Origin of the sequence: Tropicimonas sp. TH_r6, assembly GCF_033101155.1 — a bacterium.
GTDB lineage: Bacteria > Pseudomonadota > Alphaproteobacteria > Rhodobacterales > Rhodobacteraceae > Tropicimonas.
The window spans coordinates 1-41,352 of the sequence record NZ_JAWMPX010000038.1; the positions used below are offsets into that span (position 1 = coordinate 1).

The 41,352-nt window shown below is 63.3% G+C and carries 32 protein-coding genes and 4 pseudogenes; 18 read left to right on the plus strand and 18 right to left on the minus strand.

Features of this window, described 5'->3' with window-relative positions:
* The coding region (locus tag R3X27_RS22985) for a PaaI family thioesterase (RefSeq protein WP_317711250.1) at positions 1 to 408 on the minus strand (408 nt) is incomplete at its 3' end.
* Between the two features lie 152 nt (positions 409 to 560).
* Entirely contained in the window at positions 561 to 1,580 is a 1,020-nt protein-coding gene (locus R3X27_RS22990) for a LacI family DNA-binding transcriptional regulator (protein ID WP_317711251.1), read from the minus strand.
* Positions 1,581 to 2,078: 498 nt separating this feature from the next.
* Here R3X27_RS22990 and R3X27_RS22995 point away from each other — a divergent pair, with 498 nt between their 5' ends.
* Together R3X27_RS22995 and R3X27_RS23000 are read left to right on the plus strand one after the other, a co-directional pair.
* The gene (locus R3X27_RS22995; RefSeq protein ID WP_317711252.1) at positions 2,079 to 3,674 is read left to right on the plus strand and encodes a fucose isomerase; all 1,596 of its coding nucleotides are present in this window, start codon (positions 2,079 to 2,081) and stop codon (positions 3,672 to 3,674) included.
* Positions 3,675 to 3,740: 66 nt separating this feature from the next.
* On the plus strand, positions 3,741 to 5,150 hold the full coding sequence (locus R3X27_RS23000) for an FGGY-family carbohydrate kinase (RefSeq protein WP_317711253.1): 1,410 nt from the start codon (positions 3,741 to 3,743) through the stop codon (positions 5,148 to 5,150).
* A 149-nt stretch (positions 5,151 to 5,299) separates the two neighbouring features.
* Here R3X27_RS23000 and R3X27_RS23005 read toward each other — a convergent pair whose 3' ends face one another.
* The 5 genes from R3X27_RS23005 to R3X27_RS23025 form a co-directional block, all read right to left on the minus strand.
* On the minus strand, positions 5,300 to 5,665 hold the full coding sequence (locus R3X27_RS23005) for a hypothetical protein (RefSeq protein WP_317711254.1): 366 nt from the start codon (positions 5,663 to 5,665) through the stop codon (positions 5,300 to 5,302).
* Positions 5,666 to 5,886: 221 nt separating this feature from the next.
* Positions 5,887 to 6,831 carry an ABC transporter substrate-binding protein gene (locus R3X27_RS23010; RefSeq protein WP_317711255.1) on the minus strand — a complete coding sequence of 315 codons (945 nt, stop codon included), beginning with the start codon at positions 6,829 to 6,831 and terminating at the stop codon, positions 5,887 to 5,889.
* Between the two features lie 75 nt (positions 6,832 to 6,906).
* The gene (locus tag R3X27_RS23015) at positions 6,907 to 7,908 is read right to left on the minus strand and encodes an ABC transporter permease (protein WP_317711256.1); all 1,002 of its coding nucleotides are present in this window, start codon (positions 7,906 to 7,908) and stop codon (positions 6,907 to 6,909) included.
* A complete protein-coding gene (locus R3X27_RS23020; protein ID WP_317711257.1) occupies positions 7,905 to 9,431 on the minus strand; it encodes a sugar ABC transporter ATP-binding protein in 1,527 nt (508 codons plus the stop codon). Before R3X27_RS23020 ends, R3X27_RS23015 begins: the two co-directional genes overlap by 4 nt.
* Before the next feature lie 622 nt (positions 9,432 to 10,053).
* Positions 10,054 to 10,485, minus strand: coding sequence for an RbsD/FucU family protein (locus R3X27_RS23025; protein ID WP_317711258.1), 432 nt, complete (start codon positions 10,483 to 10,485; stop codon positions 10,054 to 10,056).
* A gap of 517 nt (positions 10,486 to 11,002) precedes the next feature.
* On the opposite strand from R3X27_RS23025, the gene aldA reads away from it, so the two are divergent.
* Complete coding sequence (gene aldA, locus R3X27_RS23030) at positions 11,003 to 12,436, plus strand: aldehyde dehydrogenase (protein WP_317711259.1); 1,434 nt, start codon at positions 11,003 to 11,005, stop codon at positions 12,434 to 12,436.
* A gap of 751 nt (positions 12,437 to 13,187) precedes the next feature.
* A complete protein-coding gene (locus tag R3X27_RS23035) occupies positions 13,188 to 14,231 on the plus strand; it encodes an AraC family transcriptional regulator (protein WP_317711260.1) in 1,044 nt (347 codons plus the stop codon).
* A 187-nt stretch (positions 14,232 to 14,418) separates the two neighbouring features.
* Here the strand turns inward: R3X27_RS23035 and R3X27_RS23040 are convergent, their stop codons facing one another.
* The 9 genes from R3X27_RS23040 to R3X27_RS23080 form a co-directional block, all read right to left on the minus strand.
* Entirely contained in the window at positions 14,419 to 15,573 is a 1,155-nt protein-coding gene (locus R3X27_RS23040) for a porin (protein WP_317711261.1), read from the minus strand.
* 697 nt (positions 15,574 to 16,270) lie between these two features.
* Positions 16,271 to 18,352, minus strand: coding sequence for a bifunctional sugar-binding transcriptional regulator/dihydroxyacetone kinase subunit DhaK (locus tag R3X27_RS23045; protein WP_317711262.1), 2,082 nt, complete (start codon positions 18,350 to 18,352; stop codon positions 16,271 to 16,273).
* Positions 18,352 to 19,002: a dihydroxyacetone kinase subunit DhaL gene (gene dhaL / locus R3X27_RS23050; RefSeq protein ID WP_317711263.1), complete on the minus strand. Its 651-nt coding sequence runs from the start codon at positions 19,000 to 19,002 to the stop codon at positions 18,352 to 18,354. The genes R3X27_RS23045 and dhaL (R3X27_RS23050) overlap by 1 nt, the downstream gene beginning before the upstream one ends.
* A gap of 45 nt (positions 19,003 to 19,047) precedes the next feature.
* On the minus strand, positions 19,048 to 19,689 hold the full coding sequence (gene dhaL / locus R3X27_RS23055; protein WP_317711264.1) for a dihydroxyacetone kinase subunit DhaL: 642 nt from the start codon (positions 19,687 to 19,689) through the stop codon (positions 19,048 to 19,050).
* On the minus strand, positions 19,689 to 20,693 hold the full coding sequence (locus tag R3X27_RS23060; RefSeq protein WP_317711265.1) for a dihydroxyacetone kinase subunit DhaK: 1,005 nt from the start codon (positions 20,691 to 20,693) through the stop codon (positions 19,689 to 19,691). The genes dhaL (R3X27_RS23055) and R3X27_RS23060 overlap by 1 nt, the downstream gene beginning before the upstream one ends.
* Before the next feature lie 81 nt (positions 20,694 to 20,774).
* Positions 20,775 to 21,803 carry an ABC transporter permease gene (locus tag R3X27_RS23065; RefSeq protein ID WP_317711266.1) on the minus strand — a complete coding sequence of 343 codons (1,029 nt, stop codon included), beginning with the start codon at positions 21,801 to 21,803 and terminating at the stop codon, positions 20,775 to 20,777.
* Positions 21,800 to 23,413, minus strand: a complete 1,614-nt coding sequence (locus R3X27_RS23070) for a sugar ABC transporter ATP-binding protein (RefSeq protein WP_317711267.1) — start codon at positions 23,411 to 23,413, stop codon at positions 21,800 to 21,802. The genes R3X27_RS23065 and R3X27_RS23070 overlap by 4 nt, the downstream gene beginning before the upstream one ends.
* A 79-nt stretch (positions 23,414 to 23,492) precedes the next feature.
* Positions 23,493 to 24,491: an autoinducer 2 ABC transporter substrate-binding protein gene (locus R3X27_RS23075; RefSeq protein WP_317711268.1), complete on the minus strand. Its 999-nt coding sequence runs from the start codon at positions 24,489 to 24,491 to the stop codon at positions 23,493 to 23,495.
* Between the two features lie 82 nt (positions 24,492 to 24,573).
* The gene (locus R3X27_RS23080) at positions 24,574 to 25,581 is read right to left on the minus strand and encodes an ABC transporter permease (RefSeq protein ID WP_317711269.1); all 1,008 of its coding nucleotides are present in this window, start codon (positions 25,579 to 25,581) and stop codon (positions 24,574 to 24,576) included.
* Between the two features lie 619 nt (positions 25,582 to 26,200).
* Here R3X27_RS23080 and R3X27_RS23085 point away from each other — a divergent pair.
* From R3X27_RS23085 to R3X27_RS23095, 3 genes and pseudogenes are all read left to right on the plus strand, one after another.
* The gene (locus R3X27_RS23085; RefSeq protein WP_317711270.1) at positions 26,201 to 27,133 is read left to right on the plus strand and encodes a sugar phosphate isomerase/epimerase family protein; all 933 of its coding nucleotides are present in this window, start codon (positions 26,201 to 26,203) and stop codon (positions 27,131 to 27,133) included.
* 208 nt (positions 27,134 to 27,341) lie between these two features.
* Positions 27,342 to 27,605, plus strand: a pseudogene (locus tag R3X27_RS23090) (transposase); the annotation flags it as partial.
* 118 nt (positions 27,606 to 27,723) lie between these two features.
* Positions 27,724 to 27,924: pseudogene (locus R3X27_RS23095) on the plus strand (transposase); the annotation flags it as partial.
* Between the two features lie 129 nt (positions 27,925 to 28,053).
* On the opposite strand, the pseudogene R3X27_RS23100 reads toward R3X27_RS23095, so the two are convergent.
* Positions 28,054 to 28,593 (minus strand): annotated as a pseudogene (locus R3X27_RS23100) (transposase); the annotation flags it as partial.
* 136 nt (positions 28,594 to 28,729) lie between these two features.
* Between R3X27_RS23100 and R3X27_RS23105 the strand changes: the two are divergent.
* The 11 genes from R3X27_RS23105 (at position 28,730) to R3X27_RS23155 (ending at position 40,469) form a co-directional block, all read left to right on the plus strand.
* Positions 28,730 to 29,227, plus strand: coding sequence for a helix-turn-helix domain-containing protein (locus tag R3X27_RS23105; RefSeq protein ID WP_317711281.1), 498 nt, complete (start codon positions 28,730 to 28,732; stop codon positions 29,225 to 29,227).
* A 121-nt stretch (positions 29,228 to 29,348) separates the two neighbouring features.
* A complete protein-coding gene (locus R3X27_RS23110; protein ID WP_317711271.1) occupies positions 29,349 to 30,089 on the plus strand; it encodes a hypothetical protein in 741 nt (246 codons plus the stop codon).
* A gap of 88 nt (positions 30,090 to 30,177) precedes the next feature.
* Complete coding sequence (locus R3X27_RS23115; protein ID WP_317711272.1) at positions 30,178 to 31,104, plus strand: hypothetical protein; 927 nt, start codon at positions 30,178 to 30,180, stop codon at positions 31,102 to 31,104.
* Positions 31,105 to 31,116: 12 nt separating this feature from the next.
* On the plus strand, positions 31,117 to 31,536 hold the full coding sequence (locus R3X27_RS23120) for a DUF411 domain-containing protein (protein WP_317711273.1): 420 nt from the start codon (positions 31,117 to 31,119) through the stop codon (positions 31,534 to 31,536).
* A complete protein-coding gene (locus R3X27_RS23125; RefSeq protein WP_317711274.1) occupies positions 31,529 to 32,035 on the plus strand; it encodes a cytochrome c in 507 nt (168 codons plus the stop codon). The genes R3X27_RS23120 and R3X27_RS23125 overlap by 8 nt, the downstream gene beginning before the upstream one ends.
* Positions 32,032 to 32,559, plus strand: coding sequence for a hypothetical protein (locus R3X27_RS23130; RefSeq protein WP_317711275.1), 528 nt, complete (start codon positions 32,032 to 32,034; stop codon positions 32,557 to 32,559). The genes R3X27_RS23125 and R3X27_RS23130 overlap by 4 nt, the downstream gene beginning before the upstream one ends.
* A 42-nt stretch (positions 32,560 to 32,601) precedes the next feature.
* Complete coding sequence (locus tag R3X27_RS23135) at positions 32,602 to 33,165, plus strand: cytochrome c (RefSeq protein ID WP_317711276.1); 564 nt, start codon at positions 32,602 to 32,604, stop codon at positions 33,163 to 33,165.
* A gap of 1 nt (position 33,166) precedes the next feature.
* Positions 33,167 to 34,054, plus strand: coding sequence for a cytochrome c (locus R3X27_RS23140; protein WP_317711277.1), 888 nt, complete (start codon positions 33,167 to 33,169; stop codon positions 34,052 to 34,054).
* 672 nt (positions 34,055 to 34,726) lie between these two features.
* On the plus strand, positions 34,727 to 36,916 hold the full coding sequence (locus tag R3X27_RS23145; protein ID WP_317711278.1) for an efflux RND transporter periplasmic adaptor subunit: 2,190 nt from the start codon (positions 34,727 to 34,729) through the stop codon (positions 36,914 to 36,916).
* Entirely contained in the window at positions 36,913 to 40,101 is a 3,189-nt protein-coding gene (locus tag R3X27_RS23150; RefSeq protein WP_317711279.1) for a CusA/CzcA family heavy metal efflux RND transporter, read from the plus strand. The genes R3X27_RS23145 and R3X27_RS23150 overlap by 4 nt, the downstream gene beginning before the upstream one ends.
* Before the next feature lie 26 nt (positions 40,102 to 40,127).
* Positions 40,128 to 40,469 (plus strand): copper-binding protein, encoded by a 342-nt coding sequence (locus R3X27_RS23155; RefSeq protein WP_317711280.1) that lies wholly within the window; start codon positions 40,128 to 40,130, stop codon positions 40,467 to 40,469.
* A 240-nt stretch (positions 40,470 to 40,709) separates the two neighbouring features.
* Here the strand turns inward: R3X27_RS23155 and R3X27_RS23160 are convergent.
* Positions 40,710 to 41,352 (minus strand): annotated as a pseudogene (locus tag R3X27_RS23160) (IS5 family transposase); the annotation flags it as partial.

Below are 41,352 nucleotides of genomic sequence, written 5' to 3' on the forward strand. Positions count from 1 at the left end.
CTGGAGCATGGCCACCGGTTTGAGCGTTCCGTTCTGATCCACCAGAACCTCCGCGCCGACGACAAAGAGCCGCCGTCCGGGTTTGATCACATAGCCGCGCGCGATGAGCCTGTCGCCTTTGGCCGGGGAAAGAAGGTTGATCTTTATCTCGACCGTAAGCACGTCCGCCTCCGCCGGCATCATCGACAGCGCAGCATAACCGGCGGCAACATCGCCCAGAGAAAAGGTCAGGCCGGCATGAGCGAAGCCATTCTGCTGCTGCGCTCCGGGCAGTATCGGCGCCAGAACCTCAATCTTGCCTGGCGACATCTCGCCCAGTTCGGCACCCAGCGTCTTCATCAGACTCTGTGCGTCGAAACTCTTGCGGATCTTGTCCACGATTTGCGGTTCGAGTGGTGTCTCTGTCATCCGGCACTCCCTGCTCCGCGCCGGAGTGTGCGATGAGTAAATTGGTCTTGTCTATGCCCCCCGTCGCGTGTCGGGTGATCCTGGTGTTCCAGGGGACGGTCGGCGGGGGGGCGACGGTGTCTCTTCCGGTACTGTGAGGGAGAGCGGTTGCCCTATCCTCGCTGTGCCGCCGGTCGACCCGTTGTTTCACCGGGAACGAACGTTGGCGCGAAGGCTTCAGACCGCGGTTCGATTGCGGCATTCGGATCTTCGAGCCGTTCAAGAAGCCACGTCGCAGCGCGAATGGCCATCTCCCGCGCGGGTTGCGCCGCGTGGGTCACCCTCGGACGCAGGACATCGCCCCAGGGCGCTTCGTCGATACAGCAGATCGAGAGATCGTCGGGACAGCGAAAGCCCAACTCCTGAGCCGCCTGAAGTGTTCCGATCATCATCTCGTTATTGGCGGCGATGATCGCCGTGACCGGGCGTGCGTCACACAGGAGTTTCATTGACGCGCGATGGCCGCCGTCGCGGGTATAGTTGCCGGACACCAGAGTGTCCGGGTCGATCGGCAACCCCTGGGAGTCCATCGCCTTGCGAAAGCCCAGCTCGCGCTCATTCGTGGTCCAGAGGCCCGGTTCGCCACCGATATAGGCAATGCGCCGATGCCCGAGGCCGAACAGGTGGCGTGTCAGGATTCCGACCGCGAGGCGATTGTCCAGTCCGACGAAATCATATCCCGCATCCGGGATCTGGTGGTCGTACAGCACCACCGGTACGCCCGCCTGGTCGAGCTGCGGCAGCAATGCGCGGGTCTGCTGGGTCGGGGAGATCATCACGCCGGTCACCCGTTGCGCGATCAGCTGCCGGATCACGGCGGTCTCGTCGCTGGCCAGGCCGGACTTGTCCGACAGGGTCAGCAGGTAGCCCTTCTCAAAGGCGCGATGCTCGAACTCGGCCAGGAACATCTGCGAGAAATAGTTCCGGATGTCGGAGACGATCAGGCTGACAAACGGGCTTCGGCCCTTGCGCAGGCTCTTGGCGATCGGATTTGCGACATAGCCCGTGCTCTCGGCAGCTTCGATGATTTTTCGAAACGTTTTGCTGCTGACCCGTTCCTTCTGGTTCAGCGCCAGGGAGACCGTCGAAACAGAGACGCCTGCGACCTTTGCTACATCCCGGATCGTGGCCATGCCGTTCATTCCCCTTTTATTCTTTCCTTTATGGATGCCTATCGCGAAAATCCCCCGATGGCAATTCTGATCACGGCAAACAGCTCCCCGTCGCGTCACCTGCGTTGAGCATTGACATCAATCTTCCCCTGGGGTTTTCTGTTGATAGAAACGTTTCGATTTTCGTTTCGACATCGATTCGTCGCATGAAAGGCTGGTGCCTGTGGGTTGCTGCCGGACCGGGCATTCGCGCCTGGTTGGCCGGCCTGATCGCGCGGCAGGGATGACATGGCGGAGACCAGGAGGAGGGATGATGCCGTGTTCGCAGGAGGCGGATATCGGGCGCAGGCTGTGCCGAGCACCGGGACGTCCGCCATCTCAGAGTGACCACAGCCGGCCCCGGCCGCGACGCCCGATCTGATCGGGGGCAGCCCCCTGAACCGGGCGGGCAAATGGGATTTGGTGCCGCAGCCATGGACGTTGCGACCCAATTGGAAGAGGAGCCAAGAGGGAATACCGATGAAAGACATCGTTCTTGTAGCCAATGGAGACCTGCGCGAAAGCGCGAATATCGTTTGCTGGCCCGCCCAGAAGGCGATGGAGCAACGCCTGATGGAGGTGGTCGCCGCTAAGGGGCGGACCATCACCCGGGGGCATCCGGAGAAGCCGCAAGGCCACGGGTTTATCGGCAGCCAGCGCGAGGGCATGGACGTCTTCGCCGGGATCGACCCGGACGCGCCGCTGATCGTCGCCGAGGCGGTCTGGCAGTATTCGCACCATATCCTTGCCGGTCTCTATCACCACCGCGGACCGATCCTGACGCTCGCCAACTGGTCCGGGCAATGGCCGGGGCTTGTGGGGATGCTCAACCTCAACGGCTCGCTGACCAAGGCAGGGGTCGCGTATTCCTCCATCTGGAGCGAAAATTTCGACGATCCCTTCTTTGAGGCCGCACTCGATGAATGGCTCGACACCGGCAAGATCACCCATGAAACCGATCACGTTACCCCTTGCCCGGACATCGCGCTTCCGGCAGGCGACGCGGCCATCGTGAAAGGCATCGTGGACTCGCTTCTGCGCGAGAAGACCATCATGGGCGTGTTCGACGAGGGCTGCATGGGCATGCATAACGCCATCATCCCCGACGAACTGCTGCTGCCCATGGGGATCTTCAAGGAACGGCTGTCGCAATCGGCGCTCTACTATGCCGCGACGCAGGTTCCCGACGAGGAGGCTCGCGCGGTCTATGACTGGTACCTGGCCAAGGGGCTGACGTTCCACCTTGGCGACAACCACGAAGAAGACCTGACCGAGGCGCAGGTGCTGGACCAGTGCCGGATGTATATCGCCGCCGTGCGCATTGCCGACGAATACGGCTGCGAGGCCATCGGGATCCAGTATCAGCAGGGCCTGAAGGACCTTCTGCCGGCCTCCGATCTCGTCGAGGGCACGCTCAACAGCTCCGAACGCCCGGATGTGACCGGACCGAATGGCGTGATCCGCAAGGGCGAGCCGATCACGCATTTCAACGAGGTCGATGAATGCGCTGGCCTCGACGGGCTGCTGATCAATCGCCTGCACAAGGCGCTTGGCCAGCCGGTCGAGAATACGTTGCATGACCTGCGTTGGGGCGGTCCGGACGAAAGCGGAAGCACCGATGCGTATGTCTGGGTCTTCCTGATCTCGGGCGCTGTTCCGGCGGAACACAACGAGGGTGGATGGGCCGGCAGCCAGAGCTTCCGCCAGCCGCCGATGTATTTCCCCAATGGCGGCGGCACGCTGCAGGGCGTGGCCAAGCCGGGCGAGATCGTCTGGTCGCGGATCTTCGTGGAAGGTGGCGCGCTGCACATGGATATCGGGCGCGGACAGGCGATCTCCCTGCCCGAGGAAGAAACGCAGCGCCGGCTCGACGCCACGACGCCGCAATGGCCGATCATGCATGCCGTGCTGACCGGGGTCGACCGGGACCAGATGATGGCCCGTCACAAGGCGAACCATATCCAGCTCGCCTATGCGACCTCCGCCGAGGAGGCTGACCGCGCCATGATGACCAAGGCTGCGCTTGCCAAGGAGCTTGGCATGACTGTCAGCTTCTGCGGCGTGACGCCCGCCTGATCCAAAGAAGGAGCGCTGGCCCTCGCTGGCGCTCCCGTCGATATCCTGCGGGAAAGGAGCGGGCCCATGGCCGTTGCCGTCTTCGACGTTGGGAAGACCAATGTAAAACTGCTTGTCGTCGGCCCGGACGGCGAGATCCTCGAGCGCTCCGGCATTGCCAATAGGGTGCTGCAGGACGGCGCCTTCCGTCGTCATGACCTCGGCGGGACTGAAGCCTGGTTGTTCGAGACCTTGGGCACGCTCGCCCAGCGACACAAGCTGGAGGCCTTCGTGACCTCGGCGCATGGGTCCGCAGGGGTGCCGGTGCGGCCGGACGACCTTGATCGGTCAGATCCAATCTGCCCCATGCTCGACTACGAGCAGGACATCCCCGACTGGCTGTGCGAGCAATATGAACAGGAGGGCGGCGGCTTCGAGGATCGCGGCAGCGCCATCCTGCACGGCGCGCTGCATCAGGCGCGGCAGTTGCTCTGGCTGGAGCGCGAGATGCCGGACGCCCTCGCGGCGGCCACGGACTATCTCTGCCTGCCGCAATACTGGGCCTGGCGTCTCTCCGGCGTGGCCGCGGCGGAGATCACCTATATGGCTGCGCAATCGGGGCTCTGGAATCTCACCGCGCAGCGCCCATCCGAGATCGTGACGCGGCGCGCCTGGACCCACTTCCTGCCACCCTTTCGCAAGGCATGGGAGAGCCTTGGCACGATCCGGCCCGAACTGGCGAAACGGTACGGGCTACCGGCGGACATGCGCATCCTGACCGGAATCCACGATTCCAGCGCCAATTTCTATGGCTACCAGGCGATGGGCTTCTCTGGCTTCTCGGTCGTCTCGACCGGCACCTGGATTGTCGGCATGTCTGACAGCACGCCTTTCGAGCGGCTCGACCCGGCGCGCGGCATGACCTGCAATGCCGATCCCGATGGCGGCGTGGTCGGCGGCGTGATGACCATGGGCGGGCGGGAATTCTCCGCCATCACCGGTTCGGAAAGCATGGATGTGCCTGCCTCCCCGGAAGCCGTCGCGCAGATGGTGGCGCGCGGCACCATGGCGCTGCCGACCTTTGGGGCGGATGACGGGCTCTTTCCCGGCACGGCCGGTCGGGGCCGGATCGTGGGCACGGTGCCGAAAGGCGAGGTCGAGGCCAAGTCGCTCGCCATCCTGCAATGCGCGCTGCTCTCCTCGCAATGCCTCGAAGCGCTTGGCAAGAGCGGGACTGTGCTGCTCGACGGCGCCTATATCCGCGACCCGCTCTTTGCCGGTCTCATGGCCGCGCTGAACCCGGATGCGCAGGTCTTCGTCAATGCCCGGGCCGACGGCGTGGCGCTCGGCGCCGCACAGCTTGCGCATCACGGGCGCGGACCGCTCAGCGAGACCCAGCCCGCGCGCGCGGAGGCGCTCGCCATCCCCGAACTCGAATCCTATGCGTCGACATGGAAAGCGCGCGCCACACGCAATCGCAAGGAAACGCAGGCATGAAACATGAAGAGTTGCGTGCCGCCATCGGCCACACAGCGCAAGAGATGACCCGAGTGGGAAGATGAGCTTCGGTCAGGCGCCGAATGACGAGGCCGATTGCGTTTGGTGACATTCAGCCCGGCTGCCATCCGGCGGTCGGGTTTTTTCTGTCAGCATCCGCCAGGCAGCGACTTGACCGTGCAGCCGGACCACTCATCCGCGTGTCCGCAATCAAGCAGGACCGAAACTGCGCCATCTACCGACAGGGTCGTGCGATAGAGCTTCATCTGGGGATGTCGCAGGGACAGCTTCCACGTCCCCGGCGCGAGACTGTCAAAGCGGGCTGCGCCGGCGACCGGTTGCCCCGAGCGCGCCTGCTGGCCGCTGGCCGCCAGCCGGATCCGGGTCTCCGACCCAGCCGGCCGGTCGTTCACCGTGACGCGCAGGCACAGCTCGGCTGCGGCGCCCGGAAGGGATGAAAGGCAAAGAAGCATGCAGGCCGTCGCCATGCTGCGGGTAAGGAGCAATCGGGTCATGGAACCTCCCGTGTCTGGTCGTCTTCCTGCCTAGAGACAACACGGGCAGCCCGATAGCCCTCCCGGCCGTTTGGGGACGGTGCTGGAGAACACCTTCTGCCACAATCGCGTGAGGCGCCGAAGCGCAAAAGAAAGCCCCCGCCGGAGTCCGGCGGGGGCAGGCAAGCTCATGAATGGCCGGCTGGGGAAGAGATATCAAGTCCGGCCGAGCTGCTGTTCGATCAGTCGTAGAGCACCGCGGCGATCTTCGGGTCGTCGATGGTATCGGCATCGTAGTAGTAGAAGCCGGTGTCGATCTCGGACTCGATTTTCTCGCCGCGCGCGGCCATGACAGCCGCCTTGACGGTCTCGTAGCCGATGCCGACCGGGTTCTGGGTGATCGCGCCGGCCATCAACCCGCTGCGGATTGCGTCCTTCTGGGCCTTTCCGGAATCGTAGCCGATGATCACGAGATCTTCCTTGCCCATCTCGCTCACACCGTTGACCACGCCGATGGCGGAGCCTTCATTGGTGCCGAAGATGCCGTTCAGGTCCGGGTTGGCGGTCAGGATGGCCTTGGTCAGCTCGGTGGATTTGAGCTGGTCGCCAGCGCCGTACTGAACGGTGACAACCTCGATATCCGGGTAATCCGCCTTGATCTTGTCAAGGAAACCATCGCGGCGCTCGATGCCTGTGCGGCTGGTCTGGTCATGCGCAACCACGGCGACCTTGCCCTTGCCGCCGATGAACTCGGCCATCTTCTCGGCAGCCAGCGCTGCGGCGGCCACGTTGTTGGTCGCGGCCGTGGCGAGCGGGATATCGCTGTCGACGCCGCTGTCGAAGGCGACGATCGGGATGCCAGCCTCGTCGGCGTCGCGCAGCAGCGGGATCGCGGCCTGGCTGTCCAGGGCGGCAAAGCCGATGGCGGCGGGCTTGTTGGCGAGCGCTGCGGCGAGCATGTCGATCTGCTTGTCGACCATGGTTTCGTTGTCCGGGCCTTCAAAGGTGATCTTCACACCCAGCTCTTCGGCGGCCATTTCGGCGCCGGACTGCACGGCTTGCCAGAACTGGTGCTGGAAGCCCTTGGAGACGAGTGCCACATATTCGCCTTCGGCGATGGCTGCGGTGGTGCCGGAGAGCAGCGTGGCGGCTGCGATGGTGCCAAGGATCGTACGACGTGAGAACATGGTTTCCTCCACTTTTCGATGTTCATCGTTTCGGGTCGTCCCGGCGGCCTCCCACCGCCGGACCGGATCGTTCGCTTATTTCTTGCGGGACATGTCGGCATAGACTGCCAGGATGATGATCGCGCCTGTGGCGACGGTCTGCCATTCTTGGGCGACGGACATGACCCGAAGGCCGTTGGTCAGGACCGACATGATCAGCGCGCCGATCAGGGTCCCGAGGATGGTGCCGCGCCCGCCGGCCAGCGAGGTGCCGCCGATGACGACCGCGGCGATGGCTTCAAGCTCGTAGCCGAGGCCGAGCGCGGGCTGGGCAGAGTTGAGGCGCGAGGCGATGAGAACGCCGGCCACGCCGCAGATCGAGCCCGCAAAGGTGTAGATGGCGATCTTCCAGCGGTCGGCATTGACGCCGGAGAGACGTACGGCCTCCTCGTTGGAGCCGAGCGCGTAGGTGTAGCGGCCCAACACGGTCTTGCTCAGCACATAGGCGGTGCCGATGGCGACCAGGAACAGGATCAGCACGCCATTGGGGATCGGCAGGCCGGGGATGATATTTTCGATGAGTGAGCCGCGCGAGATCTCGCTGAAGCCCGGCGTGTCGTTGAAATAGATCGGGCGGGTGCCGGAGATGACCAGCGACAGCCCCTTGAGGATCAGCATCATGCCCAGCGTGGCGATGAAGGGCGGGATCTTCATCTTGGCGACGAAGGTGCCCGAGCAGAAGCCGCAGAAGGCCCCGGCGCCGATGCCTGCGAGCACGCCGATGGGAAGTGGCAGGCCCCAATAGGTCAGGAACACGCCGCTGATTACCGCGCAGAAGGTCATCATCGTGCCGATCGAGAGGTCGATGCCGCCGGTGATGATGATCAACGTCACGCCGATTGCGAGTACGCCGATGACGCTCGTCGCCTGCAGGATGGCGATCATGTTGGACATCTGCATGAAATTCGGCGAACCCAGCGAGAAGCCGATCAGCAGCATGATGAGGCTGGCGAAGGCCAGCAATTTCTGATGCGCGCCGGACTTGATGAGCCCGGCCAGGAAGCCGCCTTCCTTCTTGACGTCGACTGAGGCTGTCATTGCATATTTCCCGCGTTCTGTTGTGTCGTCTCGCGTTGCGTCGCGAGGGTCATGATGTCTTCCTGGCTGGTCTCTTCACCGCCCGGCAGGATGCCGGTGACGCGGCCCTCGCACATCACCAGGATGCGATGGCTCAGGCGCATGACCTCCGGAAGCTCGGAGGAGATCATGATCACGGCCTTGCCGCGCGCGGTCAGGTCCTCGATCAGCTTGTAGATCTCGGCCTTGGCGCCGACATCGATGCCGCGCGTCGGCTCGTCGAAGATGAAGATGTCGCAATCGCGCAGAAGCCATTTGCCGACGACGATCTTCTGTTGGTTGCCGCCCGAGAGCAGCCGGACTTCCTGATGGATCGAGGGCGTCCGGATCTTGAGCTTGTCGACCATGTCGGATGTGGCCACGTCGATCGCTGGCTCGTTCAGCACGCCGGTCGAGGAGGTGAAGCGTTCTAGGTTCGGCATGACGGTATTCGCGGCCACATCCATCGTGACGGCGAGGCCGTAGCGTTTGCGGTCCTCGGAGAGATAGCCGATCCCGGCCTTCACGGCGTCATAGGGCGAGGTGATCCTGGTCGTTTCGCCCGCCACAAGGATCTCGCCGGCCTCCAGCGGGTCCGCGCCGAAGATCGCCCGCGCCACCTCGGTGCGCCCGGCGCCCATCAGCCCGGCAAAGCCCAGAACCTCGCCCTTGCGCAAATCGAAGCTCACATCGCGGATCTCCTTGCCGCGTGTCAGCCCGCGGACCTCCAGAGCCACCGGGAACTCCGACAGATCCGGCACCACGAGCGGTTCGTGATTCACTTCACGGCCCACCATCATGGCGATGATCTTGGCGACTGGTGTCTCCTTGGCCTCGACCGTGCCGACATATTGACCGTCGCGCATGATCGTCACGCGGTCGGCGATCCGCTTCAACTCGTCCATCTTGTGGCTGATATAGATGATGCCGTGGCCCTTGGCCTTCAGCTCGTTGATGATGACGAAGAGATCCGCAATCTCGGCATCGTTCAAGGCCGCCGTCGGCTCGTCCATGACGAGGATTTCGGAATCGAAGGAAAGCGCCTTGGCGATCTCGATCATCTGCTGCTTGGCGATGGTCAGATCCCCCACCAGCACGGCGGGGTCGAGATCGAGATGCATGGCGGCGAAAAGCTCGGCGGCCTGTCGGTTCATCGCCGCGTCATCGATCCGGCCAAGCGAGCGGCGCGGCTCGCGGCCGATGAAGATGTTCTGAGCGGCCGAGAGGTCGTTCATCAGACTAAGTTCCTGGTGAATGATCCCGATGCCGAGCGCCTGCGCTTCGCGCGGCCCCACCGGCTCCTCGGACTTGCCGCGGATCAGGATCTCGCCGGCATCTTTCTTGTAGATCCCGGACAGGACCTTCATCAGCGTCGACTTGCCCGCGCCATTTTCGCCCATCAGGGCGTGAACCTCGCCTTTGCGGAGTTCGAGTTGCGCATCCTTGAGGGCCTGCACCCCGGGGAAGCCCTTGTCGATGCCGATCATCTCGACAATCTTGTCCATTTATGCGCTCCAACTTTCGCCTCACGGGGCGTCGGGCGGGTGCATCAGAATCGTAACTGGGGGCATCGGGTCATGGACAGAAAGACCCCGGCGACGCTGTCGCCCGGACTGTCGGTGAACCTGTTGTCTCCTCCCAAGGTACGAAACTGGAGCCCTCCTCAAAGCCCCGTCTTCTGCCCCCGCCGCTTCGTTGTCGAAACGACTGGAGCAATTTCGAACCGGTTCGATGCCATGTGAACATTGCTTCTGCCTCATGTCAACACTCGGAGATGATCTGCCGCAGCGTCCGCGGAGTCGGGCTTCTCGGAGGGGGTGGTTCTCCGTCAAGTGGTGTTCAAATATAATACTAAAAATCAAATAGTTAAATCAGTGTTGCGTGAGTCCGGTTGTTTCGTGTTGGTGTCTGCGCGGTTTCGTGGGTCCGAATTCGGGTGGGCATGTCTTCGGAGGGGGTGGGCTGAAGCAAAAAATCGAAACGATGCGATTTATGGCGATTCGACGGAAATGTCCGGCGAGTGTGCCCATGGTCCTCTTGCGTCGGTCGAGGGGCGTGTGGCTGCCGCCGGTGTGCAATGCGTCGATGCATCGGCCGCCAGCGCCTGCTGGCGACCGGACGGCTGTCTCAGGGCTGCACGACGCCCTTGATCAGCATGATGTTGCCGTAGAGTCGGCCTTCGCCAGTTTGCAGGATGGCGAAGGCGTCTCGCGCCTTTTCATAGAAGGCGAACCGCTCGATAGGGCCGATATGGGAGGGTGTGTCCGCCGAGGTGTCAATCACCGACTGGAAGTCCGCCACCGCGTCCGGAATGGCCTCCGGGTCGCCCACGACCTCCATGGAGAAGGCGGCCGGGGCGGACATGTGGTCGAGCGGCATGACGGAGAGCACCGCTTGCAACATGCGGGTGGCCGAGAGGCCGTCGGCACGCACGAGGCGTTGGGCGCAGGCCTCCGCCGGGAAATTTGCATCCACGATGGCAATCACGTCGCCATGTCCCATGGCGCGCAGGACGCGCAACAAGTCGGGGGAGAGGGCGGGGTCGAGTCCGATAAGCATGGGGGCTCCAGTCAAGGGGTTCGAGGGAGGGTGCGGGGCGAGGGCAGGGGCACCGTCCGCGCCGCGGTTGGAAGATGCTGACCCGCGCTCGTGATGTTCATGCCTGGGGCGATGGCCTGCCGCTCATCAGCGCAACCGTCAGAGGTGGCGGCTTGCGGGCGCCGCCCAAGGGGGTGAATCCAGCGCGTTGACGGTAGAGGTGTGCAATCCTGTCGGATCTCAGTCATCGATCCCTCCCAGATCTCTGATGAGCGGTTGTGATCTTCCGTCGTCTCGCGAACGCGATCGTTCGAAACGTTTCGAGAAAAAGGCTATGAACGATCTTGTTTCCTGTCAAGATCGAGCGCGCATATGGAGTAGGTGGAGGAATTCTGGCTTTTATGTAAAGATTACTGTCCAACCTGCCCTTCCGCGACCAATCGACATCCGAAAATCGAAACATTTCGAATCCTTCTTGCATTGCGCCCGTTTTTCAAACCATCTTGTGGCAGGACACACGCCTATTTGGGAGGATGGCATGACCAAACAGCACAAGAACTACATCAATGGTGCTTTCATCGATCCGACGGGAACGATGATTCCGGTGGACAACCCTGCAACCGGCGCGGTGCTTTCGGAGATCCCGGACACGCCGGTCGAACAGGTCGATGCCGCCGTGGAAGCAGCCAAGGGGTCGCAGCGTGCCTGGGAAGCGCTGCCGGCCATCGAACGCGCGGGCTATCTGCGCGCGATCGCGGCGAAGATCCGGGAGAACGTGCCCGAGATCGCCAAGACGATTGTCGAGGAGCAGGGCAAGGTCATGGGGCTGGCCGAGGTCGAGGTCGGCTTCACCGCTGATTACATGGACTACATGGCCGAATGGGCGCGTCGCATCGAGGGCGAGATCATCACCTCTGACCGGCCGGGCGAAAACATCTTCCTGTTCCGGCAGGCGATCGGTGTCATTGGCGGCATTCTGCCGTGGAATTTCCCCTTCTTCCTGATCGCCCGCAAGCTGGCGCCGGCGCTGGTGACCGGCAATACCATCGTCATCAAGCCGTCCAAGGAAACCCCGAACAACGCGGCCGCCTTCATGGACCTCGCCGCGCAGGTCGGCCTGCCCGATGGCGTGGTCAACATGATCTACGGTCATGGTTCGACCACCGGCAACGCGCTCTGCGACAACCCGGATGTCGGGATGCTGAGCTTTACCGGTTCTGTCGATACCGGCGTCCGGATCATGGAGGCCGCAGCCAAGAACATCACCAAGGTGAACCTGGAGCTTGGCGGCAAGGCACCGGCAATTGTCTGCGCGGATGGCGATCTCGAGCTTGCGGCCAAGGCGATCACCGCCAGCCGCGTGATCAATTCCGGACAGGTCTGCAACTGTGCCGAGCGGGTCTATGTCGAGCGCGCCGTGGCCGACGAGTTCATGGCACTGCTGTCCAAGCACATGTCGGCGAGCACCTTCGGGAACCCGCTCGAGGATCAGAGCGTGGATTACGGCCCGATGATCAACAAGGCCGGCCTGGACAACGTGGCCGGGCTGGTCGAGCGCGCCAAGGCCGCTGGGGCCGAGGTCGTGACGGGCGGTGAGATCGCGGATCTGGGCGCCGGGAACTACTACCAACCCACCGTTCTGGCCGGTGTCGCGCAGGACAGCGAGATCATGCAGACCGAAGTCTTCGGTCCGGTCCTGCCGGTCAATGTCGTCGATGATCTGGAGCAGGCGATTGTCCGGTCCAATGACAGCGATTTCGGCCTGACTTCGTCGATCTACACCCGCGATATCGGGGCCGCCATGAAGGCTTGCCGCGAGATCAAGTTCGGCGAGACCTATATCAACCGCGAGAACTTCGAAGCGATGCAGGGCTATCATGCCGGCGTCCGCAAGTCCGGCATCGGCGGCGCGGATGGCAAGCATGGTCTCTACGAGAACACGCAGACCCACGTGGTGTATCTGCAAAGCTGAGCCGGGCTTCGCCCGCAGCCGGTGTGGCCGGACCGGGCCACCCTCCGGAATGAAGACGCGCATCGTCAAGGCCGCCGGGAGGCGGCCTTGTCCATTTGTGCTTCGGGAGGCGGGCTGCGTCATCTGTCGGCCAGTGGGTTGCGCATTCGAGACGCGCCGCTGGCACAATGACCGGGGGGCTGGAGCCGTTGGACGGGATGCCAGGTCCGCCGCCTGCTCTTGCCGCACCTCGCTGCAAGCCCCAGCACGCGCACAGTCATCCCTCATTGCAGACGAGCATCGGAGATTGATCACGGCTCATACCGGGGTCACGCCGACGGACCTTGCGCAGCCGTTGATTGCTGCTATAAAGTTGATAGCAAAATGCAAGCAAGTTGGTGGGAAGCAAAGTGGGGCACCCAAGAATGAGGGTCAGGCAATGCCTTCCAGGTCGCGGCAGAAACGTGCGCAGCCCCGTTGGAATTCGCAAACCTCGATTGCCATGGATCTCCGGGACACCCGCCGTGCGATCGAGATCGGATGCCGGGTCCTGCGATCAGGGACAACGCTGCGCCTTGGGGCCAGGCCACAGCGTAGGATCCCTTGAGCCGGTCGGGCCTTCCCGAACCCTGCAATCGCCAACTGTTTTCATCCGCCGTTCAGGAGAGGTCGCGCGCCGAAACCAGTCAGGTCTGCCCGGTCCCCGGCGCGACTTGCGCTGGTCGAGGGGCCGCTCGTGACGGAGGGTCGCAGCAGTCTGAAGGATCAAACTATGGCCGGACCCTTCCCGCCCCCATCGCGCCAGACCGATCTGCTTCATAACCCGGTACGCGCCAAGCAAATGATCGAACACCTGCGACGACAGGGACACCCGGTGGTGTGGCTGTTGCGCAAGGCGGGCCTTTGTCCGAAGGAGCTTGAGCAGGACACACCCTCGGTTCCTTTTCGAATGGTCGTGACGCTTTGGGAGGAGGCCGCGAGACTCACGGGAGACGACTTTTTCGGGCTGCACTTCGGCACCATGGAAAAGCCAAGCGTCGCCACCCCGCTCTTCTATTTTGTTCGCTCGGCTGAAACCGTTCTGCAATTGTCCGAGATGCTCACCCGCTTTGGCCAGGTCCTGGGGGCAGGTGTCGAATACTATCCCGAACGGCTTGAGACCCATGGTGAGCTCGCCTGGCGGATTCATGTTCCACCCGAAACAACCGGACGACAGACCGTCGAGCACTCCGTGGCTGACATCCTGACCGGCTTGCGGGTCGCCTCCGGTCAGAGAATCCATCCCAGGAAGGTGCTCCTGCAAAGCCCGTCGCCGCGGAAGACTTCGGAACTGCAGCGGGTTCTCGGTTGTCCGATTGAGTTCAACGCGCCCCACAACGCCATTCGTCTGCGGCCGTCAACGCTGGACCTTCCACTCCTGACCGCCGATCCCCACCTGAAGGCGCTTATGGCCGGCCATTGCGAGGCCATTCTGAGCAAGACGCAGGCGATTTCCCTCTCAAGGCAGGTGGAAATCCACGTCCTGAAGCACTCAGGGGTCTGCTGGCCGAGGCAGGTAGACGTTGCCCGCCATTTCGGCATGAGTTGCCGGTCCTTTGTGCGCCGGTTGTCGGACGAGGGCACACGTTTTCGGGAACTCTCCGCAAAGCTTCGCGAGGACCTTGCCTTGTCGCTTGTCCGCGAAACCGATCAGCAAATGGCTCAAATTGCCGGCAGGTTGGGGTATTCCGACTCCAGCGCATTCAGCGCGGCTTTCCGGCGCTGGCACGGGCAGTCGCCACGCCAGATGCGTGCGATTGCGCGCAAGTCCGCCTGATTCCATTTGCTAGGCGGGGCCTTCACGGCCCAAGGGAACGCTCTCGGGCGCCTCTTCGCGCCAAGATGGGATAGTCGGGGGAGGAATCGAGAAACCCTCCGCGACACGGAGGATCTCGGCGGTGACAGTGCTCCACCGCAGATGCTGAGGACGCCCTGGCGGACATCCTCAGCACGCAATCAGGGTCTCAGAACGTCATGCTCAGACCGAGCGAAAATGTCTCGCCGTCGAGGCCGATCTTGTTGTCGGTTCCGTTCCCGTTGAAGTCGCCCCTGGCGGTTGCTTCGCTGTTGCCGTAGCCAGCAAGAACCGACATGCCCCCTCCGAGATCATAACCGGCAGAGAGGCCCCAACCGCTTGTGTCGAGTTTCTCCCCATAGGTATTCTTGAAGGAGTGCTCGCCATAGTTGGCATGGAGCGAAACCTTGTCGAACGTGTAGCCGACGCCCAGGCCCCAGTAGTCGCCACTCTTCAGCTGGTCTCCGTCAAAGACCGTGTAGACCCCGCCGAAGGAGAAGCCGTTATCCATCTCGTAACCGATGCTACCGCCCCAGTTCGTGGTGTTGTCACCGAGATCGACAACCAGTTCGTATCTGTCGTTGCTGTTGTTATAGCGGAAAAGACCAGATTCCAGCGCGTCTCCCGGAGCGACCCCGATGGACGACAGTTTATCCGCGATGCTTTCCGCCTGCAGGTCGGTCAGCCCCAACCCGATCTCGCCGCGTCCTGCTGTCTCATAGCCGAGGCCGACTTTCAGTTGGCCGTCTCCCAGCCGAGGCGCATAGCTCAAACCCAAACCCCAGGACGGGTCGCGGCGGTCGCGCCCTTGTTCGCGCAGGGCGTAGTCGGATGCGTCGTCCATTTCGAGCGAAACTGCGAAGCCGAAGTCGCCCTGGCTGTAGTCGTAACGCAGGACCTGCCCGTCTTCGGACCCCTTGAGCCAGTCGTCCTGGAAGCCCCAATGGGTGGTCTCGTTATCCGCGATGGAGCCGGGACTTCCCCAGGCGTCGGTACCGAGGACCGCAAACTGGAAGGCCGAGTCGGTGTCGCCCATCGTCACGGTGCCGAAACCACCGCTGATGAAGACCTCGTAGCCGATATCGCCGGTCGTGTTTCCGAGGGTGTCCGCGTCGCTCAGGTCGACCGAGGCTCCAAATGAGAGCCCGTTTTCGGTCTGACCGGAGAAGATGAACTCGATATCGAGATCCTGGTAGAATTGTGTTGTTTCACCGGATCCCCCGGAGAATCCCAACTTGGCTTCCCCAAGCAAGGTTATTTCCGCCGCCGCCGCGCTGGCTGCCAGCATTGAACTCGTCGCAAGTGCTATGGTCCTGGCTTTCATCTCAGTCACCGTCCTTCAGTCGCCGTTTGATGATACGCACATAGGAATGACGGCCGTTTCCGACTTGGGAGAACGCGCCAGTGATCGGCGAAGCCGCGCCATTTCAGTGGGGGCACGCCGGTTGATGAACGGCCGCACAGTCCGTCAGATCCGCCTGGCGCTGCTGCCTGCGAGCTCCCGCTTGAGCAGGTCGTCACGGCAGGCGTTAAGGTCAGCTTTGGTTTAGGCCGGGACGTCCTTGTCGCCTCAGACGTCGGTGACACTGCCCCAGGATGCAACCGCGCTTTCTCCAGCAGGCGTTGCTCCAACCGCCAGCCCTTTGCACCGTGTGGTGGCAAGCGACGCGCCAAGTCTGAGCCCGTTTTCCCGCCCCGAGAAAACCATCCGACTGCAGACGGACTCCGTTTTGGGTGAGCCGCCCCATTTGAGTATCCGCGACGGTCAAGGGGCCTCTGGGGTCGATTTTCGCCTCTAATGTGGGTTGTGACAAACCCACCGTGGCACATCAGACGTCGTCGAGGGCGGTTACAGCATCAAAGCTCGACCCGCCCGCGCCGGATCTCAGCCTTGCAGTTTGGATCGAAGGGAAAGCGGGAGCCGTGCGACTATCGCCGCAAAGCGGATGATCCCGGGCGATGTCTTGAAATACCGGGATTGGCTGAGTTTGCGCGTCGCCGATCGCCATCACGCTCTGGCGTCACGCGATACGGAATGCCGGCGTGTCGCTTGGGTGGTCCAGCAGGTCCCTGAGCTGCTCGTCGAGATGCATCATCGTGACCGACATCCCGACCATGTCCAGGGACGTGCAGTAATGTCCCGCCCAACTTCGGGCAACGGATACTCCACGCGCCTTGAGACGTTGCCGTACTCTTCGACCGATAATGTAGAGCTCCATCAACGGCGTCGAACCAAGCGAGTTCAGCAGCAGCGCAACTTCATCTCCACGCGCAGGATCCATCTCCGACAGGATCCTGTCGACCACCAGATCGGCCGTGTCGTCGGCCGTTTCCACGCTCTGGCGCAGAACGCCAGGCTCACCGTGAACGCCGACTCCCACCTCCATCTCGCCATCCCCGAGAGTAAAGAGCGGCCGCCTTGTTTCCGGCAGCGAACAGGATTCCAGCGCCACGCCGACCGTGTAGGTTCGCCTGTTGGCCTTTCGCGCCAGCGACTCGACCTGGGGCAGCGGCAACATCCTGTCGCATGCCGCACCTGCAACCTTGAACACGAAGATATTCCCTGCAACGCCCCGCCGTCCGGAGCGATCTTCCGCCCCCGAGGAGGCAATGTCATCGGTCGTCACGACGGTGCTGACCTCGATCCCTTCCATCTGCGCCATTTCCGCCGCCATCTCGAAATTCATCACATCGCCGGAATAGTTGCCGAACAGGTGCAGCACGCCCGCACCCCGGTTCACCGCACGGGTGCAATCGAATATCGGGCCGGGGGGCGGCGAGGCGAAGACATTGCCGATCGCGACGGCATCCGCCATGCCACGCCCGACATAGCCGAGAAAACAGGGGTCGTGCCCAGAGCCACCGCCGATGACCAGCCCGACTTTGCCCTCCCGCGGGCCATTTCGCGCGATCAGGGCGCGATTCGACTCTCGTACAGGACGCAGAAAAGCGGCGTGCTCGGTGACCGCTCCCTCAAGGGCCTCGTCAACGGCATCGTCCGGTGCGTTGAGGAACTTCTTGACCGAGCTGCGCACGAGAACCGCCGTTCCCGTCCCTGATGCCTGGGGCGCCGCGGCGTGCGCGGTCTGGATGTCCCGTCCATCGGCACTGAGGATGCCAGCGCCAGTCACTGCATCGGTGATCAGGACGTTGACGAAGCCGCCCCGCAATGCAGCCAGAATTGCCGGAACCTTGTCGATCCCGGAAGCGATCGCGATGCGCTGTGGCGTTGACGCGATCTGCTCAAGCGAGATCCCGATGATCCGACCGTCCAGCGGACCGTCGACCTTGCGGCCCATGTCATCAATGTAGTGGCCGGCAATGGCCCCTACGGCACCGGCATAGGCATCGCGGAACTGCGGGTTGTCGTTCAGGAACCCGGAGCTGTAGAGGGTGGAGTTCGGTCTGAGCGAGGCAATCCCGAAGACGATCCGGTTCAGCTCTTCCAGGCTGGCGAGCTGCTCGCGCACCGGGGTTTCCTGCAACAGCATATCCCGCAGCTCTCGGCGCGACACGATGGCCGGCGCGGAGATCGGGATGCATTCCGCCCGGATCGCGGTCGCCATGGCGGTTGCGCAGGCCGCGGGTGTATAGGGCACATGGGCGCTGGTCGATCCGGTGGCCTGCACGACGCGCACATCCTGCAACCCGTCCACCGAGAGCCGCTCGGCCGCTGCCAGCACCGAGCGCCCCCAGCCCACGCCGATCGTGTCGCCAGGTTTGAATATGGAGCGCAGCGCCTGCGCGCCGCCGCTTCCCAGGCTCTCGAACGGGTTTCGCCCCCCGCCTTCGCCGGGAATGACGAGGCAGTCCTTGAGACCGAAATGTTCCTGGAGCGCTTTCGCGATCGAAAGGGAGCGCAGCTTTGCTGTTTCGATGGCGATATTGACGATACCGCGTGTCCTCGCATCCGCGAGATAGGAAATCACGGAGGCGCGCGAGACACCGATGATGCGCGCGATGTCGCTCTGGGTCAGGCCCTCTTCGTAATAGAGCCAGCTGGCCCAAAGCAGCAGGTCATCGCCGAAGCGGAGCGGAATCCCGCTGTCAGAACGCCCCGACACGGCCGCCGGGGCCGTTCCGGTTCCCGCTTTGGCGGCCATCAGCCGAGCCTCTGGGCGAGGATGTCGGAGAAGCTGTCAATTATGATCGCAGCGGAGGCGGCACCGGGATCGACATGGCCGATGCTGCGTTCGCCAAGCCGTGCCGCGCGCCCCTTGGACGCGATCATGCTCCTGGTGGCTTCTGTCGCGTGTCCGGCCACGGTCTTTACCTCGGCCAGGGTGTCACCGAGGGGCGCGCCCTTCGCGCGGGCGGCCTTGACCGCCTGCCCAACTGGCAGCCAGACATCCATCATCGTCTTGTCCCCGGCGACCGCCTTGCCACGGCTTCCGATCCCGTCGCCAAGGGCGACCAGGAGCATCGGCGCCTCCTGCGCGGGAAGCGACTCCCGTCCTTCCGCATAAGAGCCCGCCCGCAGCAGCCCGGAGGCATAGAGCGGGCCGGCTGTGGCGCCGACAGAATCAAGGAAGCTGCCAGCGCAGAGCGCGAAAAGCGTTGTCAGGTCGCTCGAGCCTGGCTCGACCTCGCCGAGAGCTCGGACAATCGCCGAGAAACCACGCACCATCGTGGTGCCGTGATCCCCGTCACCGATCTCGCCGTCAAGCTGTCCCAGATGCTCCGACGCACTCGCCAGGCGGGCCGAAGCCTCGCGCAGCACTGCCATGATGTCGTCAACACCTACTTCCGCCATGCGCCCATGTAGACCCGACAGTATTGGCGAGAGCAAGAGCATTCATCACCCGTCCAGACGGCGTTTCACTCCCTCGGCCAGGGCCGCGAGGATCAGGCTGCAGGAGGTCGCTCCGGCGTCGAGAACGCCTCGGGACCGCTCGCCCAGACGGGACGCCCGCCCCACCTTCGCGACCATGTCGACGGTAGAATCCCGCCCGGCCTCGGCCGCCGCGCGCATCGCGTCCAGCGCCTCGGCCATGGGCTTTCCATCCCCGATGGCGGATTTGTAGGCGTCCACGGCGGGCGAATAGGCGTCCAGCAGCGTCTTGTCGCCAACCTCCGCCGAGCCGATATCCTTCACCTCGTCGAGCCCGTTTTTCAGCATCTCGCCAAACAGGGCCGCGTCGACCTGCTCGGCCTCCTCGATGATCTCGGCCATGCCAAGGAACATCATCCCGTAGAGCGGCCCCATTGAGCCGCCGATCTCGTTCATCAGCACATCCGAGAGGACGGACATCGCCGCGTCGAGGCTTTCGCTGCCGTCAAGCTTCTCGGCCGCACGCCCGAAGCCCTTGGCCATGTTCACGCCGTGATCGCCATCGCCGATCTTGCCGTCGATCTCGGAGAGATAGGCCCTGTTCTCGACGATCACCCGCGCGATCTCGCCGACCAGTACGCCGGCGCCCGCATTCGCAAATTGATCCATCATCCTCTCCACTTGAAGCCGGGGGCCTCGGCTTCGACATCCAGAAGCCCCTTGAGTTCGTCGTCCAGCGCCATCACCGTCAGCGTCGCGCCGACCATTTCCAGCGAGGTGAAGTAATTGCCGACATAGGCACGGTAGACCTTCAGCCCGCGCGCCGCGATCTGGCTCTCTATCCGATCATAAAGGACGTAGAGTTCGTCCACCGGCGTCGCGCCGAGACCGGAGACCAGGACGGCCAGTTCGGTGCCCTCGGGCAGGTCGTGATCGTCGAGCACGATCTGCGTCATGTCGTCGGCGATCTCGTCGGCGGGTTTGAGATCCTCGACGCGTGTCCCCGGTTCGCCATGATGGCCGATGCCAACTTCCATCTTGCCCGGCTCGATCTCGAAATTCGGATGGCCTACGGCGGGCAGCGTGCAAGGTCCAAGACCAACGCCGACCGAGCGGCAGGCGTCGATGGCCTTCTGGGCCGCGCCCTGCACCTCTTCCAGCGAAGCGCCCGTCGAGGCCTTCGCGCCGCCGATCTTCCACATGAAGATCTCGCCCGCCACGCCGCGCCGCTTCGCGCGTTCTTCCGGCGGGGCCGAGCAGACATCGTCGTTGGCCACGACCGTGGCAATGGCGATCTTGTCCTTCTTGGCCAACCTGGAGGCCATCTTCACGTTCATATTGTCGCCGGCATAGTTGCCGTAAAGCACGGCCACGCCCGCGCCGCCATCGGCCGCCTTGATGGCGTCATGGAAGCTCTTTGCTGTCGGCGAGGAGAACAGCTCTCCCACCGCGACCGCATCGACCATGTTGCGCCCGGTATAGCCGATGAAGGCCGGTTCATGGCCCGAGCCTCCCCCGGTAACGATGCCGACGCGCCCCTCGGCGCCGGCGTGTTTGCTGATCAAGACACGTGCGTTGTCCGGGTCGAGACGAACGAGATCGTCATGCGCCTTGACGAAGCCACGGACTGTCTCGTCCACGATATCGTCGGGATTGTTGATGAACCGTTGCATTGGGTTGCGCTCCAATATTTTCGTTGTGGCCGGATTACCGGCCTGTTCAGACTGCCCGCCGGGATGTGCGGGCACGATTATTCACTTCTTCTCCGTCAGGGTGAAGAATAATCCGGCAAAGAGGATGAACCCGCCGAGGATCGCCGTCTGCCATGTCGAGGGAATGCCCACGAGGACGAGCACGTTATTGACCAGCGTGATGAGCAAAACGCCCAGCATTGTCCCGCCGACCGTGCCTGCGCCCCCGGTGATTCGCGCGCCGCCCAGCACGACGGCGGCAATCACCGCAAGCTCGCTGCCGGCGAGGTCGAACGGGTTTGCCAGCCGGTTGGCGGAGACATGCAGGATCCCCGCGATCCCGGCCAGCATCCCGGCGAAGGAAAAGACGAACAGCTGCACCCGCGGCACGCGGAAGCCGAGCCGCTCGGCGATCTCGGGCTTGCCGCCCACCGCATAGATGGCCCGGCCGATCAGGGTACGGTTGAGGATGACCCAGGTGACGCAGGCCGCAACGACAAGGATCAGCACATAGGCGGGCAGCTTCACCTCGAATTCCGAACTGTTGGTGATGGTCATGAGGTTGACCTGGCCGAACGCGTCCATGCTGACGGGAATGTTCATGAAGAGCGACGTGCCGATAAAGGTCAGCACGATGCCCCGGAAGGCATATTGGGTGCCGATGGTGACGATCAGCGCCGGCGCTTTCAGCCAGTTGACCAGCATTCCGTTGATCATGCCGCAAAGCGTTCCGCCGGCAGCGCCCATGACGAGGATCGGCAGGATGCCGAGATCGGGGGCGTAGTTCACCACGAATTTGGTCACCGAATACATCACCAGCGCGGCGATGGAGGCGAAGGAGACCTCCAGCCCGCCCGCGGCCAGCACGGTCAGCACGCCGAGCGCGAAGAGGCCACGCACGACCGAGGCGCGCAGGATGTCGAAGAGGTTCGCCACCTGCCAGAAGGAGGGATTGATTGCGCCGACCACGAGGCAGACGAGGCAGATCAGCAGCACCGGGAAGGCGATGGGGTTGCGCGCCAGCCATTCGATGGCCTGTGCGAAACGGTTTTCGCGGTCACGCGATGCGGTGCCGAAGGTGGTATCCGTCATGCCTGCGCTCCCTCACTTGCGTTGAGTTCATCGCCCTTGAGGCTCGCGCCCATTTCGACATAGAGCCGATCCTGCGTGATCTCGTCGGCCGGCACGACGGCCTTGATCCGTCCCTTCTGCATCACCGCGATCCGGTCGCAATTCTGCAGCAGTTCCGGCAGGTCGTCGCTGATGATCAGCACGCCCATGCCGGCCTCCGCCTGGGCCTGGATGATGCGATAGATCGTGTCCTTGGAGCCGACATCGACGCCCACGGTCGGCCCGTGCAGGATCAGCACCCGTGGCGCCGTGGCCAGCCAGCGGCCGATCAGCACCCGCTGCTGGTTGCCGCCCGAGAGCGACTTGACCGGGGCGCTGACATCCGGCGCGACGATCTGCAACTCGCGGCTCATGCGCTCGGCCTCTTCCACCGCGCGGCGCTTGTCGAGCAGGCCGAAACGGTTGCGAAGCCGGTCGAGAATACCCATCACCGTGTTGTCGAGGATCGGTTTTTCCAGGAACAACCCCTCGGTCAGCCGGTCTTCGGGCACGTAGCCGATCCCGGCCTGCGAGGCGTCATTCGGCACTGCGAGATGCAGCGCCTTGCCGTCCATCGTGATCGCGCCCGTATCGGCGGGCGCCACGCCGGCCAGCGCCTTGGCCAGCTCGTTGCGCCCCGAATCCAGCAGGCCGGTCACGCCGAGGATCTCGCCGCGCGCCAGCGTCAGGTCGACATCGCGGAAGCCGCCCCGCCGCCACAGTCCGCGGACCTCCAGCAGCGGCGTTTGCGCCGCGCGCGCCTCCCGGTAGCGGCCCTCTTCCAGTTCCCGCCCGGTCATGAGGAAACCCAGCCGGGCCTTGGAAATCTCGCCGATATCGCAATCGGCAACCATCTCGCCGTCGCGCATGACCAGCGCGCGGCCGCCGATCGCCTTGCACTCGTCGAGCTTGTGGGTAACGAAAAGCACCGCAACGCCCTCGCGCTGGAGCTTGCGCACCACCGAGATCAGGTTCTCGACCTCGAAGCGGGTCAACGCGGTGGTCGGCTCGTCCATGATCACGAAGCGCGCCTTGCCGGCGATGGCGCGGGCGATGGCGACAAGCTGCCGGGTCGCGATGGGCAGCCGGGAGACCTCGGTCTTGCGGAATTTCGCATCCGTGGGCAGCTCGACCGCTTCCAGCGCCTTGCGCGCTGTCCGCCGCAACTGCCCCGGCTTCAGCCAGCGGAACAGCCGGCCATTCGACTGCACGAGCTGCTGGCTCAGCCCGATATTCTCGGCCACGCTCAGGTTCGGAAGCAGGGAGAGATCCTGGTAGACGGTCTCGATCCCGGCGGCCAGGGCGCGGATCGGATCGAATTCCTGCTGTGCGGTCCCGTCGATCAGCAATTGCCCCTCGCTCTGGGGATGGGCGCCGGAGATCACCTTGATCAGGGTGCTCTTGCCGCAGCCATTTTCGCCGAGCAGGTGATAGATCTGACCGGGCTCGATCTTCATGTCGACTCCGCGCAGCGCATGCACGCCGCCGAACCGCTTGTGCAGGTTGCGCACTTCGAGGAAGGGCGCCTGCGCCTCGGACGCCGGGAACTCCACGACGTTGTCTTGTGCTTCCTGTGTTTCCGAGCCTGCCATTGCGCGTCGAAGCTCCTTCGCGTCCTTGCCTTAGCGATCGGCCCGGCGCCGCGCGGGCGCCGGGCCGGGTTTCGAACCCCTAGAACGGGTATTCCTTGTAATTGGCGGCATCGACATCGACCCAGGCCTGGCCGCGCACGATGATGCCTTCGCCCGGTCCGGCGGAGACCTTGACGTTGTTGTAGCCCTGAACACCGAGATCCATGCCGTCCTTGATCTCTTCGCCCGTCACCGTCATTTTCGTCAGGATATTCATGACATAGCCGGCATCGAGCGGATCCCAGAAGGCGATGGAGTCAACCGCGCCGGTCTCGAGATAGGGGCCGGTATCCTTCGGCAGGCCAAGCCCGATCACGCAGGTCCGATCTTCGAGCCCGGCTTCCTCGACCGCGCGGCCGATGCCGATCACGTCGATCGCGGAGCCGCCCTGGAAGCCCTTGATATCCGGGTAAGTGCGCAGGATCTCCTTGGCGATTTCATAGGCACGGTTGGCGTCGTTGAAGCTCTCGTTCTTCGGCGAGACCAGCTCCATCCCCGGGAACTTGGCGGCATATTCCTCGCCACCATCGGCCCATTGCACATGGGTCAGCGAACCGAGCGAACCGACGAAGGAGGTCCACTGGCCTTCTTCGCCCATGCACTCAACGATCTGCTCGGCGAAGTGGGCCCCGAACTCGTGGTTGTCGAAGGCCTCCATATCGACCTGCGTGTTCTGCAGGTTGTCGGCCTCATGGGTGGTGATGACGATGCCGCGCTTCATGGCGCGGCGCAGGACGCCTTCAAGTGCAGAGGGGTCCATCGGCACGATGGTGATGGCATCGACGTCCTGGGCGATCAGGTCCTGGATGATTGCCGTCTGCTGGGCGGCATCCGCCTTGGCCGGGCCGACCTGCCGGGCGGTGATCCCGTCCGTATCGGCACCATACTTGTCCACGCCCTCTGCCATGCGGGTGAACCAGTTTTCGCCGGTCACCTTGACGACCGTAACAATCTCCTTGTCAGCGGCCGCGGCCGGAAGACCGATGCAGACCATGGCAAGTGCAGAGACCCCCGCCAGCAGCAGCTTCGAATGTCCCATAACGTCTTTCCTCCTCAGAGTTCTGCCCACGAATGAATTCTGGCAGGGGCGCAAGGGGCGCCACCCCGGCCTCGTCTCCCGGTCAGGCCCTCCCTGGTCGGACCGGTGTCCGAAAACGCAGATACATGCTCAGATCGACCTTCGACGCCGCGAGGAACAGGAGCAGCAGCAGCCCCCAGGCGCAGTCGCGGAAGAAGTTCGACAGGTGCATGAAGTTGAACAGGCTCGACATGAGCTGCAGCGCGCAGGCCGAGATCACGACGCAGATGACGCGCCCATAGCCGCCCTCGGGGCGCACCCCCGCCATGACGGCGATCAGGATGGCGACCATCACGTAAGAGGTCCCGTAATCCCATTTCACCGAAGATGTGCGCGCGGCGATGATGATTCCGGCCACCGAGGCCAGCATGCCGGCGATGGTGTAGGTGATGAAATACATCCGCCGCACCGGGATGCCGGCATATCGTGCGGCCACGTCGTTGCTGCCCAGCAGGAACAGCCGCATACCGTATTTCGTGTAGCGCAAGACGATGGCCAGCGCGAAGGCAACGCCGAGGAAGAGCGCAAAGCTGATCGGCACCCCCATGACCGGCAGGTTGGCGAAATCGTCCAGCGGCGGGATGTAGCCCAGCCGCAGCGCCGAGCCGCCCGTCAGCCCCACGGCGATGCCGGTGAACAGCATCTGCGTGCCGAGGGTAGCGATGATCGGCGTCAGGCCGGCATAGCCCACGAGCGTTCCATTGATGGCCCCGCCGAGGATGCCGACGATGATCGAGATTGCGGCAAAAACCCAGCAATAGAGCATCGGGGCATCGGCCGCGGTAGCGAACTGGGGCGCCAGGTTGAAGGCGATGACACCCGACAGGTTTGCCAGTGCGATCCCGGACAGGTCGATCCCGCCGCGCCCCGCTGCCATCGCGAGCATGACGCCAAGCGCCAGGAGTCCCAACTCGGAGACCTGGGTCGCCATGGATTGCATGCTGTACAGGCCGACGAATTTCGGGCCGACAAGGAACAGGGACGCAACGATCACCATCGCGTTCACCAGGGCCAGGAACCCGAGCTGCCCGTCATAGAACTTCGAAGACATGTCTCCTCCTCGGCGCTCCCGGAACTTCACGAGATCGAGCGCGGCGCCATCTCGACATAATGCATACGTTAGAATCGACTTTTACATATGTCAATCGTAAGTAGACAATTGAAGAAAAGGCTCCGCGAGCAGCTCTCAGGCGCATAGGTCGAACACTTCAGGAATGCGGCCGCGCGAAGGTCGCCACAACCGACGCGGAGGTCCGGTTGCGGGCGTGATGAGCCCAATGCGAGGCTTGTTGGGCGGATGGGGTGAAGGGAATGTCAGTCAAATCAACGCTCTGTTTCATTGAGGCGACTTCACATCAAAAGTCATCTCCTGATTGACAAAAGTGCAGTCGACGCCTAAAGTCTGAGCATGTTCCCCGGCGGCCCGATGGGTCGCCATACGGACGCACGATTGGAGTCACGGAACGAATAATGCCAAAGGCTTCGATCGCACATCCGAAGGGCGAAAGACTCAGCAAAGATATACTCGCGCTATTGCTTGAACTGCGGTTGCGCTGGCTCGACGCCCTCACCTGGACGCCGGGCAAATGTCGATCATCGATACACCCCGGCGGCTGAAAGCGCCGGGCCGGTCGATGACGATCTGGACGAAATGACAGGAGGCTTGAGACATGTCGAAATACAGATGGACCCGCGAGAACTGGCCAATCGCCTGCGCGATGATTCCCTTCGCGCCCACGCTGCCCGATGGCACGTTGGTGCAGGACGCGCCGGCGGAGGCTTGGGACGATGCGTTGGCGCAGGTCGCAGAGGAAGGCTTTACCGAACTGGACCCGACGGACAGCTGGATGCGGGTGGCCGATCTGGAGCCCTCGCGGCTCAACGAGTTCAAGGCAGTGGTCAAGCAGAACGGGTTGACCGTTCCGTCCATGTCGACCTCGCGCAAATGCGTGATCGACCCCGAGGTCGGCGACGAGATGCTGGCCTATTGCCACCGTTTCCTCGACACCGCCGCCGAACTCGGCGCTGAGGAAGTGGCGTTCGGTTTCTTTGGCCCATTCACCGAGGCACAGACGAAGGAGCTGTGGTTCTGGCTGGCCGAGGGCTACACCAATCCCGATGATCCAGCGACCTGGAAGCTGGCTGTCGAGCGCATTCAGGAACTGGCAGACCATGCGAAGGAAGTTGGCATCTCCATCGCCATGGAAATGTATGAGGACACCTATATCGGCACGCCCGAGAGCGCAGTACGCTTCGTGACGGACGTCGATCGGGACAATGTCGGCATCTGTGCCGATATAGGCAACCTCGTACGCCTGCACCGGCCGATGCCGAAGTGGAACGAGATGTTGGCCCAGGTCGCGCCCTTCATGAAGTACTGGCACGTCAAAAACTATATCCGCGACGAGGACCCGGCGACCGGCACTTACTCCTCCGCTCCGGTCCCGATCGAGTTCGGTATCATCAACTATCGCGAAGCGATCCGCATGGCGCTGGCCGAAGGCTTTGCCAGCCCGATCCTTCTGGAGAGCTATGGCGGCGACGGCCTGTCTGTTTGCGGCAAGAACCTCCAGACGCTGCGCCGCATTCTGCCGCGCGCCTGATATCGGCTCAGGCCATAAACAATTGCTGTTGCGGCCACCCTATGGGGTGGCCGTATCCACGATGTTCAAAGTATCTGTGGCCCCGATTTTGTCGCAGCAATCCCCGTAGGGGATTCATGTCGTGATTCCTGTGTGGTAGCCGAGCAGCACGAGAGGCTGGGCGACAACGACGTACAAGACCAAGAACTGGTCGGACTATAACCAAGCACTGAAGAATCGCGGTTCTCTGACGATCTGGTTCGATTCCGACATGAGTTGGGGAGCCAAACCGACTGGTAGGCGTGGTCGACAAAAACCTTGCAGCGACGCGGCGGTGCAAGCCTGCCTTGCGATGAAAGTGTAATTCGGGATGGCACTGCGCCAAATCGAGCCGTGGAAACGCCACTGGTCCGAGTGACCATGGCGAGGCGGGTTCGTCGAAAGTCTGTTGGACTTGATCGGGCTCAAGTGGTCGGTACCCGACGTCAGCACCTGTGGGACAGATTTGAGGATTTGAACGACGGAGGATTTCTGGTTCATCGTAACCTTCATGGAGTGAAGATGGACAACGAATTGAGGAATATCGGAAAACAATCCGGGGGATTGTTTTCATGACGAAGGGAATGTCGAAGCCCGCAGCTGACAAGGTGGTCAAGAATATCCGCCGCAAGACCCGTCAGGCCTATTCGGCTGAGGAGAGGATCCGCATTGTTTTGGCGGGCCTTCGTGGCGAGGAGAGCATCTCGGCGCTGTGCCGCCGCGAGGGGATTTCCGAGAGCCTGTGTTGCAATTGGTCGAAGGAGTTCCTGGAGTGAGTCAGTGAGGGCGCCATAGTTTCGTGCCCAATGGCGAGGGGATCGTGCGACATCTCCCGCGATCTGGCCGAATGGCTGGGAGATCAAAAGATGGATCACGTTCGCGGCGCGCCGTTCCATCCGCAACTCTCGCGTCAGCTCGATGATATCCTCGGTCAACCGCTCTTCATCAGGCAAACCACAAGGGACTTTGCGCTGCGTGGAGCGATGCTGCCCGAGGATGCGGCAGGCCCGGCGCTCAGATACGCCAAGGGTCTGCCGCACATGATCGATGCACCGACGGCGCCGGGAAGGGCTCAGGGGCTCCGCCCGTTCAGGCCTGAAACGGTCCACAGGACCGTTCTGAACCGGCCCTCACTCCCCGTGCAGCCTCGGCCAGGACCATCTTGTCCAGCGTCAGATCAGATACCGCACGCCTGAGCCGCTGGTTCTCCGTCTCCAACTGCTTCAGGCGCTTCAGCTGATCCCGGCTCATGCCGCCCTTCGCCATTGCCGCTCGGACCAATGGCGCGACAAGGCTCAGTCCTTGCGCCATCGGTAGTAGGTTTGCTGTGTCACGCCAATCTGACGAACGGCATCGGCAACCGAGCTGCCCTGACCTTGCAGCACCTCAACCTGTCGCAGCTTCAGCACGATCTCTTCGGGTTTGTCTCGCTTTCCAGCCATCGCTTGGTCCTCCTGAAAACGGGATAAATCTATCCCAGTTGGTGGACCACTTCATTGGGGGCACTCCATCGAGATGGAGAATGCCGTCGGCGCAATCCGAATACCCAGGGGCGGTCCGCTCCCATAGGGGCTGTCCCTGTCCCACTGGGACGAGGCATTTACGAGCGCGCTCCTGCGATTGCTGCAGGTGCTCGACAACCCGATGGACAGGGACGTCCTCGGGGAGGGCCGGCTGCGGGAACCGCACTACGCGGTGCTGAAAGGCGATGCAGGTGAGGCCGCACGACGCGCCATTGGCGTCGGCAACGAGATCGCCCGGACAACCGAGTTCCTGTCCACCCGACTGAACGAACCGGTGACCGTCGATGATATGGCAGACCAGGTGGGCATGAGCCGCGCCGTTTTCCACCGCAAATTCAAGCAAGCAACCACGATGTCGCCGATCCAGTTCGTGAAATCCATGCGCCTGAACAATGCCGCCATGCGGATCGCCGGGGACATGACCATGAACGAAGCGGCGATGGATGTGGGCTATGTGAGTTCGTCCCAGTTCAGCCGGAAGTTCAAACGCATGTACGGGCAGTCACCCCGGCACTGGAGCCAATCCCAGCATTTCCCGGCTGGTACGGCGTAAAGGACGGCTCGCTTCGCCGTTGGTTTCGATGACTTTGAGGGAAATGACACAGTGATCCCTATCTGTTCGTCGCGTCGAAAACGGCAACGAACAAGGTCGAACAAAACGCGGGTCGTTCGCATTGCAGCAGTTCAAGCCAATCGCAGCGAATGACGGTTGCCCGCGTTTTTTTGTGGATTTTTGCGTCCGCGAGGAGTGGTATTCCAGCTTCTGGCGAGAACGACGCGACCGGCCCGGAACTGCCATTCGGAGCGCTCCTGCAAATGTCTGCTCAACGCTCGCTGCGATCGAGGGTCGTTTTCAGAATGCCGCCCACGCCTCATATGCAGAAATACCGGTCATGCCGCAGCGATACGTTGATCAGCCTTGCCCTTTCAGGCAGATTCCAGAGGCCATGCCATACGAGCCCGAGAGGATCGGGTGGTCTACTCCTTGGCCGAACAACCTTGCGGATCGCACGTCGTCCCTTGCGACGATCGCTCCGTCGACATCATTCCGTCTTGCAGGCATATTTGGGCCGATGTCACTTATGGTCAGATTCCTCTTTGCCTGCATGTTTGTCGCGTTCTTCTTGGGCACGGTGGTTCAGGGCGCGGCCGGTGGAACGATGCCAATGGACATGCCCGAGGTGATGCACGCACAGATGGGTGCCCTCGACTGTGCCGACTGCGATGAGCACAGTCCGGACGGTTCGTCCGAGTGCGGCGGGCTCTGTTTCGCGGCTCAGTTGGCAGCACTGCCCGTCGAATGGGCAGACCCCGTGACCGGCAACGCCGACGCCTTTGGGTATACCGACGCAGCGTATCGCAACCGGGCAGAACCGCCGGCGCAGACCCCACCGCGAAGCCGTTCCTTGATGTGAACCGCCGCGCCGGACCCCGGCGCTTGTGACGAGATCGATTGCGCATCTGCGCCGACGTCTCGTCATCCCCATCCATGGACAACGGAAAATGACAGATTTCAAAGAACTTCGGCTCGACAGGCGCGCCTTCATGGGGGGTGTCATGGGAGCCTCAATCCTGGGAACGACGCCGGCATTGGGGGCAGCAACGCCGGCCGGGGCTCGCGCAGTCGCGTTCACGGGCAGCGGCGCAGTCGCCATTGGCGATGCCTTTCTGACCAGCGAGGACGGCGGGGTCAGCTGGCGCCAGGGCGCCCGACCGGACCGCAAACTGGTGGCACTCGCGACGCATCCCGAGCGGCCGAACCGCCTGATCGTCGCACTCGAAGACGGCGGCGTGGCGGTTTCGCACAACGAGGGCAAGCGCCTTGTCCCAGCCGGACGGGGGCTGCCCGCGACCGAGATCGGGGCACTTGCCACCGCCGCACGGCTGCCGGACACGCTCTACGCCGCCATCCCCGGTGACGGTCTCTGGCGCAGCGAGGATGCCGGTGAAAGCTGGGACTTCGTGATGGACCGCCCCTTCATCGCCGGAGAAGAGCAAGACGTGCTCAGCCTGGCTTCGGTCGACCTGGCCAGCGGGATGGGCGGCATTTGGCTCTATGGCGGTTCGACGGGCGGGCTGCAACGCGTCCCCGACTGTTTCTGCCGATGGCAGGACGTGCAGCCTGAACACGCGCTGGACGCCCTGGTCGACGGCGCCACAGTGCCCGATACGGTCCCGCTTCCGTCCGGCGAGCCCGTTCGGGCCCTCATATCGTCGCCCGCGGCGCCGAACCGTCTCTGGGCCGCCCTACCTTCTGGTATCTGGGCCAGCGCCGATGCCGGCCTGATCTGGGGCAAGGCAAATTCGCTCGTTGCCACCACCCTTGCCAGCGACCCGACCAATCCCGACACCCTGATCGCGGCCAGCCCCGAGGGGCTTTGGCACAGCCGAGACGCCGGCCTGTCCTGGGCGACCTCCACGATCCTCTGAAGGAAAAATCCGATGAAAAAAAGCACCCTTGCAATCCTTGCCCTGATCGCAACGCCCGCCCTTGCCGCCGATCCCGTCACCGTCTATCGCGACCCGAGCTGTGGCTGTTGCAGTCTCTGGGCGGAATACATGGAAGACCGTGGCTACGACGTGGAGATTGTCGACGACACCAATGTCGCCCGGCGGGCGATGGCGGCTGGCGTTCCCGAGCAGGGGTTGTCCTGCCACCATTCAGAGATCGGCGGCTACGAGGTTCACGGCCATGTGCCCGAGGAAGTCATCGCGCGGTTGCTGGCGGAGCGGCCGGCGATCACCGGGCTGATCCTGCCCGGCATGCCGCAGAATTCTCCCGGAATGGCGCGTGAGAAATACGGGACACTCAAGGTCTATTCCTATGGACCGAGGGGGATAGAGGTCTACTCGAATGAGTGAAGGCCATCCCGCGAAAGGGTCAGAAGGGCGGAGGGCGGCGGGTCTGCTGGCCGCCGCCACCCTGGCCGCAACAAGCGCCTCGGGTGCTGCCACCGGCAGCCCGGTGGAGGTGACCTTTCTCGGCGCTCCTTCCAGCGCCGAGACGATTGCCGCCGGCGAAGTGCTCTATGCAGAGCATTGTGCCGCCTGTCACGGCGAGAACCGGGAGGGCCAGCCGGACTGGCGCAGGCGCCTCGACACGGGGCGCATGCCGGCACCGCCACAGGACGGCTCCGGCCACTCCTTTACCCATTCCGACGCGCATCTCTTCGCGATGACGAAATCGGGGATCGAGGCGGTGGTGCCCGGTTACGAGAGCGACATGCCGGCCTTCGAGGACATTCTCGGAGATGCCGAGATCATCGCCATCCTGTCCTTCGTCAAGGCGAACTGGCCCGAGGCGAAACGCATCTTCCAGGCAGGACTGCCCGGCATGGACACAGGGACGTCCGGGCAATGATGCGCGCGAGCGCCCATCTCCCCGGCATGGCTTTCGATGCCGTTGCCTTGCTCCACCGGAACGCAGGTCGATATCGAACTTGCCCGCTCGTCGCGAATCCGCTGTTGACCTTCCAGCACTGGAGGGACGGCAAATACGGGATGGCTGCGGGAGAACGGAATCCGATGATTGGTCGCGACTGGAACACAACCATCTGGTACCGCGCTCTGATGCTGGTGCTCGTTTGCGTCGTGATCGCGCCACAAGTGTTGCTGCCAGCCCTCTCTCAGGCTGACGATCACCATGTTGCGGCGCCATTCGAAGAGCCGCAAGGCGCAGACCATCACCATTCGAACACGACCGAGGGCGACGTCACTGCAACCTGTCATATCGGGTTCGACTGCCATTTGCAGGCCATCGTCGAAATCCACGGGATGCCGTTTCCGCCTGCCGACCTCGACGGGCAAGAGTTCCTGCCACGCGGGCGTATCGAGCCAGGCATCGAGCACGGCTTTGATCCACCACCACCGCGCGTCATGTCCTGACCCGAGATCGATTTGACAACAGGACAACACAGGACAAGACCTATGAAACTGAAACGAAATCTGAGCGCTGCAACCGGCATCACTCTCATCGCGGCAGCGGCCTTTGCCCACGGCGGGGCGACGGGCATTGTCAAGGAACGCATGGAGGGGATGTCCGCCATCGCAGAGGTCGTGAAAGCGCTTGCGCCGATGATGCAGGGCACCGCGCCCTATGATCGGGATGCCGTGCGTTCTGGCGCGGCAACGATCGCCGCCCATGCCGGCGAGGCCATGACATCCAAATTCCCGGAAGGGACCGGTGGTGCCCCCTCGGAGGCCAGACCCGAGATCTGGCAGGACTGGGAGACCTTCACCGGGCTTGCGCAACAGCTTGAGATCTTTGCCGAGGGCCTGGAACGCGCCGCGGAAAACGGTGTCGGCGGCATGCCGGCGCAAGGCGGCATGATGGGCGGCCAGGGAATGATGGGTGGACAGGGCATGATGGGCGGTGGTGCGCCGATGATGAGTGCCGAACATATCGGCCAGATGCCTGCCGGCATGGCCTTTGCCATGGTCAGCCAGGCTTGCACGGCCTGCCACACAAGGTTCCGCACCGAGGAGAAGTGACATGCTGGCTCTGCTGCGCAGCGCGGCAATCCTCGCGATGGCAGGCGGGGCAATTGTGCTCGGCCTGGTGTTCTGGCCGGTCGGAACGCCCCCCGCCCCGATCGAATTGACCGGAGACGTGAACCGCGGCGCCTATCTCGCACGGGCCGGCGGTTGTATCGCCTGTCATACCGACGTCGCGAGTGGCGCCGCGCCACTGGCGGGAGGGGCTCCGCTGAAGACGCCGTTCGGCGCCTTCTATCCACCCAACCTGACCACAGATCCTGACCTTGGCATTGGCGACTGGACAGCCGAAGACTTCGCAAAGGCGGTGCGGCAGGGGATTTCGCCAAAAGGCGAGCCATACTTCCCGACCTTCCCTTACCCGTTCTACGCGAATTTCTCCGATCAGGAGATCGCCGATCTGTGGGCCGCCTTTCAGACCGTTCCGGCGGTGCCCGAGCCCAGTCCGGAGCATGAGGCACCATTTCCGGTCAACCAGAGATGGACCCTCAAGCTCTGGCGGGCCATGTTCCTGACCCGTCCAGAAACGGATCCCGTCGATGGCAGGAGCACCGCCTGGAATCGGGGACGCGAACTGGTGCGGGGCGCGGCGCATTGCGGGGCCTGTCATACGCCCCGAAACCTTGCGGGCGCGCGTTCGAGAGACGCGGCCTTCTCCGGCAACGAGGATCTCCCCGGGGGAGACACCGCGCCCTCCCTCCGACCAGCCGATCTCCGCGCCAGAAGCTGGACGGTTGAAAACCTTGCCTTCGCGCTCCGTACGGGCCTCATGCCGGACGGAGACTCGTTCGGCGGCAGCATGGGCGAAGTGGTTCAGGGAGGAACAGCCTTTCTGAGCGACGCGGACCTGACCGCGATGGCAACCTATGTGCTTGATTCCGATTGACACCGACCGCGGGCCGAAACCGGCCCGCGGATACCCGACCGGAACGGCCCATTCGCCCGCCTTGTGCCGAATCCGGCCTGCCTTTCCGGGCGCTACCCAACCTTCTGGCAAACGCCTTTTCCACGCGCTGATCGCGAGAATGTTTGTTGTCCGATCAGCCTGCCCGATATAGACGCGTCCCGTGACAAAGATGGCACTCCAGACCGCCACAAGGCGCATCATTACCCTGATCACCTGCTTGACGCTGGTGATCGGGAGCCTGTCCTTTGTCTTCGGCGGAGCGCAGCACACCGCTCACGCGGCCAGCGCGGTCACGCAGCAATCGGCAGCACCGGCAGAAACCCACACCGGGCACGCGGCGCATCATGCGGCGGAAACGCGTGCCGCCTCCGAGCACTGCCCTTCGGACAGGGTGCAAGAATCAGCCTGCCATTTCGCGGGATGTTGCCCTGCGGAGCTGCAACCGGCGTACCTTTTGGCACCCAATTCCGTCGCACGCAGCGCCAGCCTGCGCCCGGTGGCGACAAGTTCCGTAAAGCTGCAGGCAGCCTCTCTGCCAGAACGCCCTCCCCGGTCCCTCTGACATCGCAGCTGCGACCCTGAACACAGGGTTCGTGGCCAAATTGTTGTCTTTGGGCCGATCGAACAGGGATCGGCCGTCTGGAGGTCGTGATGCGCGGACGTTATGCGGCGCTTAGTATTCTTGCCCTCGCCGGGGGCATGGCCGGTGGAATCTATCTCGAGCGGCTCTACCTCAATCCCGTGGCCACAAATGGCTCCGACGGGCCGGAAATCCTCTACTGGGTCGCGCCGATGGATGCGAATTTCCGGCGCGACGCGCCGGGCAAGTCCCCGATGGGAATGGACCTGATCCCAGTCTATGCCGGGCAGGAACCTTCGGGCGACCCCGGGGAGGTCATGTTGAGCGCGGCCGAGATCAATGCGATCGGTGTGCGAACCGCGCTGGCACAGGTGACCGATGTCGCGCAGCGCATCGAGACCGTGGGCTTCGTCGGCTATGACGAGCACCGGACGAGCCACGTCCATACCCGCGTGGAAGGCTGGATCGAACGCCTTGAAGTCCGTGCCGTGGGAGACCGGATCGAAAAGGGCCAGGTATTGTTTGACCTGTTCTCGCCGTTGGTGGCGGCAGCGACAGGAGACCTCGTCCGGGCGCTCGACGACCGCGACCCCCGCATCCTCGACTCCGCCCGCAACAAGCTGCTGAGCCACGGGATGTCGCCCCGCCAGATGGCCGAGATCGAGCAGAGCCGGGAGCTGGCACGTAATATCGAGATCGAGGCGCCACAGGACGGTGTCGTGATCTCGCTCGAGGCGGCGGACGGCATGTTCCTTCAGCCGGGAACCCGTGCTTTCTCCGTTGCGGAGTTGAGCAGCGTCTGGCTGATCGTGGATGTGTTCGAGCGTGATATCGCCCGCCTTTCCAAAGATATGCGCGCCGTGGCCCGGTTCGAGCACCTTCCGGGCCGCAGCTTCGAGGGCGAGATCGACTACGTCTATCCGGAGCTCGACCCGCGCACCCGTACCTTGCCCGTACGCTTGAGCTTCGACAACGCCGAGGGCCTGCTGCGCCCGGGCATGTTTGGAAGCGTGAGCCTCGTGCCGGAAACCAGCCACCAGGTTCTGACCGTCCCCTCCGAGGCCGTCATCCGCACCGGCGCGGCCGAACGCGTCATTCTGAAGACAGGCGAAGGCACGTTCCGGCCGCGCCTCGTCACAACCGGGCTGCGCGACAGTTTCGGCGAAGGTGGACGCACCGAGATCCTGCAGGGGTTGGCCCCGGGCGAGGAGGTAGTCGCATCGGCGCAGTTCCTTATCGACAGCGAGAGCGCCCTGAGCGCCGGTTTCATGCGGATGGCGCCGACCGAACAGGAACCGGCGCGTGGCACCGGAACATTGATCGCGCTTGATCGGGAAAACCGGCTGGCAACTGTGAGCCATGACGCGCTGGAGAGCCTCGACTGGCCCGCCATAACCTCCCGGTTCCCGGTGCGGGCAGACGTGCCGCTCGACCGGCTTGAAGAGGGCGAGAAGGTTGCATTCAGGGCTGCGCGCGGCGCGGATGGACGTCTTGGGCTGCTGGAACTCGTGCCCGACAATGGAGTCGCGGCCACCGGGACCGGCATGGCACTTGCGGTCACGCCGGACGGCAAACTGACGCTGAAACATGATCCGATACCGGAGCTCGGCTGGCCGGCGATGCAGATGGACCTGTCCGTATCCGGTCTGGATCCGGCCACGGTTCCGGTCGAGGCGCCTATCGCGTTCGACCTGGCAAAGGACGAGGCCGGAATGTTCTCGGTCATCGCTGTCCGCGCAATCGGCGATGCGGTGCCCGCGTCCACCGAACCCGCTCAACCCGAGGCGGCACCGCCCATCGTCGTCGCCGGCACCATCCTGTCCGTCGATAGCGCTGCCCGCATGGCCACGGTCACACATGGCCCGATGAAGGAAATCGGGATGCCCGGCATGACCATGGATTTTGCCGTCGATCCGGCGCTGGATCCTGCCACGCTGGTCACCGGCAACGAGATGACGCTCACCTTCGCCCGGCCGGACGGCATGACGATGGTGCTGGCTGAAGCCGCGCCCCTCATGCCTCCCATGGAAGTGTCGGGGCTGATCAACTCGGTCGACCCGGACGCGCGGACAGCGAACGTCACCCATGGCCCCATGACCGAGATCGGCATGCCCGGCATGACGATGGATTTCGCCATCGCCGATCGCGTCGATCCGGCCGACCTGCCTGTTGGCGCGGAGTTGACACTCCTGCTCGATCGCAACCCCGATTTCTCCATGACGCTTGTCGGCGTCGCTGCCGCGGAAAGCCTGACGCAATGATCGCTGCAATCATCCGCGCGTCGATCGCAAACCGGTTCGTCATCGTGGCGCTGGCCGTCATGATGGCCGCCGCCGGGATATGGGCAATCCGTGAGACACCGGTCGACGCGATCCCCGACCTTTCGGACGTGCAGGTCATCGTCCGCACGCCCTATGCCGGACAGGCGCCGCAGGTCGTCGAGAACCAGATCACCTATCCGCTCGCCACCGCGATGCTCTCGGTGCCGGGCGCGAAGGACGTGCGCGGCTTCTCTTTCTTTGGCGACAGCTTTGTCTACGTCGTATTCGAAGATGGAACGGACCTTTACTGGGCGCGATCCCGCGTTCTGGAATATCTCGGCCAGATCACCGGCAGCCTGCCTGAGGGGGTCTCGCCGCAACTCGGGCCGGACGCGACCGGCGTTGGCTGGATCTATCAATACGCGCTGATCGACCGGACCGGGACGCACGACCTCGCGCAGCTTCGGACATTGCAGGACTGGTTCCTGAAATACGAGCTCCAGGCTGTCGAAGGCGTGTCGGAGGTCGCCACGATCGGCGGAATGGTCAAACAGTACCAGGTGGTCGTCGATCCCAACAAGCTGCGCGCCTACGACATCACGCTCGATCAGCTCGCCAATGCCATTCGGTCGGCCAACCGGGAGACCGGCGGCAGCGTGATCGAGATGGGCGAGGCCGAGTTCATGGTGCGGTCGTCGGGCTATATCGACGAGCTGGCCGATCTCGCCAGCGCTCCCCTGATGGTCAACGAGCGCGGCGCGGCGCTCACCCTGGGGGACGTGGCCGATATCCGGCTCGGACCCGAGATGCGCCGCGGCGTCGGCGAACTCGACGGCGAGGGGGATGCCGTTGGCGGCGTTGTCATCCTTCGCTGGGGCGGCAATGCGCTCGCCACGATCAAGGCGGTGGAGGCGCGCATCGAGGAACTGCGCCCGAACCTGCCCGAGGGCGTCGAACTCGTCACGACCTATGATCGCTCCGGCGTCATCGAGCGCGCCATCGAGAACCTGCAGAAGAAGCTGACGGAGGAGTTCATCGTCGTCGTGCTCGTCTGTGCAGCGTTCCTGCTGCACCTGCGCTCTTCGCTGGTGATCCTGCTGTCGCTTCCGCTCGGGATCTTCGCGGCGTTCATCCTGATGAAGGCGCAAGGGGTGAATGCCAACATCATGTCGCTGGGCGGCATCGCCATCGCGATCGGCGCGATGGTCGATGCCTCGATCGTCATGATCGAGGCAATGCACCGAAGACTCGAAAAGGAGAGGCTGACCGCCGAAAACCGTTGGCGGATCGTGCAGGAATGCGCCTCCGAGGTCGGACCGGCGCTTTTCTATTCGCTGGCGATCATCACCGTCAGCTTCCTCCCGGTCTTTGTCCTGGAGAACCAGGAAGGACGCCTGTTTCAGCCACTCGCCTATACCAAGACCTACGCGATGGCGGCCGCGGCGATCCTGTCGATCACGCTCGTGCCGGTGCTGATGGGCTATTTCGTGCGCGGGCGGATAATTCCCGAACGCAAGAACCCGCTGAACCGCGCTGTCGTGTTCGCCTACCGCCCGTTTCTCGACGCGGCCATCGCCTGGCCCTGGGCGACGACCGTGCTCGCGGCCGCCGTGGTCGCCTCGATGTGGTACCCGCTCCAACGCCTTGGCTCGGAGTTCATGCCCGAGCTGAACGAGGGCGACTTCCTCTACATGCCGTCGCTCTATCCCGGTGTCTCGATCGGCAAGGCGCGCGAAGTGCTCCAGCAGACCGACCGCCTGATTGCCACCGTCCCCGAGGTCGAGACCGTGCATGGCAAACTTGGCCGGGCCGATACCGCCACGGATCCCGCGCCGCTGACGATGATCGAGACCACGATCCAGCTGAAGCCGGAAAGTGAATGGCGCCCCGGCATGACGATGGAAGGGATTCGTGCCGAGCTGGACCGGGTCGTTCAGGTGCCTGGTGTGACCAATGTCTGGATCCAGCCGATCAAGAACCGGATCGACATGCTGGCGACCGGCATCAAGACGCCGGTTGGCGTAAAGATCACGGGTGCGGATCTGACACAGATCGAACGGATCGGTATTGCCGTCGAGGATGCCGTGCGCGGGATCGACGGAACCACCTCTGCCTATGCCGAGCGGCCTGTCGGGGGGCGATTCATCGAGATCGACGTCAACCGTGCGGCCGCGGCCCGCTACATGATGAGCGTGCAGGACGTGCAGAACGTCGTGCAGACCGCTATCGGCGGCATGCAGGTCTCGGAATCCGTCGAAGGGCTCGAACGGTTCCCGATCAACCTGCGCTATCCGCAATCTTGGCGCGACAGCCCGGAGCGGCTGGAAACGCTGCCTGTGGTCACACCATCGGGCGCCCATGTCCCGCTCGCCGCTCTGGCGGAGATCCACATCGTTGACGGCCCGGGCATGATCCGCTCCGAGAACGCGCGGCGGACCGGGTTCGTCTTCATCGACATCGCCGGGCGAGACCTCGGCAGCTACGTCGCCGAAGCACGGGCACAAGTTGCCGAGCAGGTCACCTTGCCGCCGGGCTATGCACTAAGCTGGTCCGGCCAGTACGAGTATATCGAGCGGATGCAGGAGCGTCTCGCCATCGTCGCCCCGGCGACCCTGCTCATCATCACGCTGATGCTGTTCATGGCCTTCAACCGCGTGATCGAGGTGGGGATCATCCTCGCAGCACTACCGGTTGCGCTGTCGGGAGGCGTCTGGTTCCTGTGGTATCTCGGCTTCGATACCTCTGTGGCGGTTCTGGTCGGCTTCATCGCACTGGCGGGGGTCGCGGTCGAGACAGCCATCGTGATGCTGCTCTACCTGAATCTCTCATGGGAAAAGAGGCGCAAGCTTGCGCAGGGTGAAGGGCGCAGGCTCGACAGGAACGATATCGAGGAAGCCGTTTTCGAAGGTGCCGTGCTGCGCGTGCGCCCGAAAGTGATGACGGTTGCGACGATATTCGCGGCGCTGATTCCGATCATGTACGGCACCGGCACCGGGTCCGAGATCATGCAGCGGATCGCGGCTCCCATGATCGGCGGCATGGTCACGGCGACGATCCTGACGCTTTTCGTCATCCCCGCGATTTTCGTGATCTGGAAACAGCTCGCGCTTCCTCGCGTCAATCGGGAGATCGCCTCTTCCACTCCGACCCACCCATCCGGCCTGGCGCCTGTCCCGGCCGAGTAACCATCCATAAACCTGAAAGGACGCTCATGAAGACCCTTGTTCAAACCCTGACCATCCTCGCCCTCTCGGCCGGCGCCGCGCTCGCACAAGCGTCGCACGGAATGGACCACGCCAACATGCCGATGACCGACCAGCAGATGGAGGGTGCGGTTCATGCCGCGGCCACCATCAACGAAATCGGAGACGGCACGGCAAATGTCAGCCATGGCCCGATCCCCGAGATCGGATGGCCGGCCATGACGATGGACCTGCCGCTTCTGGAGGGCGCCGAAATGATGGGCGAGGCCTCACCCGGCGACGAGGTCACGCTGATGCTGATCAAGGGAGATGACGGCATGTACGCCATCGGAGCGATCATGCCGAACTGATGACACGACGCGGCGGCCGATGCGCTTGCATGAGCCGCCGCGAAATTTCCGGGACCCGGTCGAGCGGACCTGCGTATGCCTGCAAGCTTCCGCTCGATCAAGGTGTCGCGAAAGGCGTTGGCGTCCTTCTTGGTGTAAGCAGTGATATCCTTATCGCCACAGGTGGCGATCACGTAGCCACAGGACGGCTCTGTTGCACAAAACGAGTCTACGTCGGACGCCCCCTTTCCCCGAACGGACTTATCCTACGGTCTCGGTTACAGGGATTCCGAGGGCGGTGTAGCCGTTGAGCACGGCAATACGAATTTAGAGTTCGGCAACCTGGCGGTAGAAGTCCCGCGCCAAGAGGCGCTGGCCCAGTAGTTTCACACAATGCATCCACTGACCGACAGGGGTTTGCTTGCAAACCATGAGAGGGATTGTTTCGACGCGGCTCCCGCGGTGATATCCGGTCCATCGTCGCCAGATGGCCCGGCCCAGATACTTCGACGCGCGTAGAGCCTCATTTCGAGCTACAGCTCCGGCAGTTGTGGGCTTCCAGAACCGGGCATTCTTTCGAGGCGGAGTGACCGCGTCAGCCCCACGATCCGCGATGGCGTCGTGGCAGTTGCGGGTGTCGTAGGCACCGTCGGCAGTCACCGAACCGATGACTTCATCCACTGGGATCTGATCGAGCAGTTCCGACAACATAGGCGCATCGCCGATGTTACTACCGGTGATCTCGACCGCCCGCACTTCCAGCGTTTGCTCGTCAATCCCGAGGTGGATCTTGCGCCATATGCGGCGCTTCGGGCCGCCGTGCTTGCGCGCGTTCCACTCGCCTTCGCCCTCGGCCTTGACGCCGGTGCTGTCGATCAGCGGGTTCAGCGGGCCATCGCCGCCA

Bases quoted from the DNA above. Each gene is read 5' to 3' on its own strand.
- R3X27_RS22990 (WP_317711251.1), bottom strand. From the start codon at position 1,580: ATGGCCACGATCCGGGATGTAGCAAAGGTCGCAGGCGTCTCTGTTTCG.
- R3X27_RS22995 (WP_317711252.1), top strand. From the start codon at position 2,079: ATGAAAGACATCGTTCTTGTAGCCAATGGAGACCTGCGCGAAAGCGCG.
- R3X27_RS23000 (WP_317711253.1), top strand. From the start codon at position 3,741: ATGGCCGTTGCCGTCTTCGACGTTGGGAAGACCAATGTAAAACTGCTT.
- R3X27_RS23005 (WP_317711254.1), bottom strand. From the start codon at position 5,665: ATGACCCGATTGCTCCTTACCCGCAGCATGGCGACGGCCTGCATGCTT.
- R3X27_RS23010 (WP_317711255.1), bottom strand. From the start codon at position 6,831: ATGTTCTCACGTCGTACGATCCTTGGCACCATCGCAGCCGCCACGCTG.
- R3X27_RS23015 (WP_317711256.1), bottom strand. From the start codon at position 7,908: ATGACAGCCTCAGTCGACGTCAAGAAGGAAGGCGGCTTCCTGGCCGGG.
- R3X27_RS23020 (WP_317711257.1), bottom strand. From the start codon at position 9,431: ATGGACAAGATTGTCGAGATGATCGGCATCGACAAGGGCTTCCCCGGG.
- R3X27_RS23025 (WP_317711258.1), bottom strand. From the start codon at position 10,485: ATGCTTATCGGACTCGACCCCGCCCTCTCCCCCGACTTGTTGCGCGTC.
- aldA (WP_317711259.1), top strand. From the start codon at position 11,003: ATGACCAAACAGCACAAGAACTACATCAATGGTGCTTTCATCGATCCG.
- R3X27_RS23035 (WP_317711260.1), top strand. From the start codon at position 13,188: ATGGCCGGACCCTTCCCGCCCCCATCGCGCCAGACCGATCTGCTTCAT.
- R3X27_RS23040 (WP_317711261.1), bottom strand. From the start codon at position 15,573: ATGAAAGCCAGGACCATAGCACTTGCGACGAGTTCAATGCTGGCAGCC.
- R3X27_RS23045 (WP_317711262.1), bottom strand. From the start codon at position 18,352: ATGGCCGCCAAAGCGGGAACCGGAACGGCCCCGGCGGCCGTGTCGGGG.
- dhaL (WP_317711263.1), bottom strand. From the start codon at position 19,002: ATGGCGGAAGTAGGTGTTGACGACATCATGGCAGTGCTGCGCGAGGCT.
- dhaL (WP_317711264.1), bottom strand. From the start codon at position 19,689: ATGGATCAATTTGCGAATGCGGGCGCCGGCGTACTGGTCGGCGAGATC.
- R3X27_RS23060 (WP_317711265.1), bottom strand. From the start codon at position 20,693: ATGCAACGGTTCATCAACAATCCCGACGATATCGTGGACGAGACAGTC.
- R3X27_RS23065 (WP_317711266.1), bottom strand. From the start codon at position 21,803: ATGACGGATACCACCTTCGGCACCGCATCGCGTGACCGCGAAAACCGT.
- R3X27_RS23070 (WP_317711267.1), bottom strand. From the start codon at position 23,413: ATGGCAGGCTCGGAAACACAGGAAGCACAAGACAACGTCGTGGAGTTC.
- R3X27_RS23075 (WP_317711268.1), bottom strand. From the start codon at position 24,491: ATGGGACATTCGAAGCTGCTGCTGGCGGGGGTCTCTGCACTTGCCATG.
- R3X27_RS23080 (WP_317711269.1), bottom strand. From the start codon at position 25,581: ATGTCTTCGAAGTTCTATGACGGGCAGCTCGGGTTCCTGGCCCTGGTG.
- R3X27_RS23085 (WP_317711270.1), top strand. From the start codon at position 26,201: ATGTCGAAATACAGATGGACCCGCGAGAACTGGCCAATCGCCTGCGCG.
- R3X27_RS23115 (WP_317711272.1), top strand. From the start codon at position 30,178: ATGACAGATTTCAAAGAACTTCGGCTCGACAGGCGCGCCTTCATGGGG.
- R3X27_RS23120 (WP_317711273.1), top strand. From the start codon at position 31,117: ATGAAAAAAAGCACCCTTGCAATCCTTGCCCTGATCGCAACGCCCGCC.
- R3X27_RS23125 (WP_317711274.1), top strand. From the start codon at position 31,529: ATGAGTGAAGGCCATCCCGCGAAAGGGTCAGAAGGGCGGAGGGCGGCG.
- R3X27_RS23130 (WP_317711275.1), top strand. From the start codon at position 32,032: ATGATGCGCGCGAGCGCCCATCTCCCCGGCATGGCTTTCGATGCCGTT.
- R3X27_RS23135 (WP_317711276.1), top strand. From the start codon at position 32,602: ATGAAACTGAAACGAAATCTGAGCGCTGCAACCGGCATCACTCTCATC.
- R3X27_RS23140 (WP_317711277.1), top strand. From the start codon at position 33,167: ATGCTGGCTCTGCTGCGCAGCGCGGCAATCCTCGCGATGGCAGGCGGG.
- R3X27_RS23145 (WP_317711278.1), top strand. From the start codon at position 34,727: ATGCGCGGACGTTATGCGGCGCTTAGTATTCTTGCCCTCGCCGGGGGC.
- R3X27_RS23150 (WP_317711279.1), top strand. From the start codon at position 36,913: ATGATCGCTGCAATCATCCGCGCGTCGATCGCAAACCGGTTCGTCATC.
- R3X27_RS23155 (WP_317711280.1), top strand. From the start codon at position 40,128: ATGAAGACCCTTGTTCAAACCCTGACCATCCTCGCCCTCTCGGCCGGC.